Here is a 55,968-nt window from a genome sequence, read left to right as displayed (position 1 = left end):
CGAATCTACCATATCGCGCTTGTCGAGGACGACGGCGCCCTGCGCACGCTGCTGACGCGGCATATCCGCCAGAGCGGATTTCCGATCCGCAGCTATGCGACCGCGGCGGAATTTCGCGCCTCGGCGGAGCAGTACGATCTGGTGATCCTGGACGTCATGCTGCCGGGCACCAGCGGGCTCGACCTGTGCCGGTGGCTGCGCCAGCGAAGCGCGGTCCCGATCATCTTCATCAGCGCGCGGTCGAGCCATACGGACCGCATCGTCGGGCTGGAGCTCGGCGCGGACGACTATCTGGTGAAGCCGGTCGATCCGGGTGAGCTGGTCGCCCGCATCCGCTCGGTCCTGCGGCGGCACGAGCAGCCGGCGGGGGGCGAAACGCAGGATCACACCGCGATCGCGCGGTTCGACGGCTGGCAGATCGATCGGCGGCGGCGCGAGCTGTTCGCGCCCGATGGCGGGCGGGTATCCATCTCGGAAGCGGAATTCGATCTGCTGAACGTGTTGGTGGACATGCCCCAGCGGGTGATCGGCCGGAACACGCTGCTGGAACATTCGCGCGACCGCATTGCCGGGCGCGATAGCGGCGATCGCAGCGTCGATGTGCTGGTCAGCCGCCTGCGGCGCAAGCTCGGGTCGGTCGAGGGCGGGCGCGATCTGATCCGCACCGTGCGCGGCGTGGGATATGTCTTTACCGGGCAAGTGGAACGGTGATCGGTCGCGGCCGGCTCTGGCCCAAGGGTTTCACCGGCCGCGTCACGCTTGTCCTGGTGCTGGCCGTGGCGGTGCAGTTCATTGCCGGCACGCTTCTGATCGGGGCGGGGGAAGCGCATATCCAGCGCCAGGGTCTGGGCAAGCGCATCGCCGAACAGCTCGTCACTGCGGAACGAGTGGTGACGGCGGTTGCGCCGCAGGATCGCGCGCCTTTGCTCGGCAGTCTGTCGACCATTCATTTGCAGATGCGGCTCGTGGAAGGGGCGCCGCAGATCGCGCCCGGGATCGCGCCCGATGCCGCCGAGATCGCCCGCTCGCTCGTGCGATGGGAGCCGGAGCTGGCCAAGAACGACTTGCGCCTCGCCATGGTCCGCAAATCTCCACTCGTCCTCGATCGCCATCTGGAAGGCGCGCTCCGGATCGCCCCCGATGTCTGGATCGCGTTCGAAACGAATGAGCCGGTGGCCGGCTGGACACCGCTGATCAGAACGTCGCTGACGGTCGGGATCGTGGCGCTGCTGGTCCTGGGCTCGGCGGCAGTGCTGGTTCGGACGTTGAGCGCCCCGCTCAGGCAATTGTCCTCGGACGCCAAACTTATCGGCACGACCGCGCGCATCCCGTTCGACGAGCAGGCCGGTCCGCTGGAATTACGGCAGGTTTCCCACGCGCTCAATCTGATGCAGGACCGGATCGAGGCGGCAATGAACCAGCGCACGCAGGCCCTGATGGCGGTCGGCCACGATCTGCGTACGCCGCTGGCGCGGCTGCGGCTGCGGATCGGTGCGATCGCCGACGAGCAGGACCGGGCAGAGGCACGGTCCGACATCGAACAGATGACCGCGATGCTGCAGGAACTGCTCGAATATTTCGAAACCGGCGACCTGAAGCAGGATTACGAGCCGACCGACCTCTCCAGCCTGTGCCAGACGATCGGGGAGAAATTCGCCGACCTGGGCTACGACGTGGATTATCGCGGCCCGGAACGGGCGGTGGTCGCGGCGCTGCACAATTCGCTCACCCGGGCGATCGAAAACCTGGTCGACAATGCGGTGAAGTTTGCCGGGCATGCCACGATAGAGCTCGAACTGACCGAAACGCACGCGGTGATCGCGGTGGAGGATGGCGGTCCCGGCATACCCTGGGCCGACATGAAGCGCGTGATGCAGCCGTTCGAACGGCTCGATATCGCGCGGTCCGGGGGGCATCCCGGCATGGGGCTGGGTCTCAGCATCGTGCGTAACGTCGCGGAAGCGCATGGCGGAACATTCGAACTGTCGCGGGCGGAGCCGACCGGCCTGCGTGCGGCGCTGGTAATTCCGCAAAAACAGCCCCCGGAAATACTTTGAAACAAATCGAGCATCGCGCGGAAATGCGCGGGCGCGATTGTGCACTGCGACACGGGCTCCGGCCCGCTAACACAGGAGTGCACCATGAAAGAGTTGATGGAAGGCGTTACGCGGTTCCGCGAGCACATCTACAAGGAACATGAGCAGAAGCTTCAGGTCCTCGGACGCGAGGGGCAGAGCCCCAAGACGCTGATGATCAGTTGTTCCGACAGCCGCGTCGTCCCCGAACTGATCACCCAGTCGCTCCCAGGCGACCTGTTCGTGATCCGGAATGCGGGCAATATCGTGCCGCCCTGGCAGTCCATCAATGGCGGCGTTACGTCCACCATCGAATATGCGGTGGTCGGCCTCGGCGTCACCGACATCGTCATCTGCGGTCATGCCGATTGCGGCGCGATGAAGGCGCATTTCGCCCCCGAAGGCGCGCTCGATGCGATGCCTTCTGTCAAGGCGTGGATCGGCCATTCGCGCGCTGCGCGCGACATCGTCCATGCCTGCTGCGCGGGTGCCGGGGATACGGAAAAGCTCGATCGCCTGGTGGAAGAAAACGTCACTCTTCAGCTGACGCATCTGCGCAGCCATCCGTCCGTCGCGGCGGCGCTCGCCTCCGGGAAAATCCGGCTGCACGGGTGGGTCTTCGACATCGAAAGCGGAACCATCCGCGCGTTCGACGGCAGGACCCGGCAGTTCGGTCCGTTGTCCGATGGAAACACTCCGCCGATCGCGGAAGGCGGGCTGGATCGCGACACGCCCAAAAAGGCGGCCTGAATCCGCCCAAACTAAGGGCCGATGGGCTGTTCGCAGGAGAACCCGCCACATCGGCCCCCCTTTTTCCCATTTCTCGATGATTTCTGCCGGTCGGAAGGGCGCGACAATCCCCTGGTCAGCCATGTGCACGCGAAGGATCCGAAGTGACTGAAAAAACGACATTCTTGTCTTCTCTTGGCAAGGATATCCCCGCATCGATCGTGGTGGCGCTGGTCGCCCTGCCCCTATGCCTTGGCATTGCCCTCGCTTCGGGGGCTCCGCTGTTTTCCGGCCTGATCGCCGGCATCGTCGGCGGCATCGTCGTCGGTACCCTGTCCAAATCGCAGCTGTCGGTCAGCGGGCCGGCCGCGGGGCTGACCGTCATCGTGCTCGACGCGCTCGAGCTGCTTCCCAGCTGGGAGATATTTCTCCTCGCGGTCGCCCTGTCCGGCGTGCTTCAGATCGGGCTGTATTTCACCCGGTCGGGCACCCTTTCCGAATTCGTGCCCAGCTCGGTCATCACCGGCATGCTGGCGGCGATCGGCCTGATCCTGATCCTCAAACAGATTCCGCACGCCCTTGGCTACGACGGCGATTTCGAGGGTAGCCTCAGCTTCCTCCAGCCCGATGGCCTCAACACCCTCTCGGCGCTGTTCTACTCGGCATGGGATTTCTTCCTTCCGGGGCCGATGCTGATTGCGCTGATCTCGCTCGTCTTCCTCTTCTGGTGGGATGCCAAGAAGCCCAAGGACGGGCCGTTCCGGCTGCTGCCCGGTCCGCTCGTCGTGGTGATCTTCGGCGTGCTTGCCAACGAGGCCTTCAAACTGTTCGCACCCGGCCTGGCCGTCCGGCCCAGCCATCTTGTTCAGGTCCCCATCTCCGGATCGCTGGGCGAGTTCGTCGGGCAGTTCCGCACCCCCGATTTCAGCGCGATCGGGATGGCGGACGTCTGGATCGTGGCGGTTACGCTCGCGATCGTCGCGAGCCTGGAATCGCTACTGTGCGTCAAGGCGGTCGACGAACTGGATCCGCGCCGGCGGACGACCGACAAGAATCACGAACTGCTGGCGCAGGGTGGCGGCAACATCCTTTCCGGCCTGATCGGCGGCCTGCCGCTCACTTCGGTGATCGTGCGCTCCTCCGCCAATGTCGCGGCCGGGGGCGAGACGAAAACCTCCGCCATTCTGCACGGCTTCTGGCTGCTGCTGAGCGTGCTGCTGATCCCGGTTCTGCTGAACATGATCCCGCTCGCGGCGCTGGCTGCGATCCTGATCCAGGTCGGTTACAAGCTCAACACGCCCGAGCTGTACCGCCGGCGCTGGGCGCAGGGATGGCATCAGTTCGTGCCGTTCATCGCGACGATCGGCGCCATCCTGTTCACCGATCTGCTGCGCGGCATCATCATCGGGCTCGCGATCGGCTTCGTCTTCGTCGTCGCCCGCAATTTCCGCAAGGCCGTGAGCGTGGCGAACGACGAAGGGTTCTGGTTGGTCAGTGCCCGGCGCAACCTGTATTTCATTCACAAGTACGAATTGCAGAAGTCGCTCGGCAGCGTGCCCGATGGTGCGAGCGTGGTGATCGATCTCGAGCGGGCCGAGTTCATCGACCCCGACAATATCGACATCATCAACAGCTTCTCGCGCAATGCGAAGTTCCGCGACATCGCGGTTACCATCCGGGGCGATCTGGATCACCTGCAAGCCGCCCCGCTGGAAGCCCCATTCAAGAAGGTTGCCTACTCATGAAGACCATTCGCGAACTGATCCTGTCCAACAAGACGTGGTCGGCGGAAATGCAGGAGCGCAAGAAGGACTACTTCGCGCAGCAGACCTCTGGCCAGTCACCCGAGATTATGTGGATCGGCGGGTCGGACAGCCGGGTCTCGCCGCAGAACATAACCCAGACCCGTCCGGGCGAGCTGTTCATCCACCGCAATCTCGCCAACCTCGTCTATGAAACCGACGACAACCTGATGGCGGACGTCCAGCACGCTATCGAGGATTTCGAAATCGCCCACATCGTCCTTTGCGGACATTACGGGTGCAGCGGACTGCAAACGGCGATGACGGGCGGTGGGTCCGGCCATGTGCATTCGTGGCTTGCGGCCGCGCGCGAGGTATTCGCGAAACATCGCGCGGAACTTGAGGGGATCGAGGATCAGTCGAAGCGGCTCAACAGGATGGCCGAACTCAACGTGCGCGAGCAGCTGATCCGCCTGTCGAAGACGGACACTGTCCGGGCCGCCTTCGCACGCGGGCAGGATTTGACCCTGCATGGCTTCATCTACGATCTGCGGAATGGTCGGTTGGCGGAGCTGCTGGAGATCGGCCGGTCCGGGGAGCTTTCGGAAATCGGTATCCCGCCCATGACAAGCGATCCTGACGCGGTCGGAGAGGCCCGCGCGGCATAGTAGGCCGGCGACACCGCAGGCGCCCATGTGCTTCCGGATCGCGCGATTTGGGGCGGAGCGGACTCACTGACGGGCGATATGTCGATTGATGGAGCCTAAGACCGCGTCGCTGCGTTGAATGGCCATGCGAAAGACTGTCGAGGATCTTCAACGCGAAATGGAAGCTGCGGCCGAGGCCCTCGATTTCGAGGAAGCCCGGCGCATTCGCGACCGCATCAATCTGATGCGGGGCGGGGCGGATGCTGCGGATGCCGCGCAAGCCGACACGTCGGGCCTGGTTCGCCAGCGGCCTGGCGCGATGGGGCTTGGCACGAGTCGACAGCGACCGGTTGCTCCGCCCGACTGGAAGCCGCCCGCCAAACCCGATCCCATGACCTCCAAGCGCAAGCGAAAGTGAGTGTCGGGGGTACGAGCGATGCCGTGTTGGCCCTGCTCGCCGAACGCGGGGCCGGAAAAACGGTATGCCCTAGCGAAGTCGCACGAAGGATCGCTTCCGATGGCGAAGCGGATTGGCGCATGGCGATGCCGCTCGTCCACACTGCGGTCGACCGGCTTATCGAGCGGGGAGCTATAGAACTGACCTGGAAAGGCCGGGCTCTCCCTGCGCGGTCTGGACCGTATCGGATCGGCCACGCAAGCGACAGCACATGAGAATGGTCGCCGATTGCTCGGAGCGAGCGTAACCGACCGAGGCTGGTCCTCCCGAGGTTTGGTAGTGGCGGAGCGGGAGGGATTCGAACCCTCGATACGGGGTTACCGTATACACACTTTCCAGGCGTGCGCCTTCGACCACTCGGCCACCGCTCCGCATGTTCTCTCGTGGCGCTGCCGCTTCGCAGATTGCGCGATGCAAGCACGCCGGTTCGAACAAGAACGCGCGCCCTAGCGGGGTGGGGTTGCGAGCGCAAGCGGGCTTGCCTAGCTTTGCAGGCGATGACGCAACGGTTCGGCACGGCGCCCTCGCTGGAGGATATGGCAACGTTGGGCCGCGCGGCTTACCACCGCCTGCCGCAACAGTTTCGCGCGCAACTGGGCGACGTCGATTTCCGGGTCGAGGATTTCGCCGACCCTGAGACGCTGGCGGCGGTGGGGCTGAAGGAGCCGTTCGAGCTTTCGGGGATCTACCAGGGCCATCCACTGCCCGCGCGCAGCATCGAGATGAGCGGCCAGATGCCGACGCGGATCCGGCTGTTTCGCCGCCCCATTCTCGACGAATGGGCGGAGCGCGGGGACGTGACGCTGGAGCGGCTCGTCGCGCATGTCGTGATCCACGAGATCGGGCATCATTTCGGCTTTTCCGACGACGACATGCACGCGCTGGAAGACGCGGACGACTGAGCGAAGGTGCTTGCCATGCGGGCGCGGCGTGGCAGGATGCGCACCATGAAGAGGCTCGCAATCGCACTCGCCGCGCTGGCATCGGCGCTCCCCGCATCGGCTCTTGCGCAGGACGGGGAGACGACGAAGCCGCCGAGCGCGAAGGAAGTGCTCGATGCGGCGCCGCGTTCCGCCTGGCAGGAGGTGCGGCCCGAGGACCTGCTGATCTTCGAACTGAACCCCGCCCCCGATGGCAGCGAGCGGCGCATCGTGCTCCAGTTGATGAGGGAGCCGTGGAGCCAGAAATGGGTCCGCAACATCCGCAAGCTGGCGAAGGCGCGGTGGTGGGACACGCATTCGTCGGTCTATCGCATCGCTCCCGGCTTCGTCGCGCAGTGGGGTGATCCCGACGAGGACCGAGCGCCGCTTCAGGGCCTGGAACCGGTGGGTAAGGACGACTTCACGCACCCGTTGCCCGCAGTGACGCAGCTTGCCGACCCTTGTAGCGACCGCAAGCTGGATAACAGTTTCTGCGATTCCTACGCCCCGGTGGCCTCGTTCGAGGACGGTTGGCCGATCGCGACCGACGGCGTGCGCGACTGGCCGCTGCATTGCCCGGGCATGGTCGGGGTGGCGCGCGATGTCGATCCTTCGACGGGGCTCGGCGATACGCTCTACACCATCATCGGGCACGCACCGCGGCGGCTCGACCGCAATCTCGCGGTGGTGGGCCGGGTGGTCGAGGGGCTCGACCTCTTGCGCACCCAGCCGCCGGGGACGGGCGAGATGGGCTTCTACGCCGAGGGGCAGGACCCGCTGGAGATCCAGTGGGCGCGGCTGGCGAGCGACCTCCCGCCCGAGGCACGCCCGCGGTTCAAATATCTCGAAACCGAGAGCGGTACGTTCGCCCAGTGGCTGGCGGCGACAGGGCAACCGAACGAATTCTACACCACCGTACCGAGCGATTACGACATCTGCGCGCTGACTTACCCGGTGCGCGAGATCGAGGGCGAGTGATGCTGCGCGGCGGCCTCGCGCTCCTTGCGGCGCTGCGCTCGCCGCGCCATCGGGTGCGCAGGAAACAGCGCCGTCGCCGGGCGAGATCGTCGCCACTGCGCCGCGGTCCGCCTGGGTCGCGATCGCGTCCGAGGACCTGCTGGTGATGACGCTCGCCCCGGACGGCGAGGGCCAGCCCCGCCAGGTCTACATCCAGCTCATGCCGCCGCCCTTCAGCCAGGGCTGGGTCGAGAACATCCGCACGCTCGCCCGCGCGCACTGGTACGATGGGCTGGCGGTGATGCGGGTGCAGGACAATTACGTCGTCCAGTGGGGCGATCCCAATCACGACAACCCGGAAAGCAGTGGGCCGCAGAAGCCGCTGCCGGAAGGGGTGGGAGCCGTTCGCGAAGATTACACCTACCCGCGCCACCTCGATCGACCGCGCGCACTCGATCCGCTCTTCGTGCCGCCCAATGACGTCCTGCGGTGGACGAGCTTCTATCGCGGTTTTCCGGTCGCAGGCGTGGGGACACCGGACACCGAGCGCAACTGGCCCCTCCACTGCTACGGCATGGTCGGGGTCGGCCACGGCATGCCGCCCGACACCGGCACCGGGGGGGAGCTCTATACGGTGATCGGGCAGGCACCGCGGCATCTCGACCGCAATCTCGCGCTGGTCGGGCGCGTGGTGGAGGGGATCGAGCATCTCTCCAGCCTGCCGCGCGGGGCGGGGGCGGGCGGTTTCTATGCCGACCCGGCGCGGCGCACGCGAATCGAAAGCATTCGCGTGGCGAGCGACCTGCCAGCAAGCGAGCGGCTCCGGTTCGAATATCTCTCGACCGAGAGCGACAGCTTCGCCCGCTATGTCGAGGCCCGGGCGAATCGGCGCGATCCGTTCTTCGTGGTTTCGGGGGGCGGAGCGGATATCTGCAATATTCCGGTACCGGTGCGCCCAATCCCCGGATAACCCAGTTCGACGTGACGTCGGGCCTTCAGACCCGTTCCATCAGTTCGATGCGATTGCCGAACGGATCGGCGATGTCGCCCCGCCTGTAGCCATCCAGCGGCTTGCCAGGGGTGAACGCCACACCTGCAGCTTCCAGGCGCGCCACCAGCGCATCGAGATCGTCGACCAGCAACGCCGGATGCGCCTTTCGCGCCGGTCGGAAATCGTCTTCCCCACCAAGGTGGATATGCGCGGTACCACCTTCGAACCAGCACCCGCCCCGCTTTGCGAGGTCGGCGGGCTTGGGCACCTCGGTGAGCGTTAGCACCTCGGCATAGAACGCGCGCGCCCGCTCCTCCTCGCCGCGCGGCATGGCCAGCTGCACATGGTCGAGGCCGACGATACCCGTCATACCCGCTCCGCATCGGCGACCGCATCGCTGGCGCGCAGGGCACTTAGCATGCGTGTGAGGTGGGCAAGATCCTGAACATCGAGATCGATGTTGTAATGGGTGAAGGGATGGTCGAGCTGCGTCTGGACGAGGCTGCGCACGTTCACATGGTTGCGCGCGAAAATACCGGCCATGTCGGCCAGCGTTCCGGGCCGATCGTACAGCGTCAGGCGCAAGCGCCCCACTGCCCCGTTCGACTGCTTGCCCCACTGAAGGTCCAGCCAGTCGCTGTCCACGCCGTTCGCCAACGCCAGGCAATCGATCCGGTGCACCTCGATGCGCTCGTTCTGATGGCGCAGGCCGACGATGCGGTCCCCGGGAACGGGATGGCAGCACTCCGCCAGCTCGTAGGCGACGCCCGGGGTCAGGCCGCGGATGGAGATGGCGCGATCCTGGTTCACCCAGCGCGCATCGGCCTCCACATTGGCGGTGCAACCCGGCACCAGCGCTTCCATCACCTCCTTGTCGGTGATGCGCGCCGCGCCGATCGCGTAATGCAGTTCCTCTATTTCGGTCATTTCCAGCCGCTTGAGCGCGGCCCGTACCGCCTTGCGGCCGATCTCTGCCGGTACGCGCTCGGCGATCTCGTCGAACAGTTTCGCTCCCAGCTCGGCGATTTCGGCGCGCTCCTTCAGTCGCACGGCACGGCGGATGGAGGCACGCGCCTTGCCCGTCACGACGAAGCCGAGCCAGCTCATCTGCGGCTCCGCCTCCGCGCCCTTGATTATCTCCACCACGTCGCCATTGTTCAGGGCGGTGCGCAGCGGGACGTGCCGTCCGTTGATCTTCGCGCCGACGGTCTGCGCGCCGAGGTCGGTATGCACGGCGAAGGCGAAGTCGACCGGCGTTGCGCCCTTGGGCAGCTGGAACAGCGCACCCTTGGGCGAGAAGGCGAAGATGCGGTCCTGATAGACCGCCAGGCGCGCGTGCTCGAGCAGCTCCTCCGGATCGTGGCTCGCATCGACAATCTCGATCAGATCGCGCAGCCAGCCGACCTGCCCGTCCGCATCGCCATCCTGCTTGTAGGCCCAGTGGGCGGCCAGCCCGAAATGGTTGGTCCGGTGCATCTCGCGCGTGCGCAGCTGCACCTCCACCCGCATCGACTGTTCGTAGATCAGCGAGGTGTGGAGCGAGCGATAGCCGTTGTTCTTGGGCGTGGAGATATAATCCTTGAACCGCCCGGGAATGAACTGCCACGTCGTGTGCAAGATGCCCAGCGCGCGGTAGCAATCGGCCACGCTCTCGGTCAGGACGCGGAACGCGAAGATGTCGGTGATCTGGTCGAAGCTGACATGGCGTTCCGCCATCTTGCGCCAGATCGAATAGGGCTGCTTCTCGCGGCCCGTAACCTCCACCTGTATGCCCGCTTCCGCCAGCGCCTGCTTGATCGACAGCGCAATCGCCTCGACCTCGCCGCTGTCCTGTTCGCGAATCTTGTCGAGGCGCGCGGTGATGGTGGCATGCGCCTCAGGCTCGAGATGGCGAAACGCGAGCGCCTGCATTTCGCGCATATATTCGTACATGCCGATCCGCTCGGCCAGCGGGGCGTAGATGTCGATCGTCTCGCGCGCGATCCGCTGCCGCTTCTCGGGCGACTTGATGAAATCCAGTGTGCGCATGTTGTGCAGCCGGTCGCCCAGCTTCACCAGCAGGACGCGGATGTCCTCGCTCATGGCGAGCAGGAACTTGCGCAGGTTCTCGGCCGCCCGCTCGTCCTCGGGCATCTGCTCGATCTTGCTCAGCTTGGTGACGCCGTCGACCAGGCGCGCGACATCGGGGCCGAAATTGGACTCGATGTCCTCGATCGTGGCCAGCGTGTCCTCGACCGTATCGTGGAGGAGGGCGGTCATCACCGTGTCCTGATCCAGCTTCAGGTCGGTCATCAGGCCCGCGACCTCGACCGGATGGCTGAAATAGGGGTCGCCACTGGCCCGCTTCTGGCTGCCGTGTTTCTGCACGGTATAGACGTAGGCACGGTTGAGCATCGCCTCGTCGGCGTCCGGATCGTAGGCTTTCACCCGTTCGACGAGTTCGTATTGACGCAGCATCGCCATGGAATGTGCGTGGCCGCGCGGCGCGCCGCAAGCGAAAAGAACGCGCGATGCGAATGGGTTGGGTGCGACGAAGCGGACGCTGCGTGCGGCGGGCGCGGGAACGGCCCGCGCTTGTAGTCATGCGGTTGTCACGTGTAGTGTCCAAGGGACGTCGCATCGGAGGGTTCATGATTCTCGCCAAGTGTGGCGGCGCGGCGTTGGCGGTCGCGCTGGCTCTGACAGCAAACGTCGCGCAAGCGGACGTCCTCGAGATCGGGGACGATGGCGCGCGCTGGATCGCCGGGGATCAGGCCGTCCTGCTCGAACCTGGCGTGTCCGATGCTGGAATGCCGGATGCCGGGGCGCAGGAACTGTCGGCCGAGTGGGGCGGCGACCTGCCGCCCGCCGCCCTGTCCGACCCTTCCGCGCAGGCAGGGGCGATTCCGGCGGCCTATGCGGCGAAGGTGGCCGAACTGGCGCGGCGCTTCGACCTCAGCCCGACGTTGATAGAGGCGCTGGTGTGGCAGGAAAGCCGCTGGCGGGCGGGGGCGCGTTCGCCCGTCGGAGCGCGAGGCTTGGCCCAGCTGATGCCCGGCACGGCGCGCGAGATGGGGGTCGATCCCGACGATCCCTTCGCCAATCTGGAGGGCGGGGCGCGCTATCTGCGCGAACAGCTCGACCGCTTCGACGGCGATCTGGAGAAGGCGCTGGCGGCTTACAATGCAGGGCCCGGCCGGGTCCTGCAGGCGAACGGCGTGCCGCGCATCCGCGAAACGCAGATTTACGTGGCGGCGATCATGGGTCGCCTGGCCGATCATTCCCGAGAGGACGACTAGACAATGCATTCGATTAGCCGCCTGACCGCGCTCGCCGCGCTGCTTTCCCCCTCCGCCGCGCTGGCGCAGATGCAGGGTCAGGACCCGGCCGGGTCGGGCCCGATCGTCAACGCGCTCGCCTGGCTGCAGGGCACGCTGCTGGGCAATGTCGCGACCGCCGTCGCCGTTATGGCGGTGGCCGCGGTCGGCTTCATGATGCTGACGGGGCGTCTCAACTGGCGCTTCGGTGCGACCGTGATCATCGGCGTGTTCATCCTGTTCGGCGCTGCCTCGATCGTGTCCGGCATCCAGTCGGCGGCGGGCTAGGGGGCCTTCGCGATGGATCAGCTCGTCCGCCATCCGGTCCACCGCGCGCTGACCCGCCCGCAGATGTTCGCGGGCGTGACCTACAACTATTTCATCATCAACGCCGCCGTCACGACGGAGGTGTTCCTGATCACCGGCAGCTGGCTGGCATTGCCAGCGGCGGCGCTGATGCACGGCATCGGCTATTTCGCCTGCCTGCGCGAGCCGCGCATCTTCGACCTGTGGCTCACCAAGGTGTCGAAATGCCCGCGGGTGAAGAATTTCAAGCGGTGGGGCTGCAACAGCTACGCCGCCTGACCCGAACCGGGGAAAGGCCCAGTAACGCGATGAGTATGCGCGCATGAGCAAATGGATCGGCACCGCCGCCTGGGGCGGCAAGGAGGCGCGCGCCGGCGACCGGCTGCCCTATGCGCGGCTGGTCGACGAGAGCACCGTGCTGCTGCGCGACGGCTCCGTCATGACTGCGATCCAGGTGCCCGGCCTGCTGTTCGAGACCGAGGATACCGACGCGCTCAACGCCCATGCCGCGACGCGCGAGATCATGCTGCGCTCCACCCTCGATGCGCGTTTCGTGATGTACCACCATGTGATCCGTCGCCGGGTCGAGGTTGAGCTGGAGACCGAATTCGCAGATCCGCTGGCGCGCCATATCGACGCGCGGTGGAAGGAACGGCTGGGCTCGGGCGCGCTGTTCATCAACGATCAGTTCGTCACCCTCATCCGGCGCCCCGCGCGCGGCAAGGCTGGCTGGGTGGAGAAGGCGAGCAAGAAGCTCAACCGTCGCAAGCGCGATGATGTGGAAGTTGATCCCAAGGACCTGCGCAGTCTGAAAGCAGCCGCGACCGGCCTCGTCGCCGCGTTGCAGCCCTACGGTGCGGCGCTGCTGGGCGAATATACCGGACCGGCGGGCAACACGAATTCGGAAATGCTGGAGCTGCTCTCCGCGCTCTACAATGGCGAGATGCGCCCCGTGCGCCGCCCTGCCGAGGATACCGATATCGGCTACATGCTCCCCTATCGCCGCGTGTCCTTCGGGCTCGACGCGATGGAACTGCGCGGTTCGGGCGATCCCGACTTCGCCTCGATCCTCAGCCTCAAGGACTATCCCGACGCGACCAGCCCCGGCCTGATCGACGGGCTGCTGCGGCTGCCCTACGAGATGGTCGTGTCCGAGAGCTACGCCCCGGCGGAGCGGACCACCGCCCGCGAGCGGATGGACCTGGCGCTACGCCGTCTGCGCTCTGCCGACGAGGAAGCGCAGGCCGAACGAAGCGACATGCTCGCCGCGCGCGATGCGCTGGGCAATGGCGCGGTCGGGTTCGGCGACCATCACCTGTCGGTGCTGGTGCGCGAGCGCACGCTGCCGCGTCTCGACGATGCGACTGCCGCCTGTGCCGCCGCGCTGGCCGATACCGGTGCGATCGTGGTCCGCGAGGACGTGAACCTGGAGCCTGCATTCTGGGCGCAGTTCCCCGGCAACGAAAACTACATCGTGCGCCGCGCGATGATCTCGTCCGCCAACATGGCGAGCTTCGGGTCCCTGCACGGTTTCGCGCTGGGGCAGGCGGACGGCAATCACTGGGGCGAGGCGGTGACGCTGCTGGAAACGACCAGCGCCACGCCGTTCTTCTTCAATTTCCACCATGGCGATCTCGGCAATTTCTCGGTCATCGGGCCGTCCGGTTCGGGCAAGACGGTGGTGATGAACTTCCTCGCTGCGCAGGCGCAGAAGTTCTCGCCCCGCACCATCCTGTTCGACAAGGATCGCGGGGCGGAGCTGTTTGTGCGCGGCATTGGTGGGCGCTACGATCGTATCTATGCAGGCGAGCCATCGGGCTTCAATCCGCTCAGCCTGCCCGACAGCGCTGCCAATCGCGCCTTTCTGCGCGACTGGCTCGGGGTTCTGCTCAAGGCCGAGGGACCGGAAGAGTTGCAGACGATCAGCCATGCGGTCGATGCGACCTACGAGAACGCGCCCGAGCTGCGCCGCTTGCGGCATTTCCGCGAGCTGCTGTCAGGCACGCGGCGGCCCGAACCCGGCGATCTCGCCGATCGCCTCTCTGCCTGGATTCATGGCGGCGAGCATGCCTGGCTGTTCGACAATGGCGAGGACAAACTCGACCTCGCCAACCGCACCCTCGGCTTCGACATGACCGCGCTGCTCGAGAACCCGAAGCTGCGCACGCCGACCATGATGTACCTGTTCCACCGGATCGAGGAGCGGCTGGACGGGCAACCGACCATGATCCTGATCGACGAGGGCTGGAAAGCGCTTGACGACGAGGTGTTCGCCGCGCGGATTCGCGACTGGCTCAAGACCCTCCGGAAACGCAACGCGCTGGTCGGCTTCGCGACGCAGAGCGCACGCGACGCTTTGGAAAGCCGCATTTCCACCGCATTGGTGGAGCAAACAGCGACCATGGTTTTCATGCCCAACAGCCGCGCCCGGCCGGAAGACTACTGCGACGGCTTCGGTCTCACGAGCCACGAGCTGGCGCTGATCCGCAGCCTGCCCGCGCACAGCCGCTGCTTCCTGGTGCGCCAGCCCGACGCCAGCGTGGTCGTCCGGCTCGATCTGTCGAACGCGCCCGAAGTGCTGGCAATGCTGTCGGGCCGCGAGAGCACCGTGCGTCGGCTCGACCTGCTGCGCGAGGCGGTGGGCGACGATCCCGCGGACTGGTTCCCCGCGCTTACCGGCCATGCCTGGCCGGGTGGAGCGAGCGAGAACGCCGAGGACGACATCGCGTTCAAGCAGGCCGCCGAATGAGCGCGGGTTGCGACATGGTGATGAGCCAGGCGGCGGGCGGCGTGGCGGCGGCGCTGCAGGCGGTGGACTGCGTCGCGGGCGAAGTGACGGGCGCGGCATTCGGGCGGCTGTTCGCCCCCGGCGGCGCTATGGCGACGGTGCTCACGATCCTGCTGACGCTCTACGTCGCCTTCTTCGCGGTCAACCTGCTGACCGGGCGCGGCTCGCTTGGCGTACGGTCGCTGACGCCGCGCATGATCACGCTGGGCCTCGTACTCACGTTCGCCACCAGCTGGGTCGCTTACCAGTCTGTGGTATGGAATCTCGCCATCGGTGCGCCGGACTGGCTCGCCTCGGTCCTGACCGGCGACAGCGGCTCGGCAACGCAGACCTTTGCGAGCAAGGTCGACGTGGTGTTCCAGGCGATCGAGCAGGCAAGCCAGGGCAAGGACGACATCTCGGCCTTTTCGCCCGCGGGCATGATGTGGCTCGGCGCAATGCTGTTCATGCTGGGCACGGTCGGCGTCCTGGTGACCGCGCGGATCGCGCTGGCGCTGCTGGTCGCGCTCGGTCCGATCTTCGTGGTGATGGCGTTGTTCAACGGGACGCGCGGCCTGTTCACCGGCTGGCTGAAAGGTGTCGTCATGCTGGCGCTGACCCCGCTGTTCGCGGTGCTCGGCGGCAGCATCATGCTGGAAATGGCGGTGCCGGTCCTCTCCGCGCTGACGCAGAACCCTGGTGGCGAGATCCCGCAGCGCGCCGCGATGGCGTTCTTCATGATCGGTGCGGTGCATGTCGCGCTGATGATTATGGTACTGAAGGTTACGGGTACGATGGTGTCCGGCTGGCGCGTTTTCGGCCTCGTCGCCGATGGGAACGAGAGCGGGGGCCGCTCGACCGCGCAATCCACCTCGTCTTCGCCCGCACGGGCCGCACCGCTCAGTACCGCGCAGGCTGCCGGAGCCGCGAACGCCACGCCGACGACGACGGCGGCACGCCGCACTGCAGTGGTGGCGGCCACCCCCAGCCACATTCCGGCGAACGACACGGGCGGTTCGGTGCGCGAGACGCGCGTGCTCGCCACCTCTTCAGGGGGCGGTCAGGTCAATCCCCTAAGCAAGGGGAATTCGCGCACCTCGGGGCTGGGGACCCGGTTCAAGCCGACCGCCGCCCGATCCACGGAGAAAGTGAAATGATCCGCGCCGGTCTCCCAGCGCTGCTGCTGTTCGCCGCCCTTGCCACAACGCCCGCGCAGGCGCAGGATTCGCGCCTGGTTGAGAAGTTCTACCAGCCCGACGAGGTCGTCACCATTCACGGCAAGACCAAGGTGCAGGCGACGATCGAATTCGGCGAGGACGAGGCGATCGAGAACGTCGCTGTGGGCGATTCCACCGCGTGGCAAGTGACCCCCAACAAGCGCGCGAACCTGCTGTTCGTGAAGCCGCTGCAGCCGACCGGCGCCACCAATATGACAGTGGTGACCGACAAGCGGACCTATTATTTCGACCTCGTCGCGAGTCCGCGCGCGAAGCCAGTGTATGCGCTGCGCTTCACCTATCCCGAACCACCCGCGCCGACGGCGGAGGAGCAGGCGCAGATGGCCGCTGCCGAACCGCAGCCGCAGGCGAGCGGCACCGAAATGGCCGCCGCTACCGATCCCTTCGCCGTGGTCGATCCGGCAAGCCTGAATTTCGAATGGCGCAAAACGGGCGAGAACAAGCTGATGCCGGCGCGGATCTACGACAATGGCGAGGCGGTCTTCATGACCTGGCCCGACGGGGTTACGGCTCCCGCCATCCAGGTGAAGGATCGCAAGGGCACCGAAGGGCCGGTAAACTACATCGTTCGCGACAACACGATCATCGTTGATGGTGTGCCGCCCGAAATCGTCCTGAGGCTGGGCGAGGACAGTGCGACGCTGACCTATGCCGGCCCACCGATCATCCGCAAATTGCCCGAGCAGGCGGCCCTTGGCCGTACGAACCGAGGGGAGTGACGACATGCGCCTAGCCATGAAGATGTCCGGCAAGGGAGCCGCCGCCAACGACGCCGCGCGCGACGAAGACCCGCGCGAGGGTGAGAGCGCGGAGATCATCGATCTCGCCAGCCGCAATTCCTTTCCGGCCGTCGCGCAGAAGAAAGGCAAGTCCGATGCCGCCGGTCTCGTCGCCGGGATCGCCATCGTCGCCGCGCTGGGCGCGGTCACGCTGTGGAGCATGAACAGCGCCCGTACCGGCGAACCGGCGAGCGTGGGCAATCCGGCGGTGCAGGCACCGCAGCAGGCCGCCGTCGTGCCAGCGCCCGTCGTTGCGCCCAACGCAGCAGGCAATCCGGCAGTGGCCCCTGCGCCGATGCGCGTCGATCCGGCGCCGCAACCGGTCCTTTCGCGCGCGCCAGGCTATGCGGGCGTTCCCGCAGCCAATCCCTACGCATCCGAAACGCTTGTCTTCGATGCCAGCGGCAGGGCCACGCCCCTGGCCGGTCCGGCGGCCGCCATTGCGGCCGGGGCAGCGGGTGATGCCTCCGCTGCCGGTGTCGGCGGCTCTGCCGGGGACTTCGCTGCGAAGATCGGCGGAGTCGGGGGCGGAACGGCGCAGGCGCAGCCGCTCGCCAACCCGACCACCACGGTGACGCAGGGCACCCTGATCCCGGCGATCCTGGAGACCGCTATCGACACCGACGTGCCCGGCTTCGTGCGGGCGGTCGTGAGCCAGGACGTGCGCAGCTTCGACGGCAAGAAGGTACTGATCCCGCGCTCCAGCCGCCTGATCGGGCAGTACCAGTCGGGCGTGCAGCAGGGGCAGAAGCGCGCCTATGTGATCTGGACCCGGCTGATCCGGCCCGATGGCGCCAGTGTCTCCATCGCCTCGCCCGCCGTCGGGTTCGACGGGACCACCGGTCTGCCCGGCAAGGTGGATTCGCATTTCTTCCAGCGCTTCGGGTCAGCCATGCTGCTGTCGGTCGTGGGCGGATTGTCTGCGATCGGCACTGGCGGCGCATCGGTGATCGTGGGCGGCGGGGGACAGGCTGCCGCCGCCGCCGCCGTGCAGTCCGGCGACAAGATCGCGCCGACCATCCGCGTGCGCCAGGGCGAGCCGATCCGGGTCTTCACCGCGCGCGATCTCGATTTCGGTCCGGTCCAATAGGCTTGGCCGCTATCCCGGACCTTTATCGATGAGTGCTGATATCCATCCGTTCGCGCCGGAACAGCCGAAAGAGGCTGAGCCGAGGGCGCAGACACCCGCGATGGCGGAACGCAGCGTCTATCTGGACGCCTACCTCGCGCCGTTCCGGCAATGGCTGGAACGTGACTCGATTACCGAGATCATGGTCAACCGGCCGGGTGAGGTGTGGATCGAGGATTCCGCCGATCCGGGCATGCGGCGGATCGAGACGCCGGAAATCACCGATACGCTGGTACAGCGCCTGGCGGAGCAGGTCGCGCGGGTCAGCCACCAGGGGATCAATCGAGAGCATCCGCTGCTGGGCGCTACCCTGCCCGGCGACGCGCGCGTGCAGTTCTGCGGCCCGCCCGCGAGCCGTCGGCATTGGGTCATGGCAATCCGCCGCCATCGTCGGCTCGACCTGCCGCTCGACGCTTACGATTCGGGGCCCCTGCGTTCGCCCGAGCCCCCGCCGATGCCCGATCCCCAGGAGCGGCCGATCGACTATCTGCGCGAGGCGATCCGCCAGCGGCGCACGATCCTGATCTCCGGGGGAACCAGCACCGGCAAGACGACCTTTCTAAATGCGATGTTAGGCGAGATACCCAAGAGCCAGCGGGTCGTCCTGGTCGAGGACACGCCCGAACTCCGCTTGCCCGGCGAGAACGGCGTCGGCCTGGTGGCGGTGAAGGGTGAACTGGGCGAAGCCAAGGTCACCGCGAACGAATTGCTGCAAGCCGCGCTGCGCCTGCGCCCCGACCGCGTCGTGCTGGGCGAATTGCGCGGGGCGGAAAGCGTTTCCTTCCTGCGCGCGATCAACACCGGACACCCCGGCAGCTTCTCGACCATCCACGCCAACTCCTTGCGTGGCGCGCTGGAGCAACTGAGCCTCATGGTCATGCAGACCGGGATCGGGCTGACCCGCTCCGACACGATCGCCTATGCCTCAAGCGTGATCGACGTGCTGGTGCAGCTGGGGCGCGGGCCTGAGGGGCAGCGCGGGATCTCCGCAATCGCCGAGAGTCGCGACCTGGTATGAGCACCGCACCGCGCGAGGATATCCCGGCCGAACAGGGCGAGGCTCCGCAAAGCCCGGCGGAGCGCTATTTCAACCGGGAGTTGAGCTGGCTCGAATTCAACGACCGGGTGCTGGAGGAAGCGTGCAATGCCGACTTCCCCCTGCTCGAACGGCTCCGGTTCCTGTCCATTTCCGGTAGCAATCTCGACGAATTCCTGATGATCCGCGTCGCCGGCCTGATCGGCCAGGTGCAGCGGGGGATCGAGACTCCTTCCATCGACGGGCGCACGCCTGCGCGCCAGTTGAGCGAGGTGCTGGAGCGGGTCGATGTGCTGATCGACAAGCAGCAGGCGACCTGGCGCGCGCTGCGCGACATGCTTGCCGAGGCGGAAATCCACATAGCCGATGATGAGCGCGTCGATGCGGAAGCGCATCGCTGGTTGAAGGATTTCTTCCTGACGGAGGTCGTGTCGGTCATTACGCCGCAGGCGATCGATCCGGCGCACCCGTTTCCCTTCATCGCCAACGAAGGGTTGGGGCTGCTGTTCAATGTCCGCCGGGACGGCGAAGAGCTGGTGGAGATGGTCCTGGTCCCGAGCGCGCTGCCGCGCTTCGTTCGCGTCCCGGGGGACGAGGCACTCTACATCAGTATCGAGAGCCTGATCGTGCGGTTCGCTCATCAACTGTTCCACGGGTTCGAGGTTTGCGGCTACGGCGCCTTCCGGGTGCTGCGCGACAGCGATATCGAGATCGAGGAAGAAGCGGAGGACCTGGTCCGCACATTCCGCAGCGCGATCCAGCGCCGCCGGCGCGGGCAGGTGATCCAGCTGGAGATCGACGAAAATTGCGATCCCGCCGCCGAGGCCCTGCTGCGCGAGAAACTGCTGATCCCAGGCGCGACCACGGTCAAGACGGACACGCTGCTGGGCATTTCGGGGCTGGCCGAGATTGTCGCCGAAGACCGCCCCGACCTGAAGTTCGAGCCGTTCCAGCCGCGCTATCCCGAGCGGGTGCGCGAGCATGACGGCGATCTGTTCGCCGCGATCCGCGAAAAGCCCTTCATTGTCCACCACCCCTACGAGAGCTTCGACGTGGTGGTCGATTTCGTGCGGCAGGCGGCGGTCGATCCGCAGGTGGTGGCGATCAAGCAGTCGCTCTATCGCGCAGGCAGCCAGTCGGCAGTGATCGAGGCGCTGGTGCAGGCAGCAGAAAACGGCAAGTCGGTGACAGCCGTGGTCGAGTTGAAGGCGCGCTTCGACGAGGAGCAGAACCTCATCTGGGCCAACAAGCTGGAGCGGGCCGGGGTGCAGGTGATCTACGGCTTCGTCGACTGGAAGACCCATGCCAAGCTGGCGATGGTGGTCCGGCGCGAGGATGGCGGCTTTCGCACCTATTGCCACATGGGCACGGGAAACTATCACCCGGTCACGGCCAAGATATACACCGACCTCAGCTATTTCACCGCCGACCCCCGCCTGGGACGGGACGCGGGGCGCGTGTTCAATTTCGTGACCGGATACGTGCAACCCAACAAGACGGAGCTGCTCGCCGTCAGCCCGGTCAATCTGCGCGAACGGCTGTACGAGTTGATCGAAGCCGAAGCCGCGAACGCCCGCGCGGGCAAGCCCGCCGCAATCTGGGCCAAGATGAACCAGATCACCGATCGCGAAATGATCGACAAGCTTTATGAGGCCAGCCAGGCCGGGGTGCAGATCCAGCTCGTCGTGCGCGGCATTTGCGACTTGCGGCCCGGCGTGCCCGGCATGTCAGAGAACATCACGGTGAAGTCCATCATCGGCCGTTTTCTGGAGCATGGTCGTATCTACGCTTTCGCAAACGGGCACGCGATGCCCAGCAGCCGCGCTCTGGTCTTCACCTCCAGCGCCGATCTGATGACCCGCAATCTCGATCGCCGGGTCGAACATCTGGTGCCGATCGACAATCATACCGTGCACGATCAGGTGCTGGAGCAGGTGATGCTCGCCAACCTGCTTGATAATCGGCGCAGCTGGTTCCTGGATTCCGACGGCAGCTATACGCGGGCGGACCCGGGCGAACAGCCGTTCAACTGTCACGTCTATTTCATGAACAACCCTTCGCTGTCAGGCCGCGGGGGCGCGCTCGAATCCGATCGCGTGCCCCGGCTTGCCTTGCGCAAGGGGGCTGCCGGGTGAGACTGGGGCGAAGGGACGATCGCGAGGGGCTATTTTCGGGCAACAAGCCGCATCGTGCGATCATCGATATCGGGTCGAATACGGTCCGCCTGGTCGTGTATGGCGGTGCGCCCCGCGCTCCCGGCATCCTGCTGAACGAGAAGGTGCAGGCCCGGCTCGGCCGCGACATCGGCCGTGACGGCAAGCTCGCGAAGGACGCGATGCACCTCGCGCTCGATGGTCTCGCGCGCTATCGGCTGCTGCTGCACGACCTCGGCATCGAACGGATCGACGTGGTCGCGACCGCCGCGGTCCGCGATGCCTCCAACGGTCCTGCTTTCCTGAAGAAGGTGCGCGCGCTCGGCTTCGCCCCCCGCCTTCTCTCGGGCGAGGACGAAGCCATCACCAGCGCCTTCGGAGTTATCGGTGCCTTTCCGGGAGCGCACGGGCTCGTCGCGGATCTGGGCGGCGGGAGCCTGGAACTTGTGCCGGTTTCGGCGGAGGCTCCCGGCGATGCGGAAAGCCTGCCGATGGGCACCTTGCGCCTCCCCGAACTCGGCGGGGGGGACCGCGCCACGTTGAAGGGCGCGCTCAAGAAGGCGCTGCGGCGCTCACAGGCGGCGACGCCGGAAAACGGCAATCTCTACCTCGTCGGCGGAACCTGGCGCGCGATGGCGGTGTACGCGATGGAGCGGGCAGGGACGGTTCTGACCGATCCGCACGGGCTGACGCTCACGAGCGAAGAAGCGCTGTCGCTGACCCGCAAGCTGGCGCGGTCAGCCCCTGCTCGCCTGCACGAGATGCCGCGCATCTCGACCATGCGTTCGCAGATGCTGCCGGATGCCGCGGTACTGCTGCAGGTGCTGGTGAAGCGGTTCCAGCCGCGCCGCCTGATCGTCTCCGCATGGGGCCTGCGCGAGGGATTGCTCTATTCCCAGCTGGAGCCGCATGTGCAGGCGCGAGACCCCCTTATCTCGGGAGTGTCGAATTTCGCCATACAGCGCGGCGCGCCGCCCGCTCTGGCAACCAGGGTCGCAGGCTGGACGGTCGAGGCCGCACCCCCGCTGAGGAAGGGAGACGAGCGGCTGCGGATGGCCGCGACCATGCTGTCGCTGGCGGCAATGCAGATAGAGCCGAACCTGCGCATCGCGCAGGGTATCGAATGGGCGTTGCAGAAACGCTGGCTGGCGATCGACAATGAAGGCCGCGCGATGCTGGCGGCCGCGATCTGCGGCAATGGCAACGCCCTCGATCTGCCTGCCGAGCTGAAGCGCCTGGCCCCGGCGGAAGCGCTGGAGGAAGCGCTCTGCTGGGGGCTCGCCACACGGCTGTGCCGCCGCCTGGGCGCGCGCAGCATGCGATCGCTGGAGGCGAGCCGTCTGTCGGTAGAAGATGGCAAGCTGGTGCTGCGGCTGGAGCGCGACCGCGCCGCGCTCTACGCCACGCCGACCGAGAAAGATCTGAACCTTCTGGCGGGTCGGCTGGACCTGAAGCCCGCGATGGAGGTGGTCGACCGACTGCCGGACTAGTCGGACGGCTGTGAGGGCGCCGGTTCCCTTTCCTTGCCGAAAGGTGAGAAATCGGTTTCGGTGTCGAACACGTCCACGCCCTCGCGACGTTTCAGCCACCCGATCACCACATAGGTCACCGGCGTCAGCACGACTTCCCACATCGTTTTGAAGAACCATTGCGACAGGACGACTTGCCACAACTGCTCAATCGGCCACCCGGCGAGGCCGTAGAAAGCGAGCGGATAGAAGATCAGGCTGTCGAGCCCCTGTCCGACGATGGTCGAGCCGATCGTGCGGCTCCACAACGCGCGGCCCTTCGTCCACACCTTCATTCTGGCGAGCACGTAACTATTGGCGAACTCGCCGATCCAGAACGCGATCATCGACGCGAGCACGATGCGCCAGGAATTGCCGAACACGAACTCGTAGGCAGGCTGGCCCGGCCAGTCCTTCGCCGGGGGCAGGCCGACCACCACCCACGCCATGAATGCCATGAACACCAGCGCGGCGAACCCGGTCCAGATCACCCGCCGCGCGCGGGCGTAGCCATAGACCTCGGTCAGCACATCGCCGATGATGTAGCTGACGGGGAAGAACAGGATGCCCGCGCCGAACGACCACTGCATACCGCCCGGAAGAGTAAGATAAGAAGGTTTCGACGCGCCGATTATGTTGCTGAGCAGCAGGATGGTCACGAAAGCCGCCATCACGATGTCGTAATAGCGCCAGCGATGGCCGGCGGCGGCGTTCGTTGGTTCGGGCAGGGGTTCACTCATCGGCTAACCGATTATCGCGGTTTGTCGCCGCGGCAAAGCGCGCTAAGGCCGTGCCCGCGATGCGCCCTTAGCTCAGTTGGATAGAGCGCGGGTCTTCTAAACCTGAGGTCGCAGGTTCGAATCCTGCAGGGCGCGCCACCATCCTTTGCCGTCGCACCCGTGAAATCCGCGCGCACCGTACCTAGCTTGGGTGCATGGCAAGCAACACCAAGACAGCAACCGTCTATCGCATGGTCATGCCCGACCACATCTGTCCCTACGGGCTCAAGACGCTCGATCTGCTCAAGCGCGAGGGATATTCGGTCGAGGACCACCATCTCGAAACGCGCGCGCAGACCGATGCGTTCAAGGATAAGCATGGCGTGGAAACGACGCCGCAGACCTTCATCGGCGGCGAACGCATCGGCGGTTATGACGCGGTGCGTGAGTTCTTCGGCAAGGAATCGCTGTCCAGCAAGCAAGAAGGCACGACCTATCAGCCTGTGATTGCGATCTTCGCGGTCGCGGCGCTGCTGGGCCTCGGGCTGAGCTGGTACCTCTCCGGTCGCCTGCTCACCGTGCAGGCGGCTGAATGGTTCGTCAGCCTTTCGATGAGCTTTCTCGCGCTGCAAAAATTGCAGGACGTGCGCAGCTTCTCGCTGATGTTCCTCAATTACGATCTGCTGGCGCAACGTTGGGTGCGCTACGGCATGATCTATCCGTTCGGCGAAGCACTGGCGGGGATCCTGATGACGGCGCACGCGCTGCCGATCATATCGGTGCCGGTATCGCTGTTTATCGGCACGATCGGCGCTGTGAGCGTATTCAAGGCGGTCTATATCGACAAGCGCGAGCTCAAATGTGCCTGTGTTGGCGGCAATTCCAACGTGCCGCTGGGCTTCGTTTCGCTTACCGAGAACCTGTTCATGATCGGCATGGGTCTGTGGATGGGCGGCAAGGCGCTTGGCCTCATCACGCTCTGAACGCGGTGAGTGAGATGCCCGTCAGACGGCGGGCATCCCCTCGATCAGCTTGTCGAGCGTGATCGGATATTCACGCACCCGCACACCGGTCGCGTTGTAGATCGCATTGGCGATCGCCGCGCCCGGGCCGCAAATGCCCAGCTCGCCCACGCCCTTCGCCTTCAGAGGTGCAATCACCGGATCGAGCGTGTCGAGGAACACAACCTCCTGATGCGGAATGTCGGCATGAACCGGTACTTCGTAGCTGGCGAGGTCGTGATTGACGAAGAAGCCGAAGCGGGTGTCGACCGCCAGCTCTTCCATCAGGGCACTGCCAGCCGCCATCGTCATCGCACCGATCACCTGGCTACGGGCCGATAGCGGGTTCAGAATGCGGCCGGCGTCGCACACCGCCAGCATGCGGCGGATATGCGTTTCGCCGGTATAGGCATCGACCGCGACCTCGCAGAAATGCGCGGCATAGGTCCCGATATCGTACCCCTGCTTGAAATCGCCGAATTCGATCACGCCCTCGGCACTCAGCTCGCCCGCGTCGGTGAGCTGCGCGGTCTGGTTGTCATGGATGATCGCACCGTTGGCAAAGGTCGCGGTGTCGCCGTTCATGCCCAGCTTCTCGCCGATCTTGCGGCGCAGCTCGACACAGGCGGCATATACCCCAGCCGTTGAGGAAGCCGCCCCCCACTGCCCGCCCGATCCGGACGAGACGGGGTAGGCCGAATCGCCCAGCTCGACCGAGACCTTTTCCAGCGGCACGCCCATGCTTTCCGCCGCGGTTTGGGCGATGATGGTGTAGCTGCCGGTTCCGATGTCGGTCATGTCGGTTTCGACCGTGATCCGCCCATCTTTTTCCAGGCGGACGCGCGCGGCGGATTTGGCGGTGGGGCCTCCGCGGTAGCCAGCGGCCATGCCGATGCCGGTGAAATAACGACCGTCGCGCGTCTGGCCGGGCTTCGGATTGCGTTTGGACCAGCCGAAGCGTTCGGCACCCTCCTTCATGCAGCGGACCAGGTGGCGTTCGGAGAACTTCTTTTCCGGATCGCTGGGCAGACTGTCGGGTTCGTTCGCGATGCGGAATGCGATCGGGTCCATGCCGAGCTTTTCCGCCATTTCGTCCATTGCGACTTCGAGCGCGAGGTGGCCGACCGCCTCGCCCGGCGCGCGCATGGCGTTGCCTTCGGGCAGGTCGTTCTTCGCGACGTAGGAGGCGGCGATGCGGTTCGCGCCTGCATACAGCTTCTTGGTCTGCTGCGTTCCGTCTTCGCCGCTGTCGCCGGTAACGTTGGCGGACCAGCACTCGTGGCCGATCGCGGTGATCTTGCCATCCTTGCCAGCACCGATCCGCACGCGCTGGATCGTCGCCGGGCGGTGGGTGGTGTTGTTGGCGATCAGCGGGCGCTGCAGCGCGATCTTGACTGGTCGCTTCGCCGCCTTCGCGCCCAGCGCGGCCATTACCGCATCGGCACGCACGAACAGCTTCCCGCCGAAGCCGCCGCCGATATAGGGCGAATCGAGCCGGATGTTTTCGGCCGGGATGCCGAGGATGCTGCCGAGCGCCTGCTTGCCCCAATTTATCATCTGGTTGGAGGTCCACAGCGTCAGCTTGTCGCCATCCCATGCGGCGATGGTCGCCATCGGCTCCATCATCGCGTGGCTTTCGTCGGGCGTTTCGTAGGTCGCGTCGATCTTCACTGCCGCATCGGCAAAGGCACCATCGAAATCGCCTCGTTTGCTGTCGAGCTTCTCGCCACTGAACCCGGTGCCGATCGCGCCCCCGTCCTTGATCTTCTCGAGGTCGTAGGCGCCATCATTCGCCCGGTCATATTGCGTGCGGATGAGCGCGGCGGCAGCGCGCGCCTGTTCGAAGGTTTCGGCGACGACAACGGCGATTGCCTGATGATAATGCGTGACCTCGCGCCCGCCGAAGAGCGGGGCATAGTTGAAATCGCTGGTGCCTACGGGCTTGTGCTCGGTCGCCGCGACGATCGCGATCACGCCGGGCGCGGCGCGGGCTTCGTCCAGGTCCATCGATGCGATCCGGCCCTTTGCGATGCCCGATCCGATGACCCAGCCATAGGCCTGATCGGCCGCGACATCGTGCCGCTCGTAAGCATAGGGCGCGGTGCCGGTGGTCTTTAGCGGGCCGTCGATCCGGCGGGTCGGTTTGCCGACGATCTTGGCCTTGTCGAAGAGGTTCTCGCCTGCGGGTGCGGTGAATTCCATGTCGTGGCTCCGGATCAGGCTTTGGCGTCCGCCAGCACACTGGCGAGGGTGCGCTGGGCGAGGGGGATCTTGAACTTGTTATCGGCGGTAGGCCGGGCATCGGCGAAGGCGCGATCGACCACTGCCTTGGCGCCTTGCGGCAGCAGCACCTCGGCCTCTGCCACACGCCACGGCTTGGGTGCCATGCCACCGAAGGCGACGCGGCCCGTGCCATCCGGCTGGATCACCGCCGCGACCGATACCAGTGCAAAGGCATAGGACCGCCGATCGCGGACCTTGGCGTAGAAATGCTTGCCGCCGAGTGGTTTAGGCAGCGTTACATGCGTGATGAACTCACCCGGCTCCAGCACGGTCTCGATATGCGGGGTGTCGCCCCACAGGCGGTGAAAATCGCCGGCGGGAATGGCGCGGGTGCTGCCATCGGGCTTCACCGTTTCGACGGTCGCGTCGAGCACGCGCATCGCCACGGCCATGTCGCCGGGATAGGTCGCGATGCAGGCGTCGGAGGTACCGATCACCCCCAGGCTGCGCGAGACGCCGCCGATCGCGGCACAACCGCTGCCCGGCTGGCGTTTGTTGCACGGCATGTTGGTGTCATAGAAATAGGGGCAGCGCGTGCGTTGCAGCATGTTGCCGCCCGTCGTCGCCTTGTTGCGTAATTGTCCGCTGGCACCCGCCTGGATTGCGCGGGTCAGCACGGCATAGTCCGCGCGAACACGCGGATGGGCGGAGAGCGCGGTGTTGCTGACCAGCGCGCCGATGCGCAATCCGCCCCCCTCGGTATTCTCGATCCGATCGAGGCCGAGCCGTGTCACGTCGACCAGATGGGTCGGCGCTTCGATCTCCAGCTTCATCAGGTCGAGCAGATTGGTCCCGCCGGCGATGAACTTCGCGTTCTTCGTGGCTGCGACGGCTTTCGCTGCGTCGGCGGGCGTGGTCGCACGTTCGTAGGTAAAGCTGCGCATCTCAGGCCCCCGCCACTTCGGACATGGCGTCGGCGATGTTGGAGTAGGCACCGCAGCGGCAGATATTGCCACTCATCCGTTCGCGCATTTCCATGTTGGTCGGTCGCATGGTGCCGGTAAGGTCTTCGGTCACATGGCTGGGGATACCCTTGCGGATTTCCTCCAGCGTGGCGACGGCAGAGCAGATTTGGCCCGGCGTGCAATAGCCGCACTGGTACCCGTCATGCTTCACGAAGGCCTCCTGCATCGGATGCAGGTCGTCGGGCGTTCCCAGACCCTCGATCGTGGTCAGTTCGTCGCCGTCGTGCATCACCGCGAGGCTGAGACAGGAATTGATCCGCGCTCCATTGACCATGATCGTGCAGGCCCCGCACTGGCCATGGTCGCAGCCCTTCTTGGTTCCGGTCAGCTTCAGATGCTCGCGCAGCGTGTCGAGCAGGGTGGTGCGCGTGTCGAGCTCCAACTCGTGCCGCTGCCCGTTCACGGTGAGCGTGACGCTCTCCATAGCCGGCCCTCCTTTTGCCGGAGCGCCGTCGCGGGCGACGAGGCGACTGGGGCGCAAGGCAGCGCCTGCCGTCGCGGCGGTGCCGGTGAGGAGCACCCCGCGGCGCGAAATGGAGAATCCGTGTTCTTCTTGCATCGGTCCTGATCCTGTCGGGCTGGAGCGTCGCATCCGCTCCCGGCGACGCAAATCTTATACGGGTTATGCCACGGACCGGTTCCGACCCGCAACCTATTGCCGCTTTGCCTGATCCAGAGGTTCGTTTGTAACCGGGTAGCCCGCATCGTCCGGGATGCAGATCGAGCGCCGACCGCCGACTTCCCTGACGAAGGGAATGATGGGGCGCACCGGGAAATCCAGCGCATGGTCGCGCGCTTCGCCGAAGGTCGCGAAGCCAGCGAGGCGCTCGAGATTGCGGCGGGTGGGGAAGATCACCCCGATTTCGCCGCGATCGGCCATTGCCAGCGCCTCGCGTGCGCTGGTCCAGAACAGGTGCGTCGCCTCGTCTTCCGCAACCGCCAGATCGACCGCGCCGGTTCCGATATCGGCCAGGTAGAAGCGGGTGTCGAAAATGCGCGTCAGGCCCTCGTTCTGCGGAAACCAGCGGGCGAACGGCACGATGGTGGCGAGGTCGAGCCGCCAACCGAATCGTTCGATCACCGAACCGAAAGGCTTGTCGGCGGCCAGCATCGCGCGGGCTTCGCGGGCGGCGGTCGCATCGATATCGCCCCCCACGCCGATGACCAATCCCGTTTCCTCCAGCGTCTCGCGGATCGCGGCAATGCGATGTGCCGCTTCGTCGGCGTCGGCGGTGTCGAGCCGCGCGGCCAGTTCACGGTCCGCCGGATCGACGCGTCCGCCGGGGAACACCGCCATCCCGCCCGCGAACGCCAGCTTGCGCGAGCGTACGGTCAACAAAATCTGGGGATCGCCGCCTCCGGGCGCATGTCGGAAGACGACCACGGTGGCGGCCGGGATACCCCGCGCTGTATCATTTCGTTCGTCCACGCCCCCTCTTTGTCTTGGCAGGGCAGCATTGCCAAGCGGGGTCGAGGCCAGGTGTCGGAAGATTTTACAGACTGCCATTGGGCCAGCGCGCGGTTAACCATCGGGGCGTGCGCAAACGAGGGGTTTGCGAAAACTGGCATGGCTCATGCGTAGTATAGGGCACTCGAAAGTCTTCGATACGAGGCGGGATCGAATAGTCTCCCGGTCCCGCCTCCCCGAAGCTCTCATCTTCCGCCACCATCCGATATCGCAAGAACGGTTTGCCATGCGCGCGGTCGGCGGGCATGCGGCACGAAGAATGGTCACCTTCTTCAACCACATACGCCCGCTTCATTTGCTTCCAGGCCTGTTGGCCGCCCTTCCGGTGCCCGTCGTCGCGCAAGCGACCGCGTCCGATGCGAACGGCGCGGGTGAAGAAAAGGATTCCGGACCAGTCATCGTCGTCACCGGGCGTGGGTTGCAGGATACGCCGGCCACGCCCGCATACGACACCCGAACCCTCGACCGCGAGCAGCTGGTTTCGGCACCTTCGGGCCGCATCGAGGACGTGCTGTCGAATATTGCGGGGTTTCAGCAATTCCGCCGTTCGGACAGTCGCGCCGCCAACCCCTCCGCGCAAGGGGCGACGTTGCGCGCATTGGGAGGGAACGCCACCAGCCGGGCGCTCGTGCTGCTCGACGGCGTGCCGATGGCCGATCCTTTCTTCGGTTATATCCCCTTCAGCGCCATTGCGCCCGATCGATTGGCGCAGGTTCGGGTCACGCGCGGAGGCGGGTCCGGCCCCTTCGGAGCGGGCGCGCTGGCGGGCACGATCGAGCTGACCAGCGCCGATGCCGAAACACTCGGGTTGGTTGCTGCCCGGTCGCTGGTGGATCAGCGCGGCGAGACGGAGACCAGCGCGACGCTCGCACCGTCCCTGGGCGCGGGCTTCGGCGTTCTCAGCGTACGGTGGGACCGGGGGCAGGGCTTCTACACGACTCCCGTCGACCAGCGCGTGCCGGCCAGCGCCCGCGCGGGTTACGATTCCCGATCGCTTCAGCTTCGCGGCGTCGCTCCGATCGGGGACGCGATGGAGATGCAGGCGCGCATGCTGCTGTACGACGATCGCCGCACGCTGCGATTCGACGGCGCCGACAGCCGGAGCCGGGGACAGGATGCGAGCATCCGGCTGGTGGGCCGGAGCGATTGGGCGTTCGATGTGCTCGGATATGTGCAAGCCCGCAACTTCTCCAATGTCGTCGTCAGTTCGACCCGCTTCGTTCCGGTCCTCGATCAGCGCAACACGCCCTCGACCGGGCTGGGCGGGAAGGCCGAACTGCGCCCTCCCGTGGGCGGCGGCCACGTCCTGCGCGTGGGCCTCGACTATCGCCGTTCCTCCGGCGAACTGTTCGAGGATGCGTTGAGCGCGGTAAGCGGGCAGGTCACCGCGCGCCGCAATGCCGGGGGGCGGAACACCGATCTCGGCCTGTTCGTCGAAGACGACTGGGTGCTCGGCGATCTGACCCTGACGGCAGGCGCACGTGCCGACCGGTCTGCTATCCGGGACGGCTTCTTTACCGAGCGCGACGTGTCGGGCGCTTCGACGGTCACGACGCGTTACCCTGATCGGACCAGCTGGGCCGGGTCCTTTCGCGGTGGCGCGGTGCTGCGCGTGGTACCTGGCGTGCGCGTGCGCGGGGCGGCCTATACCGGGCTACGGCTTCCGACCCTCAACGAACTTTACCGCCCGTTCGTCGTCTTTCCGGTGGTGACGCAGGCGAACGCCGGGCTGCGCAACGAACGATCGGTCGGTTACGAAGCCGGTATCGATCTGTCCCCCACCGCCTGGTTCGATGTGGCGCTGACCGCGTTCGACAACCGGGTGAAGGACGCCATCGCCAATGTCACCATCGGGCCGGATTTGCGCCAGCGTCGCAATATCGACGCCATCCGTGCGCGCGGGATAGAGGCGAGTTCGACGTTGCGCTACGGCTCGCTGCGCTTCGATGGTTCGCTCGCCTATACGGATGCGGTGGCGCGGGCTTCGGGGGTGGCGGCGGCGCTCGACGGCAAGCGACCGGCTCAGACCCCGAAATGGGCGGCCAGCGGTACGCTCAGCTGGCGGTCCGGCGACGATGTGACGGTAGCCGCAACCCTGCGCCATGTGGGCGCGCAGTTCGAGGACGATCTGGAAACCGATCTGCTGCCAGCCGCGACGACTCTGGACATGTATGCGCGCGCCGCACTTTCGCCGCGGATATCGCTGGTGCTGCGGGCGGAAAACCTGACCGATACCCGAATCTTCACCCGCAATCAGGGCGGATCGATCGATTTGGGCGTTCCGCGAACGGTCTGGGTGGGAATCAGCTTCGGATCGTGATCGCGGCTGCACTGTCGGGATAGTTTACACCTTGCGGGCCATGTCGTCCGCCGGGCCAAGTTTCAATTTGCGCGTTCGGCTTTCCCGCCTAAGGAGCGGCCGGTGATCTCATCGGGCTATCACGCACTTCGTTTCGGCTTCCTGTGTCTCGCCGCGTTCGCGGTGGCGATGGGCGCGGCGGTGCCGCGCGGATGGATGCCCATGCGCGGTGCGGATGGCAGTTTCGCGGTCACCATTTGCTCAGAAGGTCTGACGCCGACCGAGCAGGCCGTGTTCGCCAAACACGTACGCGCGATGATGGCAGCGGCGATGGGGCATGGGGACCACGAGCCGACGAGGCCCGACAGCATGTCGAAGCACTGCCCCTATGGCGTTGCCGCGCACATCGCCACGTTCGCTCCCCAGCCCGATATCGACCTTCCCGCGCCTGCGCCTGAACAGGGAATTTTCGCGGCCTTGCCAACGGTCTCCATCGGCCAAGGCCTCGCGGCTCCCCCTCCGCCGGCAACCGGACCACCCTCGCACACCTGATTTCCTTGCTCCGGCGTCCACGCTTCGTGCGGCGCCTGTCGATGTTATCAATCAGGGTGTTTCCATGCCGTTCAATCATATTTGCCGCGCGCCGCTGGGCGTGTCGGCTCTGCTCCTCGTATCCTTCCCCGCGCTCGCCGAAGAGCCCGCCGAGACAGCTATCGACGAAAGCTCCGGCCCCACGATCGTGGTCACCGGCACGCTCGACAGCCGCGAACTGCAATCGCTCGAAACCCCGGCGCTGGGCGTCGCGATCGATGCCGACCAGATCCGGGCGATCAATGCGATCAACAGCGAGGACGTGATCCGTTACGCCCCCGATCTGATCGTCAGGAAGCGTTATGTCGGCGACGCCAACGCCACGCTCTCATTCCGGAACATGCACACCACGCAGACCCCGCGCGCGCTGGTGACGGTCGACGGGTTCCTGATTTCCGATTTCCTCGGTGCCACTTCGATACTGCGCCGAAATGGGCGGTGCTTTCGCCCACCGACATCGCGCGGGCGGAGATCGTCTACGGGCCGACCTCGGCGCGCTATTCGGGCAATTCGCTTGGCGGGGTGTTGCGCCTGGAAACCGCGCCGGTGCGCGAGAACGCGATCCGCTTGGGCGCGCAGGGCGTCTACCAGAACTACCAGTATTACGACACCGACGAGGACCTGTTCGGCTACGCTCTGGACGGACAGGCGGATGTCGCGCTGGGTTCGCGCGGGGGCGTGTCGGTCGCCTATCGCCATTTCGAGAACCAGGGCCAGCCGCAGCAATGGCGCACGGTCGCGCCGGGTACACCCTATGCCGGCCAGGCGATCGTCGACGATGCGCTGGGCTTTCCGCTGCGCATCGCGGCGCAGGACAGCGTGGTCGAGAGCGTCGAGGACCAGATCCGCTTGCGGGGCAATTACGACCTTGGCGCCGGCTGGGAAGCGCGCGGACTAGCCGCGCTGCTGCTCGATGCCGAAGACACGACCGATCCCCGAAGCTTTCTGCGGGACGGGGCAGGCAATGCGATATTCGTCGGCATCGCGGGCGTCACGCGCGGGCAGACGCGCAGCGACGAATTGCTGGCCGGTCTCGGACTGTCGGGCGAAGTCTCGGGGTGGAGCATCGATCTGACCGCCAGCCGGTTCGAGTTGCTGAAGGATCGCGGTCGGCAGTCCGACGGGGTCGATGTCCTCACGGGGATCATTCCTGACAGCGGCATCGTCACCGACAAGGACGCGCACTGGACCAGCCTCGAAGCTTCGGCCGAGCGGACCTTCGGCGCGCAGCGGGTCGCACTGGGCGCGTCTTATGCGGCCTATGCGGGCGAGAACCGCACCGGGGCGGTAAGCGACTGGCGCGGCGGCGTTCCCAGCGCCGTCCGCAATTCCTCCGGCGGCGAAACGCGCCTGATGGGTGTGTTCGCGCAGGATGCCGTCGCGCTGACCCCTATGATTGAGGCGACGCTCGGCCTGCGCTACGAGAACTGGCGCGCGAGCGACGGTTTCCTCAGCAATGGCGGCACCCGCGTCGATTACGCTTCCCGGTCGGAGGATGCACTGTCGCCCAAGCTCGCGCTGACCTTCCGCCCCGACGATGCGACCGAGCTGGTGGCTTCGGCAGCATGGGCGACACGTTTTCCCACCATCGGCGAGCTCTATCAGGCGAGCCTGATCGGCTACGGCCCGAACGTGGGGCAGATCGATCTGGACGGTTTCGATCCTGATCTGAAACCGGAGCGGGGCTTCGACCTGCAACTCACCGGATCGCGCCGGTTCGGCAATGTGAAGCTCACGCTCAGCGGGTTCCGACAGGCGGTCGACGAAACGCTGTTCGGGCAGACCATCCTGGTTCCGAGCCCGACCGATCCCGGCGTGCCGGTCAGCCAGTCGCTGATCACCAACATCGGCGAGGTCGAAACCTGGGGCGTCGATTTCATCGTGGCGGCGGAAGATCTGTTCATCCCCGGCCTGTCCTTCGACGGGAACGTGTCCTGGATCGATGCGAAGATCACCGACAACCCGCTCAATCCGACGCTGGAGGGCAATCGCTTCCCGCGCGTGCCCGAATGGCGGGCGAACGCTTCGCTGCGCTACGCCGTATCGCCGATGCTCGATCTGGCGGCGAATGTCCGCCACCAGAGCACGCCGGAACGCAATCTGGAAAACAGCGCCAGCTCGCGCTGCGACACCTATTATTGCGTTTCGCCGTTCACCTTCGTCGATCTGAAATCGAGCATCCATTTCGGTCGCTTCGATCTCGATTTGGGCGTCGACAACCTGCTGGATGAGAAGGCCTTCGTTTTCCATCCCTATCCGGGCCGCACGTTCGTCGCGAGCCTGCGTTGGAAGGGAGGTTTCTGATGGCCCGCGCCACCGCCAATCCTGGCGCTCCCGCGCTCAGGTACGAACGCTGGTATCGCACGGTGTGGCGATGGCACTTCTATGCCGGGCTTTTCACCGTTCCGTTCATCCTGTGGCTGTCGGTGACGGGTGGAATCTACCTGTTCAAGCCGCAGATCGAGGGCTGGATCGATCGGCCCTACGACAATCTCGCGCTGGCGGGTGCGCCCGTGGCCCCGTCCAAGCTCGTCGAACGCGCCGAGGCGGTCGTGCCGGGATCGGTCCTGCACCGGTTCGTCATGCGCGAAGGGTCAAACGATGCCCAGCGGATCGTTGTCGGCGTGGGCGCAGAGGAAACGCGGGTCTATCTCCATCCCAGTACCGGCGCGGTGCTGAAGACCGTGGGCGAAGAAGACCGGCTGATGCGCGTGATCTTCCGCCTCCATGGCGAACTGATGGCGGGGCGCTGGGGCTCGACGCTGGTGGAGCTCGCCGCGAGCTGGGCGATCGTGATGCTGCTGACGGGCCTGTTCCTGTGGTGGCCGCGCGATCGAGCCGGGATGGGCGGCGTGCTCTACCCCCGGCTGCGGCGATCGGACCGGGTGTTCTGGAAGGACCTGCATGCCGTCACCGGCGTCTGGGTTTCCCTGTTCGCGGTCCTGCTGATCCTTACCGGACTTCCCTGGGCGAAGAACTGGGGCGATTACCTGGCGTTGGTGCGAGAGACCACGGGGCAGGTCGACGGTCCTGTCGACTGGTCGCGCGGGTCCGATGCCGATGCGCGCGAGCGCGCGGCGCTCGATCGACAGAGCCGCACCGCACTGGGTCCCCATGCCGAACATATGGCGGCTGGCTCCGTCGCGATGGACGGGTCGCGAGCTGGTGAGCTGGATCGGGTGGTCGCAACCGCGTCACTTCTCGGCCTATCGGCCCCGGTCGAGATTACGCCGCCGAAGGCGGGATCGGAACGCTGGAAGGCGCAGTCGAACGCCGCCGACCGGCCCGAACGCGAGACCGTCGAAATCGACGGTCGGACCGGGGCAGTGGTCGGACGCCAGGATTTCTCCCGGCACCACTGGATAGATCGCCTGGTCGGATACGGCATCGCGGTTCACGAAGGTGCGCTGTTCGGCCTCGCCAATCAGCTTCTGGGCCTGCTGACGCTGGTCGCTCTCGTCACGCTGGCGATCTCGAGCATCGTCATGTGGTGGCGCCGGCGACCGCAAGGCCTGCTGGGTGCACCACCTGGGAAAGGCGCGATCCGACATAGCGCAGCTTTGGTCGCTGCGGTCATCGCGCTTGCCTTGCTGGTCCCCTTGTTCGGCCTGAGCCTCGGACTGGTGACCCTTATCGAACGAACGATCCTGAGGAAGCGGCTTTCATTGCGGCGGATTCTCGGGCTGCGTTCGGCGTAGGAACACTCAGCGGATTGGAATGCCCTATGGCTGACCCCAAAGCAAACCGCAAAGGCCCGCCGACCATCTCTTCCAAGCCACTGAAAAGATGGTGGGCGCGGCAAGGATTGAACTTGCGACCCCACCCGTGTGAAGGGTGTGCTCTACCACTGAGCTACGCGCCCGCCCGGGCTGGCCGATGGCCGTGCCGCTGGCGAAGGCGCGCCCATGCCACCTTATCCAGCGCTGCGCAAGCGAGAGCGCACTCAATTCAGGCGAGCGAGCACCTGCGCCAGCCAGCCGCCGGGAAGCGCCTGGCCGGAAGGCGCGGCCACGGGTTTGGGACAGGCGAGGCAATAGGCCTGCATGCCCGGGTATCCGATCAGCCGGATCGCCTCGTCCCGCGCCTGGAACAGGGCCGCTTCCTGGCGCTGGGTGGCCATGGCGAAAAGGTCCTGCCCGCGCGCCGCGGTATCGGACTCCTGGGTCAGCAAAAGCGTGCGCAGCAGGTTGTCGTAGGGCGTTTCCGCGTCCCCCAGGAAGACCAGATGATAGTCGTTGCCCTGCGCGATGCCCGCCTTGCCCGCGACCCAGGCGGCGGCGTCGGGAAGACCGCCGAACTGATCGACCAGTCCGATCTGGCGGGCGGTTCCCCCGTCCCACACCCGCCCCTGCGCGATCTTGTCGACCGCCGCGGGTGCCATGGAGCGCGACTGCGCGACGCGGGTGAGAAAGTCGTTGTACCCGTTGTTGATCGTCGCCTGCAGCAGCCGTTCGACCTCCGGCGTGAGGCCACCGATCAAGTCGGGCTGGCCGGACAGCGGCGTGGTGCGCACGCCGTCGGAATTGACGCCGTATTTCGCCGCCAGTCTCTCGAACGTCGGAAGCACGGCGAAGATGCCGATCGAGCCGGTAATGGTCTCCGGCTCGGCAAAAATGCGGTCGCTGGAGGTGGAGACCCAATAGCCCCCGCTGGCGGCCAGGTTGGCCATGCTTACGGCGACGGGCGTGCCCTTGTCCCGGTAACGCTGGATCGCAGCGCGGATTTCCTCGCTCGCGGTGACCGAGCCCCCCGGCGAATCGACCCGCACGATCAGTCCGGCGAGATCGTCGTCCAGCGCCTCGTCGAGCAGCCGCGCGATCCGTTCGCCACCCGCGCTGCCCGGCCCCGCATTGCCATCGACGATGGTGCCCGCGATGGTGATGACGCCGATCGCCTTGCCGGCGACAGGTGCGGGGTTGTCGGCCAGCCATGGCTCGTATTCGGTGTGGGCGAATGCACCGGGCAGGGAGGAATAGGGATCTTCACCTGCGAGTTGCGCCACGCGTTCGCCGAAGGCCACCCGATTGCCGATGCGATCCACCATGCCCGCCCGCATGGCGGCGGTGGCGAGATCGCCGCCGCTCGCTTCGACCAGGCTAACGGGATCCTGCGTTACTCGCGCCAGATCCAGCTTGGGCCGGGCCTTCTTCACGTTCGCCTGCCATTCCTCCCACAGCGCGCCGAGCAGGGCCTGCGCATTCTCGCGCGCCGGCTCCGACATGGAATCGCGGATGTAGGGTTCGACCGCGGACTTGTAGGTCCCGACCTTGAAGACATGGGCGTTGACCTCAAGGTTCTCCAGCAGCTGCCCGAAATACAGATTGCTGCCGCCCGGCCCCGCGATCACGGCCCCGCCCAGGGGATCGACCCACACTTCGCTGGCGTGCGCGGCCAGCATCATGCTGTCGTCGGTATAGGCCATGGCGTAGGTCAGCACCGGCTTCTTCGCGGCGCGTACCCGGTCGAGCGCGGCACCGACGTCCTGCATGTGGACCTGCCCGCCGCCGGTGAAGGTGGTGAGGTCGAGCACCACCGCCTTGATCCGCTCGTCGTCGGCGGCGGCGTCGATCGCGCCGACCAGCTCCTGCACGTCGAACTCGGTCGCCGGAACCGCACCGGACAACAGCGCGGCGAAGGGATCGATGCGCGATTTCTCTTCCACGATGTGGCCATCGAGATCGAGCAGGAGTGCGCCCGCCTGGACTTGTGCGGGGGAGGGGCGGGCGGTCAGGATGCCGTACAGCGCGAAGAAGAACAGGAGCATGAAGACGAGCACCAGCCCGTCCTTGATCCCCACCAGCAATTTCCAGACACTCTTGGCAAAAGCCATTTTCATTCCACCCCGAATTTCGATCCTTATCGAGGCATAACCGTCGCGCGCGGGCCATGCCAGCCGAATGTGCTTGAGCGCGGGGCACCCCGGTTCTAGACGCTCGGCCCTGATGGCAGGATCGGGCACTTCGCAATCGGGGGGGCGCTTCCCCATGGGGGGGGCGAGCGTTCCCGCATACCAGCCTCACCGCGATCGCGCAGCTCGAACGGCACGAGATACTCTATCTGCTGGCCGAGGCCGAGCAGTGGATCGAATTCAACCGCCAGCCCGACAAACATTCGAACACGCTGGCCGGCCTGACCATCATCAACGCCTTCTTCGAAAATTCCACGCGCACGCTGCTCAGCTTCGAGATCGCGGGCAAGCGACTGGGCGCTGACGTGGTCAACATGCATGCCGCGCAGTCCAGCGTGAAGAAGGGCGAGACGCTGATCGACACCGCGATCACGCTGAATGCCATGCGCGCCGACGCGATCGTGATCCGCCACGGATCGAGCGGGGCGGTGGCGCTGATCGCGAGCAAGGTCGACTGCCCGGTGCTCAATGCGGGCGACGGGCAGCACGAGCATCCGACACAGGCGCTGCTCGATGCACTAGCCCTGCGCCACGCCCTGGCCGAGCGGGGGGAGGATGCGGAGGATTTCACCGGCCTGGTGGTGACCATCTGCGGCGATATCATGCACAGCCGCGTTGCCCGCTCCAACATCCTGTGTCTTCAGGCGCTCGGCGCCACGGTGCGCGTCTGCGCGCCGCCCGCGCTGATGCCGGCGGGTATCGAGGCGATGGGAGCGCAAGCCTTCCACGATTTCGACGCCGCCCTGCGCGGGGCCGATGTCGCCATGATGCTGCGCCTGCAGAACGAGCGGATGAGCGGGCAGTTCATCCCCTCGCCGCGCGAATACCACCATCTGTATGGCCTCACGCGTCAGCGGCTGGAACGCTGCGCGCCCGACGCGCTGGTGATGCATCCCGGCCCGATGAACCGCGGGGTGGAGATCGACAGCGACGTGGCCGACATGCTCGACCGTTCAATCATCACGCGACAGGTGGAGATGGGGGTCGCGACCCGCATGGCCTGCCTCGACGTGCTGACCAGGCGAGGGCGCGGAGTATCCGGCTGGGGGGACGGGATGGGTGAGGGGCAGTGGGTGTGAAGCAGGCGCGCGCGCTGACCATTACCGGCGGTCGGTTGGTTACTCCCGACGGGATCGAAGAAGCAAGCCTGCGGCTGGTCGAAGGCCGGATCGCGGCCATCGGTGCACAAGTGGCGGCGGAAGATGACGAGATTGTCGAGGCGCGCGGTCGGCTGGTTGCTCCGGCGCTGGTGGATCTGGGCGTGTTCGCGGTGGACAAGCCCGCGTTCCACTTCGGCGGGATCGCGCGCGCCGCGCTGATGCCCGACCAGTCGCCGCCGCTCGATCTGCCGGCGCGGGTCAATTTCATCGCCAAGAGCGGGAAGCCCGATCTCTGGGTCCATCCGCTGGCCGCCGCGACGGTCGGGCTCGCGGGCACGGAACTGGCGGAGATCGCCCTGATGCGCGATGCCGGTGCGCGGGGGATCGCGACGGGCCGCGGCTGGATCGCGGATAGCGGCACCATGCTTCGCGTCCTGCGCTACGCCGCGATGCTCGACCTCGTCGTGGTGTCGCACGCGGAAGATGGCGCGCTGGCCGGGGATGCGGTGGCGACCGCGGGCGAGATGGCGACGCGGCTCGGCCTGCCGAGCGCACCTGCCGAAGCCGAGGCGCTGGCGATCGCGCGCGATGTCGCGCTGGCGGAAATGGCGGGCGCGCGACTGCATCTGCGGCAGGTGACGACACGCGCCGGTCTCGATCTGGTGCGGGCGGCGAAGGCGCGCGGCGTGGCCGTCACCGCCGGGGTCACGCCGGCGCATTTCATGCTGTCCGACCTCGCCACCGGCGATTTCCGCACCTTCGCCCGCCTCTCGCCGCCTCTGCGCATCGAAGCGGACCGACAGGCGGTGGTGGAGGCGATCGGCGACGGCACGATCGACGTCGTCGCCAGCGGACACGATCCGCGCGGGCCGGAAGACAAGCGCTTGCCCTTCGCCGATGCCGCGCCGGGCATGGCGGGTGCGGAGACCCTGCTCGCGCTGGTGCTGTCGCTGGTGCGCGATGGGGTGATCGATCTGCCGCGCGCATTCGCGCTGGTAGCGGACAATCCGGCGCGGCTACTGGGCGTCGAGGCCGGACGGCTGGTCACGGGCTACGAGGCGGATATCGCGATCGTCGATCCCGAGAAGCCGTGGATCGTTTCCAGCGACCGAATGGCCGCGAGCGCAGGCAACACCCCGTTCGACGGCCAACCCGCGCAGGGGCGGGTCCTCACGCTCTATAAAGGTGGCGTGGAAGTCTGATCCTCGGTTTGCGTAGCTCCTGCGCGGCTCAGCGCATCGCCATCCTCACGCTTTCCGCGGTCGTACCGGGCAGGGGATTGGCGAACGTCCAGCGGATACATCCCTGACCCTTCTCGCTCATGCGGCCGCAAAGGTCGCGCGCGTCGGCGGTTTTCAAGCCAGCGGCATTGACGCGGTAATAATGCCTTCCGCGCACGGTCGCCTGGGTGATGACCATGCGACAATCGGATAGCTCGGGGTAGCGCTGCGTATAGATGTCCCAGGACCGGCGCGCGCCGGCTTCCGAGAAGAAACTGCCGAGCTGGATCAGGTTCGAGCCGTCGGCGCTCTTGCGCGCGATGGAGGAGGCCGGAACCGTTTGCGGTGCAGCCGAAGCGGCGGACGCGGGTCGCGCCGGTGCGGCCAAGCGGGCGGAGCCGCGACTTGCAAAGAGGTTCTGCACCACCGGCTGGGAAACGAATTCGATCGCGGCGCTCGCCATTTGCATCGCCGGGACCAGCGGAGCAGGGGCCGGGGTCGGGCTGTCGGCGGGTTCAGACGGCGCGGCTCGCGCCACCACCGGGGTCGCCTGGACCGGGGGTAACTCGCGGGTGAGAGCGGGCTCGGGCGCCGCGGTGCGAGCCTCCGTGGCAGCCGGAGCCGCACTCGCGGCGTGAGGGGGTGTCGCAACCTGCGGGGCTTCCACAGCGCTCTGGGTTACAGGGCTTGCCTGCGCTGCCGCCTCTGCGACAAGCTGGTCTGTGGAGGGGTTGTTCGATAGCCCCAGTTGCGGGGGCATACCGGGATCGGTGGCGATGGAGATGCCCAGCAGGTTCGCCACCTGGCGTGGGCCGCTCTGCTCGCTGATGGTCTGCGCCCATTCCAGGATGCGCGCATCGGCAGTCGCGGGATCGAGATCCTGCACAGCCATCAGGCGGGCGGCGCGCCAGTTCCCCTGCAGGGCGTAGGCGTAGGCGAGATTCTGGCGCAGCTTCGGCGAGTTCTGCCCCGAACGGATGGTGTCCGAGATAAGGCGAACCCCGCCATCGACGTCGCCCGCCAGCGCCAGCGCGAGGCCGAGATCGGCGGGCGCGAGATCGCTCCGCCAATCTTCCAGCACGGCCAGCGCGGACGCATTGTCGCCTGCGCCGATGGAGGAAAGGGCATAACCCAGCGCGGTCCGCGATGAGGTGTCGCCCAGCTCAAGCGCATCGTCGAACGCGGTGCGGGCGGATTCGAACCGACCCGCTTCGAGATAGGCATTTGCCAAAATGGCGCGGTAGGATGCGTTGCGCGGCTCGCTCAGCACGGCGGCTTCGGCATGCGCCAGCGCGACGTCGGTCCGCCCCTTTTCCAGCGCGACCTGCGCCTTTCCGGCGGCGACCTCGGCACGCGGCGCGCCGCGACCGGTGGCGCAGCCGCCCAGCGTGGAGCCCAGCAGGAGGCCGGTCGCGGCGAGCGCGGCGAAACGATGATGGCGGTTCATGAAATCTGTCCCCCTTGCGCCTGTCCGATGTTTCGGCGGCGCGAAAAAAGCGTCGGATCGGGTGTCGATACGGTCATGACGGGACCCGCCTGCCGAACTGCATTCTGGGCCGCGCGATGGCGTGCGGTCGTACGCCTCCGCCCGGAACCATGAAGACCGTGCGGCGGAACTTGGTCTCCATGCGATCCGCCAAAAAATCCCACAGCGCGCCGACTTCGGCGGCACTGTGTCCTCCCGGGTCGGCCTCCATCACTGTGCGTCCGTCGATCATCGAGGATGCGAAATCGGAGCGGTGGTGCAGCGTGACCGGGGCGACGGTGCCGTACTGGCTCAGCGCCAGGGCGGTTTCGCCGTTGATCCGCGAATCGGGGGTCGCACCGTTCATCACGAACAACAGCGGCAGATCGGCCCGCTCGCACAGCGCCACGGTCGAACCGGCGGCACGAATGTCGTGGGGGCTGGGACGCGTGGGGATGAGCACCAGATCGCTGACCGCGGCGATCGCCTCGGCCAGCGGCTCGATCGCGGCAGGGGTATCGATCACCGCCAGTCTGTACCCCTGGCGGCGCAGCAATTCGATGTCGGCGACGAAGCGCGCCGCGCTGGTTTCCGCCATTGCGGGTTCTTCCGGCTCGCGCTCCTGCCACCATCCGGTCAGTGCGGCTTGCGGATCCAGATCGATCACGACGATGGGGCCCATGCCTGCCCGGTCGGCCTGCACGGCAAGGTGCCCGGTCAAGGTCGTCTTGCCCGAACCGCCTTTCTGCGATGCCACTGTCAATACGCGCACTGCCTGCGTATCCCCGGTTGGTGCCGTCCACCCGCGCCTGAACAGAACGGGTTTCGACAGGGGGATCGCATGCCATGGCTAATTAATGATTAACTTGGGCGGCCCTGTTGCGGTAAAGACGAGTGGCGAGCGACATCAGGAAAACCGCTCCCGTGAACCGCGCGCAAGCGAACGATGCTTTGCCAACTGGCCGTTTACCATGGTCCATTGCGGGCGGGCGGACGAGAATTCGATTGGAAGGGGCGCGAAAACTCATGCCGATAGCTAGAACCGCAAGCTTGATAGTGGCCGCATCGCTCCTCGCGATATCCGGCACGGCGCATGCCGATGTGAAGGCCGGGGTCGATGCGTGGGAGGCGGGGGATTACCCACGCGCGGTGGCCGAATGGCGCGAGCCCGCGGAGCGGGGCGACGCGGATGCCCAGTTCAATCTCGCACAGGCGTACCGGCTCGGTCGCGGGGTGGAAAAGAACCTGCAGCAGGCGGAATCCTATTACGCGAAGGCTGCGGTGCAGGGACATCTGAAGGCGGCGGACAATCTGGGGCTGGTATTATTCCAGGATGGGCGGCGCGAGCAGGCGATGCCCTATATCGTCACCGCCGCGGACCGGGGCGATCCACGGGCGCAATACCTGCTGGGGATCGAGCACTTCAACGGCGACCTGGTGGAGCAGGACTGGACGCGGGCCTATGCGCTGCTCACGCTGGCCAATGCCGCGGGTCTGCCGCAGGCGCGCCAGGCGATCTCGCAGATGGACGGATACATTCCTCTGGAGCAGCGCCAGCAGGCCCAACTGCTCGCGCCGCGATTGAAGGCGGAAGCCGATGCGCGGCGCAGCGCGGCGTTCGCCTCCGCCGATCTGGACGGGGAGGAGGACGCTGGCGCGACTTTCGCCGATGCTGCCGAGGCGCGGGTGCCGGTCGCGCCCACCCAGAGCGCCCCCGTCGCTCCGACACCGCTGGTGCTGCCGCCGGTCGCTCCGGCCCCGGCCCCGGCCCCGACCATTCCCACCCCGGTCGCGGCGGCGCAGGCCGCCATCGCGGACGCCGCCCGCGTCACCGGAACGCAGAGCCCGGCCGAAGCAGCGCGGCCCACCCCGGGGCGTAGTCCCGAGCGCGAACCCGCGTCGCCAGCCGGACCGGCAGCGGTAAGTCAGGGCCGCTGGAAAGTGCAGCTCGGTGCCTTTTCGGTCGGCGGCAATGCCGACAAGCTGTGGCGTCGTCTCGCGGGTCGGACCGAACTGGCGGGCCGGACCAAGCTGACTGAGCGTGAGGGCAGGCTGACGAAGCTGCTCGCGGCGGGATATCCCTCGCGCCAAGCGGCCGATCGCGCCTGCGCGGCGCTGAAGCGCGCGGGCGAGGCTTGTCTCGTCACCCGCTGATTGCCGCTTTTCCCCTCTCCGATCGCAGGCTAGGGCCCGCACGAGGGGAACCGTCATGACCGAAGCGGGCGACGCCGCATCTTCGCACGGGGCCACCCCCGATCAGCCTGCCGTGCCGCTCGCCGCCGGACAGGGCGACCGGCTGGACAATCTCGATTTCATCCGCGGGATCGCGGTGATGGGGATCCTGTTCGCGAATATCATCAGTTTCGGCCAGCCGACGACCGCGCAATCCTTTCCGGACGCCTTCATGGTGCCGCACGGCCCGCTGTCGGACGTGCTGTGGGTGGTGCAGTTCGTGCTGATCGACGGGAAGATGCGCGCCCTGTTCTCCATGCTGTTCGGTGCCGGGATGTGGCTGTTCCTCGAAAAGGCGTGGTCGCGGGGGCAGGATGCGGACCTGCAGGCGCGGCGGCTGTTCTGGCTGCTGGCGTTCGGCGTGCTGCATTTTTTCTTCATCTGGAAGGGGGACATCCTCCTCCTCTACGGGCTGTGCGGCTTCGTGCTGCTGCTGTTCCTGAACCTCACGGCGCGGGCGCAGATCGTCACCGCCCTCTCGATCTACGGCGTCGGGCAGGTGATCTACGCGTTGTCCACCATCCCCGTATGGTATGTCGTCAATTCGCCCGCGCAGGGCACGGGAGACACCTTGGAAACGCTGCGCGGGGCGGAGCTGGCGGCGGGACAGGACGCCATGCTGGAGGCGAACCTCATCCAGCAGGGTCGCTGGGGCGAGCTGGTGGCCCATAATTTCGCGCAGCACGCCAGCGACCCGCTGCTCGGCTTCCTGATGGTCGGGTTCGAGACCGTGCCGCTGATATTGATCGGAATGGCGCTGTACCGGATGGGCCTGTTCTCCGGCGCGTTCGACCGCCGCTGCCAGCTCGGCTGGGGCGGGGCGGGTATCGCGGTGGGGGCGGCTCTCAGTTTGGTCGCCGGGATTTGGGCATGGCGCGAAGGCTTCACCTTCTGGGGGACGCAGGTTGCCATGCTGGCGCTGTCGCACATTCCCCGGCTGATGATGGGCGTGGGGCTGCTGGCGGTGCTTGCGGTGGTCGGCACGGGGCGCGACGGCTGGCTCGGGCAACGCATCCGGGCGGCGGGCCGTGCGGCCTTTTCCAACTATCTGGGCACCTCGATCGTGATGATGCTGGTGTTCCACGGCTGGGCGGGAGGGTTGTTCGGCGTGCTGTCGCGCCCGGCGCTATACGGCGTGGCGTTTGCGACCTGCCTGCTCATGCTCGCCTGGTCGAAACCGTGGCTCGATCGCTTCCGTTTCGGGCCGCTCGAATGGGCGTGGCGGTGCCTGACCTATTGGCGCCGGTTTGCGATCCGGCGCTGAGCCTCAGGAATCCATCAGCCATACGATGGACGCGAACAGGACGGTCAGGCCGAGGAACAACGGCCACGACCAGTAGAAGCTGTGCTGCTCGAAATAGATCTTGTGGATCGCGAGCTGCGCTCCGGTCGATCCGGACGAGCCGATGAACAGTGCGACCAGCCAGGTGACGAGGGCACCCGACAGCGAACCCTTGATAACCGCGATAGCCATCGTGCGAACCTCCCCCCCGCGCCCCGCCTATCATTCCTTGCGAGGAGCGGGGCCGATGGCCATCGCTAAACCGCTGCCGTTGAAATGTGGTTAATCGGGTCCGACCTGGTCCCGGCTCCGACGCACCATCGCACGCAGGCGCAGGCGGTTGCGCCGTGCGGCGGTGCGCGCCTCCAGCGCGAAACAGCCCAGGCCCAATACAAGGAAGATCATCGTTACGATCCACGCGATGGCGATCAGCGTGCCGATCTGCGGCCGGATGAAGGCGGACACGAACAGCAGCGCGATCACGATGCTGATGACCAGCGCCGCTGCGGTGCTGAACATCAGGGCGGCCTGCGCATAGAGGCGTCGCTGTTCGAGCGAGGGCAGGTCTGCCACCATTTCGCCGGCGCGCCCGTCCGCCTCGCGCTCGCGGATCGTCTCGATCCGGTTGGCGACCCAGATCAGCCGGTTGGTCATCACGTTCATGACCGCCCCGATCCCGGCCAGCAGGAAGGCAGGCGCAAGGCTCAACTGAACGATCGCCTGCACCCGGACGGTGCTGCGCGTGCTTTCGAGCAGGTCGCTGGAAAGCGAATGCGCGGTCAGCAGCGCGAGATCGATCATGTCGACTGGAAGGGGTTTTTCGGGCTCTTCAGCACCACGCGCACCGGGACCGCGTCGAAGCCGAGTTCGCGTCTGATCCCGTTGACCAGATAGCGCTCGTAACTCTTGGGCAGCATGTCGAGGCGCGTTCCGAACACCACGAAGCGCGGCGGGCGGGTGCCGGCCTGGGTGATGTAGCGCAGCTTGATCCGCCTACCCTTGGGGGCAGGGGGCGGGTTCGCCGCCAGCGCATCCTCGAACCAGCGGTTCAGCGCCGATGTCGGCACGCGGCGGCTCCACGCCTCGCGAATCTCGAACGCCGCGCCCAGCATGGTGTCGAGACCCTTGCCGGTCTTGGCGCTCACCGCGAACACGGGCAGGCCGCGCACCTGCGCCAGCCCTTCGTCGAGCGCGCCCTTGATCCCGTTGAAAAGCCGGCTCGCATCCTCGGCGATGTCCCATTTGTTGATCGCGATCATCAGCGCGCGACCTTCCTCCAGCACCATGCTCGCGATCTTCAGGTCCTGATGCTCCAGCCCCTGCGTTGCGTCGAGCAGCAGCACCACGACCTCCGCGAAATCGACCGCGCGGCGGGCGTCGGCGACGCTCAGCCGTTCCAGCTTCTCCACCACGCGCGCCTTCTTGCGCATCCCCGCGGTGTCGATCAGCCGGATCTCGTGGCGCGAGCCGTCGCGCGGGTCGAGCCAGTTCCAGTCGACCGCGATCGAATCGCGGGTGATCCCCGCTTCGGGGCCGGTCAGCAGTCGATCCTCGCCCAGCAGGCGGTTGATCAGCGTGCTCTTGCCCGCATTGGGACGCCCGACGATCGCCAGTTTCAGCGGACCTTGCGGCGCCTCCTCGGTCTCCTCCGGCCCATTGCCAGCCGCTTCGTCGGCATCGGCCTGCTTCTCGCTATGCCCGATCAGCGGCCAGAGCCCGTCGAACAGATCGGCGATGCCTTCGCCGTGCTCGGCGCTCACCGCCACGGGCTCACCGAAGCCGAGCGAAAAGGATTCGTAGAAGCCGGGATCGGCGGCGCGCCCCTCGACCTTGTTGGCGACCAGCACCACCGGCACGTCCTGCCCGCGCAGCCAGCGGGCGATTTCCTCGTCCAGCGGCGTCAGCCCGGCGCGCGCGTCGACCACGAACAGCGCCGCGTCCGCCCCCTCCAGGCTGACTTCGGTCTGAGCGCGCATCCGGCCAGGCAGGCTGTTGGGATCCTCGTCCTCCCATCCCGCGGTATCGACGATCGTGAACTTAAGGCCCGCGATCTCGGCATCGCCGAAGCGGCGATCGCGCGTGACGCCCGGCTGATCGTCGACCAGCGCCAGCCGCTTGCCGACGAGCCGGTTGAACAGCGTCGACTTGCCGACATTGGGGCGACCGATGATGATCACCTGGGGGGATGGGTTGGCTGGCGTTGTCATGTCGGATGTACCGTTCGTGCTGCGCGCTGGCAGCGAAGGCCGGAGGCGGGCTGACGAGCGGCGTTAATTTCCCTCAACCACACGGTTTAGGTAAGTGTTAAGCATATTGGCGACATAGGTGGCAGCGCCATGAAGCCTCTCCTTATCGCACTGTTGCCGGTATTCGCAATGCTTCCCGCAACCCCGGCCCTGGCCGACGCCTTGGCCGATGGCGGCGAAGACGGCGAACTGGAATTGCCGGCCTATCTCCAATGCGTGCCCTATGCGCGCGAAGTAAGTGGCATCGCGATCTATGGCGACGCCTATACCTGGTGGGATCAGGCGGAGGGGCAGTATGCCCGCGGCCACGCGCCTCGCGTCGGTGCGGTGATGGCATTCGCACCGTACGGGAACATGACCCTGGGCCATGTCGCCGCGGTATCCAAGGTGATCGATTCGCGCACGGTGCTGCTTGACCATGCCAACTGGTCGCCGATCGACGGGCGACGCGGCCGCATCGAACGCGGGGTGAAGGCGGTGGACGTCTCGCCCGCCAACGACTGGAGCCAGGTGCGGGTATGGTACGCGCCGGTGGGTGGGTTGGGCACCACGGAATGGCCGGTGCGCGGCTTCATCTATGCGGATGGCAAGGCCAAGCGCCGGATGCGGGTCGAACCCGGGGTTCGGGTCGCCCGCGCTGCACCTGTCAGCGGCGCGCCATCGAAGCAGTTTCTGGGTGCCTTCGCCACGCCGACCTCTCCGCGCACGACCAGCGAAGCTCGTGCTCCCGAGAGGCGAAGTACTGCAAAACCCGCTGAGCGGGCACCGGTTCGCACAGCTGCACGCACTCCAGGCGGACTGGCGGTGCTGACGGCAAACTATGCTCCGGCGAAACCTGCCGCAGCTGCGGGAAAGCGGAGCGCTCTGCCGCGCGACCGCTATGCCGCAGTCATCGCGCAGTACGAGTAGGGACTAGTCCGCCTTTGCCACCGGGGCATCGTCGCCGAGGTCTTCGAACCACGCCTCTACCGGGCCGGTGAGTTTTAGCGTCAGCGGGCGACCCTTACGATCGACGGTCTTGCCCGCCTGTACGCGGACCCATCCACCGGAGATCGAATATTCCTCGATATCGTGGCGCTGCCGACCCTTGAACCGAATGCCGACCCCGCGCTGCAGCGCGTCGCTGTCGAAATGCTCGCTGCGCGGATTGACCGACAGGTGATCGGGCGGGGTGTCGCTGCCGGTGGCGGCGGCATCCTGTGCGCCGGTATCGGGATTTTGCTCTTCGCTCATGGGAGGGGCCGATAATCCGCCCGCCTGCGACTGGCAAGCGGGCACGGTATCGATCGCAGGCGATCAGTCGGGCGCTATCAATCGGGCGGAGGGGGTGTCTCGACCGGACCACGGTCCGGCTCGTCGATGTCGGGCGAAGGAGGATCGATTTCGTCCGGCTGACGACCGGGCGCCTCTTGCGGCGTCGGCTCGATCGGGGTTTCAGGCGGGGCGCCGGGTTCGATCGTGTCGGGGGCGGGTTGGCCAGGTTGGGTTGCCATTCTCAATCTCCTAGTCGGGGGGCAGGGCATCGAGTTCGGGCTGGCTTTCGCCTTCGCCCTCGTGTCGTTCGCCTTCGCGCATCGCCGCTTCACGTTCCTTGTCGATTTCGGACTGCTCGCCAGGGCGATCGAACTTGGAATGGCCATCGGCATCGCTGTCGCCATTATCGCGGGCCAGTTCCCGGGCATCGACCGGCTTTGCGTCCGGGTCGATCGCGGGCGGGGTGGCGGGGGGCACCCGCGCGGTATCGTAGTCGTCTTTCGGTTTCGGCATGGCCGCATCCTTTCTCCCGCAATCAACGTCGCCCGGTCGGATGCTGTTCCGTGCGCTTGCCCTTTTGTCGCGTTCGGACTAGAGGCGCGCGTTCACCCGCAGGCGGCCCATCCCGCCTGCGCGGCTTCGTTCGGGTTGCGGGCGTGGCGGAACTGGTAGACGCGCTGGTTTTAGGTACCAGTATCGAAAGATGTGGGGGTTCGAGTCCCTTCGCCCGCACCAGTCCCGCCGCAGTGCGCAGTCCGTCGCCCACGACGTTACAGAAAGCTTCGAAGAGCCACAGCATGCAGATCACCGAGACCACCAATGAGGGCCTCAAGCGCGCCTACACGGTTACCATCCCGGCCAAGGAGATCGACGAGAAGATCTCGACCGAGGTGAAGAAGATCGCCCCGCAGGTCCGCATGCCCGGCTTCCGCCCGGGCAAGGTGCCGGCCAATCTGGTGCGCAAGATGCATGGCGAGCAGCTCCACGCGCAGGTGCTCAACGACACCATCCGCGACAGCGTGGACGAGGTGATCCGCAAGAACGAGCTGCGCCCCGCGATGCAGCCGCAGGTGGAACTGGGCGAAGGCTACGAGCAGGGCAAGGATGCGAAGGTCGACGTCAGCCTGGAAGTGCTGCCGAAGATCGACGCGCCGAGCGTCGACGGGCTGGAGCTGGAACGGCTGACGGTGCCGGTGGCCGACGATCAGATCGACGAGACGCTGGAGCGGATCGCGGGCCAGAACAAGAGCTATTCCGACGCGCCCAAGACGCGCAAGGCGAAGGATGGCGACCAGCTGATCGTCGATTTCGTCGGCAAGCTGGACGGCGAACCGTTCGACGGCGGCTCCGCCCAGGATGCCCCGATCGTGCTCGGTTCCGGCACCTTCATCCCTGGCTTCGAAGAGCAACTGACCGGGGTCAAGACGGGCGACGAGAAGACCATCACCGTCACCTTCCCCGAAGAGTACCAGGCCGAGCAGCTGGCGGGCAAGGAAGCCACTTTCGACGTCACCGTGAAGCAGGTGAAGGTCGAAGGCGAAACCAAGCTCGACGATGAATTCGCCAAGAACCTCGGCCTCGACAGCCTCGACAAGCTGAAGGAACTGATCCGCGGTCAGCTGGAACAGGAAACCGCCGGGCTCACCCGCACGCAGATGAAGCGCCAGCTGCTCGACACGCTGGCGGCGGGGCACGATTTCCCGGTGCCGCAGGGCATGGTCGACGCCGAGTTCGAGCAGATCTGGGCCCAGCTCCAGCAGGAAGCCTCGCAGGACGAGGATCCCGAGGGCGCGCTGAAGGAGATCGAGGCGGAGAAGGACGATTACCGCCAGATCGCCGAGCGCCGCGTGCGCCTCGGCCTGCTGCTGTCCGAGATCGGCCAGGCCAATGGGGTGGAAATCACCGGCCAGGAAATGAGCATGCTGATTCAGCAGGCGGCGCAGCAATATCGCGAGGAAGATCGCGAGCGCTTCATGCAGTACGTCCAGCAGGAGCCGATGGCCGCCGCCCAGCTGCGCGCGCCGCTGTATGAGGACAAGGTCGTCGACTTCCTGTTCGACAAGGCCGAGATCACCGACCGCGAAGTGACGCGCGAGGAACTGGAAGCCGCGATCGAGGCGGAGTCCGACGAGCAGGCCAAGCCTGCGGCGAAGAAGAAGCCCGCCGCCAAGAAGAAGGCCCCGGCCAAGAAGACCGAAGCCAAGAAGGACGAGTCCGAGGCGGACGCCGCGCCCGCGAAGAAGACTCCTGCCAAGAAGGCCGCGGCCAAGAAGGCTGCGCCGGCGAAGTCCGACGACGAGCCCGCCGCCGAAAAGAAGGCTCCGGCCAAGAAAGCCCCGGCGAAGAAGCCCGCCGCGAAGGCGGATGCGGACAAGCCTGAGGCGAAGAAGACCCCGGCCAAGAAAGCTCCGGCAAAGGCTGCGGCAACCAAGAAGCCTGCCGCCAAGAAGCCCGCTTCGACGAAGAAGTGATCGCCGCTCGGGCGCTGCGCGTCAGTCGCGCGGCGCCCACGGCTTCATCGAAGGCTGCGGCAGTTCGGCCGTGCGCGCGCGTTCATAGGCGGCGCCCGCCTTCAGCACATCGTGGTCGCGCCATTTCGCGCCCATGAAGCTCAACCCCACCGGCAGGCCTTCGACCGCGCCCATCGGCACGGTCAGGTGCGGGTAGCCCGCGATCGCGGCCAGCGATCCCGCGCCGATTCCGCCGGGATAATGATCGCCGTAGATCAGGTCGATCGGCCACGCCGCCCCGGTCGTCGGCGCGATCAGGAACTGCACCGCGTTTTCGCGCAGCAGCCGGTCGATGCCCTGCTCGCCCGCCAGATGCAGCGCGTTCTCGCGTGCGGCGCGGTAGGCAGCGCGATCCGTCGTGCTTTCCGCCTGCTCGAAGATATCCTGCCCGAACCAGCGCATTTCCTCGGCCGCATGGGTTTTGTCGAATGCGATCACATCGGCGAGCGAGCGGACCGGAATATCGGCCGGCGATCCGGCCAGATATGTGCCTAGGTCCTCGCGCAGTTCGTACAGCAGCACGGTGAATTCGTCCCGGTACATCTCGTCGTTCGGGGAATAGTCGATCTCGACCAGTTCGGCCCCGGCACGCCGCAGATCGGCCAGTGCCGCGTCGAACAGGGCGGTGACGGGGGCGAAGTCGCCCGCCTGCTTGCGCAGTACGCCGATCCGCACGCCCCTTAGCGAAGCCGTCGCCAGGCCTTGCGTGAAATCCCGCAGATGGCTGTCCGCATCCTTCGTCGCCGGATCGGCCGGGTCGCTGCCCGCGATCGCGCCCAGCAGCAGCGCGGCATCCATCACGCTGTTCGCCATCGGCCCGGCGGTGTCCTGCGAATGGCTGATCGGCACGACATGGGTGCGGCTGACCACGCCGACGGTCGGCTTGAACCCGACCACGCCGTTAACGCTGGCGGGGCAGGTGATCGAACCGTCGGTCTCGGTCCCGATCGCCGCCCAGGCGAAGCCCGCCGCCACCGCTGCGCCGCTGCCCGAGGAGGAACCGCACGGATTGCGGTCGGTCGCGTGCGGGTTCCCGGTCTGCCCGCCGACCGCGCTCCACCCGCTGGTCGAATTGCTGGAGCGGATGTTCGCCCATTCGCTGAGATTGGTCTTGCCCAGGATCACGCCGCCCGCCCGGCGCAGCCTGGCAATCAACGGCGCGTCGCGCCCGGTCATGTTGTTCGCCAGAGCGAGGCTGCCCGCGGTGGTGGGCCACTCCCGCGTTTCGATATTATCCTTCACCAGCACGGTCCGGCCTTGGAGCGGGCGCTCGGTATTGGCGACCGCCTGCCGCGCGGCATCGGGGTCGTAGACGATCACGGCATTCAGCGTGGGGCCTGCATCGTCGAGCGTCCTGATCCGCTCGATCTGTGCCTGCGTATCGGATATCGCCGCAGGTGCCGTTTCCTGGATTACGATCGTTTCCTGCGCGCAAACCGCGCTGGCAGGGAGGGCGAGTGCGGCGAGCGCGAGCGCGTATCTGGTCATGGATACCGATCATGCCCGCGTGTGGGGTGATTGCAAGGGGATGTCGCCCTTCACCCCCTTGAACATCGCGAACCCACGCGCGACATAGGGCTGGACTTCAGACGAGAGGGTTCAGACTTAACATGATCGATCTTTCCGCGCAGCTCGGCGAAACCTACGGCACGCAGGGCCAGTTCACCCGCGATCCGGTGACCGGCGCACTGGTGCCGGTGGTGGTCGAGCAGACCAGCCGGGGCGAGCGCAGCTTCGACATCTTCAGCCGCCTGCTGCGCGAACGCATCGTGTTCGTGACCAGCCAGGTGGAAGACGGGATGGCCTCACTCATCACGGCGCAGCTGCTGTTCCTCGAAAGCGAGAACCCGTCCAAGCCGATCAGCATGTATATCAATTCGCCCGGCGGCGTGGTGACCGCGGGCATGGCGATCCACGACACGATGCAGTATATCAAGCCGCGCGTTTCGACCGTATGCTTGGGGCAGGCCGCCAGCATGGGCAGCTTCCTCCTCGCCGCGGGTGAGCCGGGCATGCGCATCGCGCTCCCCAATGCGCGCATCATGGTGCACCAGCCCAGCGGCGGCGCCCGCGGCATGGCCTCCGATATCGAGATCCAGGCGCGCGAAATCCTGCGCATCAAGAAGCGGATGAACGATCTCTACGTCAAGTATACCGGGCGCAGCCTGGACGAGATCGAGAAGGCGATGGACCGCGACACCTTCCTCGAGGCAGAGGAAGCGATGGAGTTCGGCATCGTCGACAAGGTGTTCGAGACCCGGCCGGAAAGCGAGACCACCGGCGAAGACGATGGGTCCGGCGGCGCCCCGGAATGATCCGCCATTTCGCGCCGCTTAAGCCCTTGGCAAGGCGGCGCGTTATAGGGCGGCAAGTGTTGTAAAACCGATCGAGCGCGATACACTCGGTCGAATCCCCTTGCATGGCCAGGCAAGGGGGAGGAAAATCAGGATATGACGAAATTGAGCGGAACCGATAGCAAAAGTACCCTGTACTGCAGCTTCTGCGGCAAATCCCAGCACGAGGTGCGCAAGCTGATCGCCGGCCCCACCGTGTTCATCTGCGATGAGTGCGTCGAGCTGTGCAACGATATCATCCGTGAAGAGACCAAGGCCGGGTTGAGCGGACGCAAGGAAGGCGACGTGCCGTCGCCGTCCGAAATCTGCGCCACGCTGGCCGATTACGTGATCGGGCAGGACCGTGCGAAGCGTGTGCTGTCGGTGGCGGTCCACAACCACTACAAGCGTCTGAAACATGCGGGCAAGCAGGGCGACGTTGAACTGGCGAAGTCCAACATCCTGCTGGTCGGCCCGACCGGTTCGGGCAAGACCCTGCTGGCGCAGACGCTGGCGCGCACCTTCGACGTGCCCTTCACCATGGCCGACGCGACCACGCTCACCGAAGCGGGTTATGTGGGCGAAGATGTGGAGAACATCATCCTCAAGCTGCTGCAGGCGTCCGACTACAATGTCGAGAAGGCGCAGCACGGCATCGTCTATATCGACGAGATCGACAAGATCACGCGCAAGGCGGAAAATCCCTCCATCACGCGCGACGTTTCGGGCGAAGGCGTGCAGCAGGCGCTGCTCAAGCTGATGGAAGGCACCACCGCCAGCGTGCCGCCGCAGGGCGGGCGCAAGCATCCGCAGCAGGAATTCCTGCAGGTCGACACGACGAATATCCTGTTCATCTGCGGCGGCGCGTTCGCCGGGCTGGACAAGATCATCGGCGACCGGTTGCAGAAGCGTTCGATCGGCTTCGGCGCGCATGTCGCGGACCCCGACAAGCGCCGCATCGGCGAGCTGTTGGAAAAGAGCGAGCCGGAGGATCTCCTCAAGTTCGGTCTGATTCCCGAATTCGTCGGCCGCCTGCCGGTGATCGCCACGCTGCACGACCTCGACGTCGATGCGCTGGTGACCATCCTGCAGGAACCGAAGAACGCGCTGGTGAAGCAGTACGCCAAGCTGTTCGAGCTGGAAGATGTCGAGCTCACCTTCACTGACGATGCGCTGCGCGCGATTGCCGAGCGGGCGATCAAGCGCAAGACCGGTGCGCGGGGCCTGCGCTCGATCGTGGAGGGCATCCTGCTCGACACGATGTTCGACCTGCCCGATCTCGACGACGTGTCCGAAGTCGTGATCGACAAGGACGTGGTCGAAGGCCGCAAGGAGCCGATCCGCGTGGTCAGCAGCGAGAAGAAGGACGAGGCGGCGGCCTGACCTTAGCGTCAGCCGCCTCTCATCCCCAATTCCGCATCGCAATCCGTTCGCGCGCCAGACGGCGCCGTTCCCGAGCGCGTGCGTGCCATCCGGCGCGCGCGCCCTTTTTCATGACTTTACGATATCAGGAGTAATTCCATGGCCCAGACCAACGAACTCGCCGCCAAGCTGTTGCGCGATGCCGGACAGTTCTTCCGCCACGTCGGCGAGCAGAATCCCGAGCTGAAAGAGCAGATGGACAACAACGCGCAGGTCTACGACCAGGTTGCCGGAATGGTGGAAACCGATCCGACCGGCGATCTGCCTGTCGCCGACGAGGAAGGTCAGCAGCAGGTCAACTGACCGGCTGCGACGATAGCGCATACGAGAATGGGCCGCCCTCGCGGGCGGCCCTTTTTCTGTTTCCCGTCAGGGAATTACGCGGTCAGCGTTGCTGCGAACCGCTGTCCTTACCCGGCTGCTTCGACTGGCTGGGCTGCTGGTTCTTGCCAGCCTGCTGCTCTGTCTGGCGATCCCGGGCCTGCTTATCGTCGGGCTGGGATTGGCGGTTCTTGTCCTTCTCGTTCATCGGACCACTCCAAAATCCCGCACGGGGTTATGCGGGAATATGAAACGGTTAGGTGCCGAATTCCGATCCCGCGCGTGGTCGTGGAATTCGGGCGACCGGGCGCGGATCAGCAGCCGGTGGCGCAGGCGCGGTCGCGCTCTATCTGCAGCGTGGTATGGCCGATCCGGTGATGATGGGCGAGCTCGTCCGCCACGCGGCGCAGGAAATCGTCTCCCGGGTGGCCCTCTGGTATGACGAGATGCGCGGTCATCGCGGTCTCGGTGGTGCTCATGGGCCAGATATGCAGATCGTGCACCGCGACGACCCCGTCCTGCCCCTCCAGAAAGCTCTTCACGCCTTCCTGGTCCACCGCATCGGGCACGGCGTTCAAAGCCATGCTGACGCTTTCCTTCAACAACCCCCAGGTTCCCC

53 protein-coding genes and 4 tRNA genes (2 of these 57 cut by a window edge) are annotated in these 55,968 nt (G+C 66.2%); 36 read left to right on the top strand and 21 right to left on the bottom strand.

From position 1 onward, the window contains the following. The 7 genes from F7D01_RS03805 to F7D01_RS03775 all read left to right on the top strand — a co-directional run. Positions 1-711 carry the 3' portion of a response regulator transcription factor gene (locus F7D01_RS03805; protein ID WP_215228905.1) on the top strand. 15 nt of this gene lie to the left of the window's left edge, so 711 of the gene's 726 nt are visible here — the last part of the coding sequence; the start codon falls outside the window, past its left edge; the stop codon is at positions 709-711. Next, a complete protein-coding gene (locus F7D01_RS03800; protein WP_215228904.1) occupies positions 708-2,057 on the top strand; it encodes an ATP-binding protein in 1,350 nt (449 codons plus the stop codon). Before F7D01_RS03805 ends, F7D01_RS03800 begins: the two co-directional genes overlap by 4 nt. Before the next feature lie 84 nt (positions 2,058-2,141). Beyond that, a complete protein-coding gene (locus tag F7D01_RS03795; RefSeq protein ID WP_215228903.1) occupies positions 2,142-2,825 on the top strand; it encodes a carbonic anhydrase in 684 nt (227 codons plus the stop codon). Positions 2,826-2,968: 143 nt separating this feature from the next. Next, the gene (locus F7D01_RS03790; RefSeq protein ID WP_215228902.1) at positions 2,969-4,549 is read left to right on the top strand and encodes a SulP family inorganic anion transporter; all 1,581 of its coding nucleotides are present in this window, start codon (positions 2,969-2,971) and stop codon (positions 4,547-4,549) included. Beyond that, positions 4,546-5,214: a carbonic anhydrase gene (locus F7D01_RS03785; RefSeq protein ID WP_215228901.1), complete on the top strand. Its 669-nt coding sequence runs from the start codon at positions 4,546-4,548 to the stop codon at positions 5,212-5,214. Before F7D01_RS03790 ends, F7D01_RS03785 begins: the two co-directional genes overlap by 4 nt. A gap of 124 nt (positions 5,215-5,338) precedes the next feature. Further along, positions 5,339-5,611, top strand: a complete 273-nt coding sequence (locus tag F7D01_RS03780) for a UvrB/UvrC motif-containing protein (RefSeq protein ID WP_215228900.1) — start codon at positions 5,339-5,341, stop codon at positions 5,609-5,611. Beyond that, positions 5,608-5,865 carry a DUF3253 domain-containing protein gene (locus F7D01_RS03775; RefSeq protein ID WP_215228899.1) on the top strand — a complete coding sequence of 86 codons (258 nt, stop codon included), beginning with the start codon at positions 5,608-5,610 and terminating at the stop codon, positions 5,863-5,865. The genes F7D01_RS03780 and F7D01_RS03775 overlap by 4 nt, the downstream gene beginning before the upstream one ends. A 65-nt stretch (positions 5,866-5,930) precedes the next feature. On the opposite strand, the gene F7D01_RS03770 is transcribed toward F7D01_RS03775, so the two are convergent. After that, positions 5,931-6,021, bottom strand: a tRNA-Ser gene (locus F7D01_RS03770). Between the two features lie 126 nt (positions 6,022-6,147). On the opposite strand from F7D01_RS03770, the gene F7D01_RS03765 reads away from it, so the two are divergent. The 3 genes from F7D01_RS03765 (at position 6,148) to F7D01_RS03755 (ending at position 8,497) form a co-directional block, all read left to right on the top strand. Continuing rightward, positions 6,148-6,552: a metallopeptidase family protein gene (locus tag F7D01_RS03765; protein WP_215228898.1), complete on the top strand. Its 405-nt coding sequence runs from the start codon at positions 6,148-6,150 to the stop codon at positions 6,550-6,552. 45 nt (positions 6,553-6,597) lie between these two features. Beyond that, complete coding sequence (locus F7D01_RS03760; protein WP_215228897.1) at positions 6,598-7,548, top strand: peptidylprolyl isomerase; 951 nt, start codon at positions 6,598-6,600, stop codon at positions 7,546-7,548. A 142-nt stretch (positions 7,549-7,690) separates the two neighbouring features. Next, entirely contained in the window at positions 7,691-8,497 is an 807-nt protein-coding gene (locus tag F7D01_RS03755; RefSeq protein WP_251567040.1) for a peptidylprolyl isomerase, read from the top strand. A gap of 25 nt (positions 8,498-8,522) precedes the next feature. Here F7D01_RS03755 and F7D01_RS03750 read toward each other — a convergent pair whose 3' ends face one another. Further along, on the bottom strand, positions 8,523-8,888 hold the full coding sequence (locus F7D01_RS03750; protein WP_215228896.1) for a VOC family protein: 366 nt from the start codon (positions 8,886-8,888) through the stop codon (positions 8,523-8,525). Continuing rightward, positions 8,885-10,975 carry a bifunctional (p)ppGpp synthetase/guanosine-3',5'-bis(diphosphate) 3'-pyrophosphohydrolase gene (locus F7D01_RS03745; RefSeq protein WP_215229655.1) on the bottom strand — a complete coding sequence of 697 codons (2,091 nt, stop codon included), beginning with the start codon at positions 10,973-10,975 and terminating at the stop codon, positions 8,885-8,887. The genes F7D01_RS03750 and F7D01_RS03745 overlap by 4 nt, the downstream gene beginning before the upstream one ends. Before the next feature lie 173 nt (positions 10,976-11,148). Here F7D01_RS03745 and F7D01_RS03740 point away from each other — a divergent pair, with 173 nt between their 5' ends. From F7D01_RS03740 to F7D01_RS03695, 10 genes are read left to right on the top strand one after another with little or no spacing between them, the layout of a single operon-like run. Continuing rightward, positions 11,149-11,796, top strand: a complete 648-nt coding sequence (locus F7D01_RS03740) for a lytic transglycosylase domain-containing protein (protein WP_215228895.1) — start codon at positions 11,149-11,151, stop codon at positions 11,794-11,796. Positions 11,797-11,799: 3 nt separating this feature from the next. Continuing rightward, positions 11,800-12,102, top strand: a complete 303-nt coding sequence (locus tag F7D01_RS03735) for a TrbC/VirB2 family protein (protein WP_215228894.1) — start codon at positions 11,800-11,802, stop codon at positions 12,100-12,102. Between the two features lie 12 nt (positions 12,103-12,114). Further along, the gene (locus F7D01_RS03730; protein ID WP_215228893.1) at positions 12,115-12,399 is read left to right on the top strand and encodes a type IV secretion system protein VirB3; all 285 of its coding nucleotides are present in this window, start codon (positions 12,115-12,117) and stop codon (positions 12,397-12,399) included. A gap of 43 nt (positions 12,400-12,442) precedes the next feature. Continuing rightward, positions 12,443-14,869, top strand: coding sequence for a VirB4 family type IV secretion/conjugal transfer ATPase (locus F7D01_RS03725; RefSeq protein ID WP_215228892.1), 2,427 nt, complete (start codon positions 12,443-12,445; stop codon positions 14,867-14,869). Then, a complete protein-coding gene (locus F7D01_RS03720; protein WP_215228891.1) occupies positions 14,866-16,044 on the top strand; it encodes a type IV secretion system protein in 1,179 nt (392 codons plus the stop codon). Before F7D01_RS03725 ends, F7D01_RS03720 begins: the two co-directional genes overlap by 4 nt. Beyond that, positions 16,041-16,844, top strand: a complete 804-nt coding sequence (locus F7D01_RS03715) for a TrbG/VirB9 family P-type conjugative transfer protein (RefSeq protein WP_215228890.1) — start codon at positions 16,041-16,043, stop codon at positions 16,842-16,844. The genes F7D01_RS03720 and F7D01_RS03715 overlap by 4 nt, the downstream gene beginning before the upstream one ends. Positions 16,845-16,848: 4 nt before the next feature. Continuing rightward, on the top strand, positions 16,849-17,994 hold the full coding sequence (locus tag F7D01_RS03710; protein ID WP_215228889.1) for a TrbI/VirB10 family protein: 1,146 nt from the start codon (positions 16,849-16,851) through the stop codon (positions 17,992-17,994). A gap of 28 nt (positions 17,995-18,022) precedes the next feature. After that, positions 18,023-19,051: a P-type DNA transfer ATPase VirB11 gene (virB11, locus tag F7D01_RS03705; RefSeq protein ID WP_215228888.1), complete on the top strand. Its 1,029-nt coding sequence runs from the start codon at positions 18,023-18,025 to the stop codon at positions 19,049-19,051. Continuing rightward, entirely contained in the window at positions 19,048-21,204 is a 2,157-nt protein-coding gene (locus tag F7D01_RS03700) for an RNA degradosome polyphosphate kinase (protein ID WP_215228887.1), read from the top strand. Before virB11 ends, F7D01_RS03700 begins: the two co-directional genes overlap by 4 nt. Further along, positions 21,201-22,712 carry a Ppx/GppA family phosphatase gene (locus tag F7D01_RS03695; protein ID WP_215228886.1) on the top strand — a complete coding sequence of 504 codons (1,512 nt, stop codon included), beginning with the start codon at positions 21,201-21,203 and terminating at the stop codon, positions 22,710-22,712. The genes F7D01_RS03700 and F7D01_RS03695 overlap by 4 nt, the downstream gene beginning before the upstream one ends. Here F7D01_RS03695 and F7D01_RS03690 read toward each other — a convergent pair. Then, the gene (locus tag F7D01_RS03690) at positions 22,709-23,470 is read right to left on the bottom strand and encodes a queuosine precursor transporter (protein WP_215228885.1); all 762 of its coding nucleotides are present in this window, start codon (positions 23,468-23,470) and stop codon (positions 22,709-22,711) included. The genes F7D01_RS03695 and F7D01_RS03690 overlap by 4 nt on opposite strands. A gap of 61 nt (positions 23,471-23,531) precedes the next feature. Here F7D01_RS03690 and F7D01_RS03685 point away from each other — a divergent pair. Further along, a tRNA-Arg gene (locus F7D01_RS03685) sits at positions 23,532-23,608 on the top strand. 56 nt (positions 23,609-23,664) lie between these two features. Then, a complete protein-coding gene (locus tag F7D01_RS03680; protein ID WP_215228884.1) occupies positions 23,665-24,432 on the top strand; it encodes a MauE/DoxX family redox-associated membrane protein in 768 nt (255 codons plus the stop codon). A 21-nt stretch (positions 24,433-24,453) separates the two neighbouring features. On the opposite strand, the gene paoC is transcribed toward F7D01_RS03680, so the two are convergent. From paoC to F7D01_RS03660, 4 genes are all read right to left on the bottom strand, one after another. Continuing rightward, on the bottom strand, positions 24,454-26,652 hold the full coding sequence (paoC, locus tag F7D01_RS03675) for an aldehyde oxidoreductase molybdenum-binding subunit PaoC (RefSeq protein ID WP_215228883.1): 2,199 nt from the start codon (positions 26,650-26,652) through the stop codon (positions 24,454-24,456). 14 nt (positions 26,653-26,666) lie between these two features. Further along, on the bottom strand, positions 26,667-27,617 hold the full coding sequence (locus F7D01_RS03670; protein WP_215228882.1) for a xanthine dehydrogenase family protein subunit M: 951 nt from the start codon (positions 27,615-27,617) through the stop codon (positions 26,667-26,669). Position 27,618: 1 nt separating this feature from the next. After that, a complete protein-coding gene (paoA, locus tag F7D01_RS03665; RefSeq protein ID WP_215228881.1) occupies positions 27,619-28,257 on the bottom strand; it encodes an aldehyde dehydrogenase iron-sulfur subunit PaoA in 639 nt (212 codons plus the stop codon). 93 nt (positions 28,258-28,350) lie between these two features. Then, the gene (locus F7D01_RS03660; protein WP_251567038.1) at positions 28,351-29,127 is read right to left on the bottom strand and encodes an NUDIX domain-containing protein; all 777 of its coding nucleotides are present in this window, start codon (positions 29,125-29,127) and stop codon (positions 28,351-28,353) included. A 298-nt stretch (positions 29,128-29,425) separates the two neighbouring features. Between F7D01_RS03660 and F7D01_RS03655 the strand changes: the two genes are divergently transcribed. The 4 genes from F7D01_RS03655 (at position 29,426) to F7D01_RS03640 (ending at position 35,754) form a co-directional block, all read left to right on the top strand. Then, the gene (locus F7D01_RS03655) at positions 29,426-31,486 is read left to right on the top strand and encodes a TonB-dependent receptor (RefSeq protein WP_215228879.1); all 2,061 of its coding nucleotides are present in this window, start codon (positions 29,426-29,428) and stop codon (positions 31,484-31,486) included. A gap of 102 nt (positions 31,487-31,588) precedes the next feature. Beyond that, positions 31,589-32,017 (top strand): DUF2946 family protein, encoded by a 429-nt coding sequence (locus F7D01_RS03650; RefSeq protein WP_215228878.1) that lies wholly within the window; start codon positions 31,589-31,591, stop codon positions 32,015-32,017. A 477-nt stretch (positions 32,018-32,494) separates the two neighbouring features. Further along, positions 32,495-34,360 carry a TonB-dependent receptor gene (locus F7D01_RS03645; RefSeq protein ID WP_215228877.1) on the top strand — a complete coding sequence of 622 codons (1,866 nt, stop codon included), beginning with the start codon at positions 32,495-32,497 and terminating at the stop codon, positions 34,358-34,360. Beyond that, positions 34,360-35,754 (top strand): PepSY domain-containing protein, encoded by a 1,395-nt coding sequence (locus F7D01_RS03640; protein WP_215228876.1) that lies wholly within the window; start codon positions 34,360-34,362, stop codon positions 35,752-35,754. Before F7D01_RS03645 ends, F7D01_RS03640 begins: the two co-directional genes overlap by 1 nt. An 89-nt stretch (positions 35,755-35,843) precedes the next feature. On the opposite strand, the gene F7D01_RS03635 is transcribed toward F7D01_RS03640, so the two are convergent. Next, a tRNA-Val gene (locus F7D01_RS03635) sits at positions 35,844-35,918 on the bottom strand. 81 nt (positions 35,919-35,999) lie between these two features. Continuing rightward, complete coding sequence (gene sppA / locus F7D01_RS03630) at positions 36,000-37,892, bottom strand: signal peptide peptidase SppA (protein WP_371819678.1); 1,893 nt, start codon at positions 37,890-37,892, stop codon at positions 36,000-36,002. A gap of 188 nt (positions 37,893-38,080) precedes the next feature. On the opposite strand from sppA, the gene F7D01_RS03625 reads away from it, so the two are divergent. Together F7D01_RS03625 and F7D01_RS03620 are read left to right on the top strand one after the other, a co-directional pair. Continuing rightward, the gene (locus F7D01_RS03625) at positions 38,081-39,043 is read left to right on the top strand and encodes an aspartate carbamoyltransferase catalytic subunit (protein WP_215229653.1); all 963 of its coding nucleotides are present in this window, start codon (positions 38,081-38,083) and stop codon (positions 39,041-39,043) included. After that, positions 39,040-40,266 (top strand): dihydroorotase family protein, encoded by a 1,227-nt coding sequence (locus F7D01_RS03620; protein WP_215228875.1) that lies wholly within the window; start codon positions 39,040-39,042, stop codon positions 40,264-40,266. The genes F7D01_RS03625 and F7D01_RS03620 overlap by 4 nt, the downstream gene beginning before the upstream one ends. 28 nt (positions 40,267-40,294) lie before the next feature. Here F7D01_RS03620 and F7D01_RS03615 read toward each other — a convergent pair whose 3' ends face one another. Next, positions 40,295-41,731, bottom strand: coding sequence for a tetratricopeptide repeat protein (locus F7D01_RS03615; protein WP_215228874.1), 1,437 nt, complete (start codon positions 41,729-41,731; stop codon positions 40,295-40,297). Between the two features lie 73 nt (positions 41,732-41,804). Further along, positions 41,805-42,521, bottom strand: a complete 717-nt coding sequence (locus F7D01_RS03610) for a ParA family protein (protein ID WP_215228873.1) — start codon at positions 42,519-42,521, stop codon at positions 41,805-41,807. Positions 42,522-42,805: 284 nt separating this feature from the next. Here F7D01_RS03610 and F7D01_RS03605 point away from each other — a divergent pair, with 284 nt between their 5' ends. Both F7D01_RS03605 and F7D01_RS03600 read left to right on the top strand, forming a co-directional pair. Continuing rightward, entirely contained in the window at positions 42,806-43,903 is a 1,098-nt protein-coding gene (locus F7D01_RS03605; RefSeq protein WP_371819705.1) for an SPOR domain-containing protein, read from the top strand. Between the two features lie 55 nt (positions 43,904-43,958). Continuing rightward, positions 43,959-45,245, top strand: coding sequence for a DUF418 domain-containing protein (locus tag F7D01_RS03600; protein WP_215228871.1), 1,287 nt, complete (start codon positions 43,959-43,961; stop codon positions 45,243-45,245). A gap of 3 nt (positions 45,246-45,248) precedes the next feature. Here the strand turns inward: F7D01_RS03600 and F7D01_RS03595 are convergent, their stop codons facing one another. The 3 genes from F7D01_RS03595 to der form a co-directional block, all read right to left on the bottom strand. Then, positions 45,249-45,455, bottom strand: coding sequence for a hypothetical protein (locus F7D01_RS03595; protein WP_251567036.1), 207 nt, complete (start codon positions 45,453-45,455; stop codon positions 45,249-45,251). 90 nt (positions 45,456-45,545) lie between these two features. Continuing rightward, positions 45,546-46,064, bottom strand: a complete 519-nt coding sequence (locus F7D01_RS03590) for a DUF2721 domain-containing protein (RefSeq protein ID WP_215228870.1) — start codon at positions 46,062-46,064, stop codon at positions 45,546-45,548. Next, positions 46,061-47,470, bottom strand: coding sequence for a ribosome biogenesis GTPase Der (gene der, locus F7D01_RS03585; protein ID WP_215228869.1), 1,410 nt, complete (start codon positions 47,468-47,470; stop codon positions 46,061-46,063). The genes F7D01_RS03590 and der overlap by 4 nt, the downstream gene beginning before the upstream one ends. A gap of 129 nt (positions 47,471-47,599) precedes the next feature. Here der and F7D01_RS03580 point away from each other — a divergent pair, with 129 nt between their 5' ends. After that, positions 47,600-48,418, top strand: coding sequence for a CHAP domain-containing protein (locus F7D01_RS03580; RefSeq protein ID WP_371819677.1), 819 nt, complete (start codon positions 47,600-47,602; stop codon positions 48,416-48,418). A gap of 3 nt (positions 48,419-48,421) precedes the next feature. Here the strand turns inward: F7D01_RS03580 and F7D01_RS03575 are convergent, their stop codons facing one another. From F7D01_RS03575 to F7D01_RS03565, 3 genes are all read right to left on the bottom strand, one after another. Continuing rightward, positions 48,422-48,742 carry a DUF3297 family protein gene (locus tag F7D01_RS03575; RefSeq protein WP_215228868.1) on the bottom strand — a complete coding sequence of 107 codons (321 nt, stop codon included), beginning with the start codon at positions 48,740-48,742 and terminating at the stop codon, positions 48,422-48,424. A 77-nt stretch (positions 48,743-48,819) separates the two neighbouring features. Continuing rightward, entirely contained in the window at positions 48,820-49,002 is a 183-nt protein-coding gene (locus F7D01_RS03570) for a hypothetical protein (protein ID WP_215228867.1), read from the bottom strand. Between the two features lie 10 nt (positions 49,003-49,012). Next, positions 49,013-49,276 carry a hypothetical protein gene (locus F7D01_RS03565; protein ID WP_215228866.1) on the bottom strand — a complete coding sequence of 88 codons (264 nt, stop codon included), beginning with the start codon at positions 49,274-49,276 and terminating at the stop codon, positions 49,013-49,015. Between the two features lie 137 nt (positions 49,277-49,413). Between F7D01_RS03565 and F7D01_RS03560 the strand changes: the two genes are divergently transcribed. Both F7D01_RS03560 and tig read left to right on the top strand, forming a co-directional pair. Beyond that, positions 49,414-49,498: transfer RNA gene (locus F7D01_RS03560), tRNA-Leu, on the top strand. 62 nt (positions 49,499-49,560) lie between these two features. Further along, entirely contained in the window at positions 49,561-51,234 is a 1,674-nt protein-coding gene (gene tig / locus F7D01_RS03555) for a trigger factor (RefSeq protein ID WP_215228865.1), read from the top strand. 21 nt (positions 51,235-51,255) lie between these two features. Here tig and F7D01_RS03550 read toward each other — a convergent pair whose 3' ends face one another. Beyond that, the gene (locus F7D01_RS03550) at positions 51,256-52,761 is read right to left on the bottom strand and encodes an amidase (RefSeq protein WP_215228864.1); all 1,506 of its coding nucleotides are present in this window, start codon (positions 52,759-52,761) and stop codon (positions 51,256-51,258) included. A gap of 122 nt (positions 52,762-52,883) precedes the next feature. Here F7D01_RS03550 and F7D01_RS03545 point away from each other — a divergent pair, with 122 nt between their 5' ends. From F7D01_RS03545 to F7D01_RS03535, 3 genes are all read left to right on the top strand, one after another. Further along, positions 52,884-53,588, top strand: coding sequence for an ATP-dependent Clp protease proteolytic subunit (locus F7D01_RS03545; protein WP_251567035.1), 705 nt, complete (start codon positions 52,884-52,886; stop codon positions 53,586-53,588). Between the two features lie 135 nt (positions 53,589-53,723). Then, positions 53,724-54,989, top strand: coding sequence for an ATP-dependent Clp protease ATP-binding subunit ClpX (gene clpX, locus F7D01_RS03540; RefSeq protein ID WP_215228863.1), 1,266 nt, complete (start codon positions 53,724-53,726; stop codon positions 54,987-54,989). Between the two features lie 138 nt (positions 54,990-55,127). Continuing rightward, the gene (locus F7D01_RS03535) at positions 55,128-55,331 is read left to right on the top strand and encodes a hypothetical protein (RefSeq protein WP_215228862.1); all 204 of its coding nucleotides are present in this window, start codon (positions 55,128-55,130) and stop codon (positions 55,329-55,331) included. A gap of 82 nt (positions 55,332-55,413) precedes the next feature. On the opposite strand, the gene F7D01_RS03530 is transcribed toward F7D01_RS03535, so the two are convergent. Together F7D01_RS03530 and F7D01_RS03525 are read right to left on the bottom strand one after the other, a co-directional pair. Further along, positions 55,414-55,557, bottom strand: coding sequence for a hypothetical protein (locus tag F7D01_RS03530; RefSeq protein WP_215228861.1), 144 nt, complete (start codon positions 55,555-55,557; stop codon positions 55,414-55,416). Between the two features lie 106 nt (positions 55,558-55,663). Further along, a protein-coding gene (locus F7D01_RS03525; RefSeq protein WP_215228860.1) for a cation diffusion facilitator family transporter crosses the window boundary here: on the bottom strand, positions 55,664-55,968 show its 3' portion. Its footprint extends 607 nt past the window's final position; 305 of the gene's 912 nt are visible here — the last part of the coding sequence; its start codon lies beyond the right edge, outside the window — the gene reads right to left on this strand; the stop codon is at positions 55,664-55,666.

The sequence above is a fragment of the Erythrobacter sp. 3-20A1M genome, from assembly GCF_018636735.1.
Lineage (GTDB): Bacteria > Pseudomonadota > Alphaproteobacteria > Sphingomonadales > Sphingomonadaceae > Alteriqipengyuania.
The sequence above is the reverse complement of the archived record's forward strand: the minus strand, read 5'-3'. Positions and strand labels throughout refer to the sequence as shown.

What these genes read in the sequence shown, in the direction of transcription:
- F7D01_RS03795 (WP_215228903.1), top strand. Translation starts at nt 2,142, where the DNA reads ATGAAAGAGTTGATGGAAGGCGTTACGCGGTTCCGCGAGCACATCTAC.
- F7D01_RS03785 (WP_215228901.1), top strand. Translation starts at nt 4,546, where the DNA reads ATGAAGACCATTCGCGAACTGATCCTGTCCAACAAGACGTGGTCGGCG.
- F7D01_RS03780 (WP_215228900.1), top strand. Translation starts at nt 5,339, where the DNA reads ATGCGAAAGACTGTCGAGGATCTTCAACGCGAAATGGAAGCTGCGGCC.
- F7D01_RS03765 (WP_215228898.1), top strand. Translation starts at nt 6,148, where the DNA reads ATGACGCAACGGTTCGGCACGGCGCCCTCGCTGGAGGATATGGCAACG.
- F7D01_RS03760 (WP_215228897.1), top strand. Translation starts at nt 6,598, where the DNA reads ATGAAGAGGCTCGCAATCGCACTCGCCGCGCTGGCATCGGCGCTCCCC.
- F7D01_RS03750 (WP_215228896.1), bottom strand. Translation starts at nt 8,888, where the DNA reads ATGACGGGTATCGTCGGCCTCGACCATGTGCAGCTGGCCATGCCGCGC.
- F7D01_RS03745 (WP_215229655.1), bottom strand. Translation starts at nt 10,975, where the DNA reads ATGCTGCGTCAATACGAACTCGTCGAACGGGTGAAAGCCTACGATCCG.
- F7D01_RS03740 (WP_215228895.1), top strand. Translation starts at nt 11,149, where the DNA reads ATGATTCTCGCCAAGTGTGGCGGCGCGGCGTTGGCGGTCGCGCTGGCT.
- F7D01_RS03735 (WP_215228894.1), top strand. Translation starts at nt 11,800, where the DNA reads ATGCATTCGATTAGCCGCCTGACCGCGCTCGCCGCGCTGCTTTCCCCC.
- F7D01_RS03730 (WP_215228893.1), top strand. Translation starts at nt 12,115, where the DNA reads ATGGATCAGCTCGTCCGCCATCCGGTCCACCGCGCGCTGACCCGCCCG.
- F7D01_RS03725 (WP_215228892.1), top strand. Translation starts at nt 12,443, where the DNA reads ATGAGCAAATGGATCGGCACCGCCGCCTGGGGCGGCAAGGAGGCGCGC.
- F7D01_RS03720 (WP_215228891.1), top strand. Translation starts at nt 14,866, where the DNA reads ATGAGCGCGGGTTGCGACATGGTGATGAGCCAGGCGGCGGGCGGCGTG.
- F7D01_RS03715 (WP_215228890.1), top strand. Translation starts at nt 16,041, where the DNA reads ATGATCCGCGCCGGTCTCCCAGCGCTGCTGCTGTTCGCCGCCCTTGCC.
- F7D01_RS03710 (WP_215228889.1), top strand. Translation starts at nt 16,849, where the DNA reads ATGCGCCTAGCCATGAAGATGTCCGGCAAGGGAGCCGCCGCCAACGAC.
- virB11 (WP_215228888.1), top strand. Translation starts at nt 18,023, where the DNA reads ATGAGTGCTGATATCCATCCGTTCGCGCCGGAACAGCCGAAAGAGGCT.
- F7D01_RS03700 (WP_215228887.1), top strand. Translation starts at nt 19,048, where the DNA reads ATGAGCACCGCACCGCGCGAGGATATCCCGGCCGAACAGGGCGAGGCT.
- F7D01_RS03690 (WP_215228885.1), bottom strand. Translation starts at nt 23,470, where the DNA reads ATGAGTGAACCCCTGCCCGAACCAACGAACGCCGCCGCCGGCCATCGC.
- F7D01_RS03680 (WP_215228884.1), top strand. Translation starts at nt 23,665, where the DNA reads ATGGCAAGCAACACCAAGACAGCAACCGTCTATCGCATGGTCATGCCC.
- paoC (WP_215228883.1), bottom strand. Translation starts at nt 26,652, where the DNA reads ATGGAATTCACCGCACCCGCAGGCGAGAACCTCTTCGACAAGGCCAAG.
- F7D01_RS03670 (WP_215228882.1), bottom strand. Translation starts at nt 27,617, where the DNA reads ATGCGCAGCTTTACCTACGAACGTGCGACCACGCCCGCCGACGCAGCG.
- paoA (WP_215228881.1), bottom strand. Translation starts at nt 28,257, where the DNA reads ATGCAAGAAGAACACGGATTCTCCATTTCGCGCCGCGGGGTGCTCCTC.
- F7D01_RS03655 (WP_215228879.1), top strand. Translation starts at nt 29,426, where the DNA reads ATGGTCACCTTCTTCAACCACATACGCCCGCTTCATTTGCTTCCAGGC.
- F7D01_RS03640 (WP_215228876.1), top strand. Translation starts at nt 34,360, where the DNA reads ATGGCCCGCGCCACCGCCAATCCTGGCGCTCCCGCGCTCAGGTACGAA.
- sppA (WP_371819678.1), bottom strand. Translation starts at nt 37,892, where the DNA reads ATGAAAATGGCTTTTGCCAAGAGTGTCTGGAAATTGCTGGTGGGGATC.
- F7D01_RS03615 (WP_215228874.1), bottom strand. Translation starts at nt 41,731, where the DNA reads ATGAACCGCCATCATCGTTTCGCCGCGCTCGCCGCGACCGGCCTCCTG.
- F7D01_RS03600 (WP_215228871.1), top strand. Translation starts at nt 43,959, where the DNA reads ATGACCGAAGCGGGCGACGCCGCATCTTCGCACGGGGCCACCCCCGAT.
- F7D01_RS03595 (WP_251567036.1), bottom strand. Translation starts at nt 45,455, where the DNA reads ATGGCTATCGCGGTTATCAAGGGTTCGCTGTCGGGTGCCCTCGTCACC.
- F7D01_RS03590 (WP_215228870.1), bottom strand. Translation starts at nt 46,064, where the DNA reads ATGATCGATCTCGCGCTGCTGACCGCGCATTCGCTTTCCAGCGACCTG.
- der (WP_215228869.1), bottom strand. Translation starts at nt 47,470, where the DNA reads ATGACAACGCCAGCCAACCCATCCCCCCAGGTGATCATCATCGGTCGC.
- F7D01_RS03580 (WP_371819677.1), top strand. Translation starts at nt 47,600, where the DNA reads ATGAAGCCTCTCCTTATCGCACTGTTGCCGGTATTCGCAATGCTTCCC.
- F7D01_RS03575 (WP_215228868.1), bottom strand. Translation starts at nt 48,742, where the DNA reads ATGAGCGAAGAGCAAAATCCCGATACCGGCGCACAGGATGCCGCCGCC.
- F7D01_RS03570 (WP_215228867.1), bottom strand. Translation starts at nt 49,002, where the DNA reads ATGGCAACCCAACCTGGCCAACCCGCCCCCGACACGATCGAACCCGGC.
- F7D01_RS03565 (WP_215228866.1), bottom strand. Translation starts at nt 49,276, where the DNA reads ATGCCGAAACCGAAAGACGACTACGATACCGCGCGGGTGCCCCCCGCC.
- tig (WP_215228865.1), top strand. Translation starts at nt 49,561, where the DNA reads ATGCAGATCACCGAGACCACCAATGAGGGCCTCAAGCGCGCCTACACG.
- F7D01_RS03550 (WP_215228864.1), bottom strand. Translation starts at nt 52,761, where the DNA reads ATGACCAGATACGCGCTCGCGCTCGCCGCACTCGCCCTCCCTGCCAGC.
- F7D01_RS03545 (WP_251567035.1), top strand. Translation starts at nt 52,884, where the DNA reads ATGATCGATCTTTCCGCGCAGCTCGGCGAAACCTACGGCACGCAGGGC.
- clpX (WP_215228863.1), top strand. Translation starts at nt 53,724, where the DNA reads ATGACGAAATTGAGCGGAACCGATAGCAAAAGTACCCTGTACTGCAGC.
- F7D01_RS03535 (WP_215228862.1), top strand. Translation starts at nt 55,128, where the DNA reads ATGGCCCAGACCAACGAACTCGCCGCCAAGCTGTTGCGCGATGCCGGA.
- F7D01_RS03530 (WP_215228861.1), bottom strand. Translation starts at nt 55,557, where the DNA reads ATGAACGAGAAGGACAAGAACCGCCAATCCCAGCCCGACGATAAGCAG.